This is a genomic window from Nocardia sp. NPDC049149, from assembly GCF_043197455.1.
In the GTDB taxonomy this organism is placed as follows: domain Bacteria; phylum Actinomycetota; class Actinomycetes; order Mycobacteriales; family Mycobacteriaceae; genus Nocardia.
This window is the reverse complement of the sequence record NZ_JBICTD010000004.1, coordinates 737,383-795,053: the sequence shown is the minus strand read 5'-3', so window position 1 is coordinate 795,053 and position 57,671 is coordinate 737,383. Positions and strand designations below refer to the sequence as shown.

General features: G+C 67.0%; 48 protein-coding genes (2 of these 48 only partly in view). 25 read left to right on the top strand and 23 right to left on the bottom strand.

What is annotated here, in order from left to right; genetic code table 11:
* Positions 1 to 312, top strand: the 3' end of a protein-coding gene (locus ACGFNJ_RS19355; protein ID WP_393449521.1) for an alpha/beta hydrolase family protein. 615 nt of this gene lie to the left of the window's left edge; only the last 312 of its 927 coding nucleotides appear in the window; its start codon lies off the left edge, out of view; the stop codon is at positions 310 to 312.
* 90 nt (positions 313 to 402) lie between these two features.
* On the top strand, positions 403 to 987 hold the full coding sequence (locus tag ACGFNJ_RS19350) for a TetR/AcrR family transcriptional regulator (protein ID WP_393449518.1): 585 nt from the start codon (positions 403 to 405) through the stop codon (positions 985 to 987).
* Positions 988 to 990: 3 nt separating this feature from the next.
* On the opposite strand, the gene ACGFNJ_RS19345 is transcribed toward ACGFNJ_RS19350, so the two are convergent.
* Entirely contained in the window at positions 991 to 1,911 is a 921-nt protein-coding gene (locus tag ACGFNJ_RS19345; RefSeq protein ID WP_393449515.1) for an alpha/beta hydrolase, read from the bottom strand.
* Between the two features lie 245 nt (positions 1,912 to 2,156).
* Entirely contained in the window at positions 2,157 to 3,008 is an 852-nt protein-coding gene (locus ACGFNJ_RS19340; RefSeq protein WP_393449512.1) for a hypothetical protein, read from the bottom strand.
* A 557-nt stretch (positions 3,009 to 3,565) separates the two neighbouring features.
* On the opposite strand from ACGFNJ_RS19340, the gene ACGFNJ_RS19335 reads away from it, so the two are divergent.
* Together ACGFNJ_RS19335 and ACGFNJ_RS19330 are read left to right on the top strand one after the other, a co-directional pair.
* The gene (locus ACGFNJ_RS19335; RefSeq protein ID WP_393449509.1) at positions 3,566 to 4,516 is read left to right on the top strand and encodes a hypothetical protein; all 951 of its coding nucleotides are present in this window, start codon (positions 3,566 to 3,568) and stop codon (positions 4,514 to 4,516) included.
* Positions 4,517 to 4,735: 219 nt separating this feature from the next.
* A complete protein-coding gene (locus ACGFNJ_RS19330) occupies positions 4,736 to 5,311 on the top strand; it encodes a phosphatase PAP2 family protein (RefSeq protein ID WP_393449506.1) in 576 nt (191 codons plus the stop codon).
* Positions 5,312 to 5,334: 23 nt separating this feature from the next.
* Here the strand turns inward: ACGFNJ_RS19330 and ACGFNJ_RS19325 are convergent, their stop codons facing one another.
* A complete protein-coding gene (locus ACGFNJ_RS19325) occupies positions 5,335 to 6,228 on the bottom strand; it encodes a LysR family transcriptional regulator (protein WP_393449503.1) in 894 nt (297 codons plus the stop codon).
* Between the two features lie 84 nt (positions 6,229 to 6,312).
* Between ACGFNJ_RS19325 and ACGFNJ_RS19320 the strand changes: the two genes are divergently transcribed.
* Together ACGFNJ_RS19320 and ACGFNJ_RS19315 are read left to right on the top strand one after the other, a co-directional pair.
* Entirely contained in the window at positions 6,313 to 7,173 is an 861-nt protein-coding gene (locus ACGFNJ_RS19320; RefSeq protein ID WP_393449500.1) for an alpha/beta fold hydrolase, read from the top strand.
* A 61-nt stretch (positions 7,174 to 7,234) separates the two neighbouring features.
* A complete protein-coding gene (locus tag ACGFNJ_RS19315) occupies positions 7,235 to 7,648 on the top strand; it encodes a PPOX class F420-dependent oxidoreductase (RefSeq protein WP_393449497.1) in 414 nt (137 codons plus the stop codon).
* A 103-nt stretch (positions 7,649 to 7,751) separates the two neighbouring features.
* Here ACGFNJ_RS19315 and ACGFNJ_RS19310 read toward each other — a convergent pair whose 3' ends face one another.
* Entirely contained in the window at positions 7,752 to 8,825 is a 1,074-nt protein-coding gene (locus tag ACGFNJ_RS19310) for a LacI family DNA-binding transcriptional regulator (protein WP_393449494.1), read from the bottom strand.
* A gap of 179 nt (positions 8,826 to 9,004) precedes the next feature.
* Between ACGFNJ_RS19310 and ACGFNJ_RS19305 the strand changes: the two genes are divergently transcribed.
* From ACGFNJ_RS19305 to ACGFNJ_RS19280, 6 genes are all read left to right on the top strand, one after another.
* Positions 9,005 to 10,576, top strand: coding sequence for a sugar ABC transporter ATP-binding protein (locus ACGFNJ_RS19305; protein ID WP_393449491.1), 1,572 nt, complete (start codon positions 9,005 to 9,007; stop codon positions 10,574 to 10,576).
* Between the two features lie 52 nt (positions 10,577 to 10,628).
* The gene (locus ACGFNJ_RS19300; RefSeq protein ID WP_393449488.1) at positions 10,629 to 11,780 is read left to right on the top strand and encodes an ABC transporter permease; all 1,152 of its coding nucleotides are present in this window, start codon (positions 10,629 to 10,631) and stop codon (positions 11,778 to 11,780) included.
* A gap of 108 nt (positions 11,781 to 11,888) precedes the next feature.
* Positions 11,889 to 12,872: a substrate-binding domain-containing protein gene (locus ACGFNJ_RS19295; RefSeq protein WP_393449485.1), complete on the top strand. Its 984-nt coding sequence runs from the start codon at positions 11,889 to 11,891 to the stop codon at positions 12,870 to 12,872.
* 92 nt (positions 12,873 to 12,964) lie between these two features.
* A complete protein-coding gene (locus tag ACGFNJ_RS19290) occupies positions 12,965 to 13,603 on the top strand; it encodes a 1,4-alpha-glucan branching protein (protein WP_393449482.1) in 639 nt (212 codons plus the stop codon).
* 118 nt (positions 13,604 to 13,721) lie between these two features.
* Entirely contained in the window at positions 13,722 to 14,339 is a 618-nt protein-coding gene (locus ACGFNJ_RS19285; protein WP_393449479.1) for a DUF4232 domain-containing protein, read from the top strand.
* Between the two features lie 312 nt (positions 14,340 to 14,651).
* On the top strand, positions 14,652 to 15,257 hold the full coding sequence (locus tag ACGFNJ_RS19280) for a DUF308 domain-containing protein (RefSeq protein WP_393449476.1): 606 nt from the start codon (positions 14,652 to 14,654) through the stop codon (positions 15,255 to 15,257).
* A 30-nt stretch (positions 15,258 to 15,287) separates the two neighbouring features.
* Here the strand turns inward: ACGFNJ_RS19280 and ACGFNJ_RS19275 are convergent, their stop codons facing one another.
* Positions 15,288 to 15,521, bottom strand: coding sequence for a hypothetical protein (locus ACGFNJ_RS19275; RefSeq protein WP_393449473.1), 234 nt, complete (start codon positions 15,519 to 15,521; stop codon positions 15,288 to 15,290).
* Between ACGFNJ_RS19275 and ACGFNJ_RS19270 the strand changes: the two genes are divergently transcribed.
* The 7 genes from ACGFNJ_RS19270 (at position 15,515) to ACGFNJ_RS19240 (ending at position 29,746) form a co-directional block, all read left to right on the top strand.
* Positions 15,515 to 17,026, top strand: coding sequence for a S8 family peptidase (locus ACGFNJ_RS19270; protein ID WP_393449470.1), 1,512 nt, complete (start codon positions 15,515 to 15,517; stop codon positions 17,024 to 17,026). The two genes, ACGFNJ_RS19275 and ACGFNJ_RS19270, sit on opposite strands and share 7 nt — an antisense overlap.
* A 356-nt stretch (positions 17,027 to 17,382) precedes the next feature.
* Positions 17,383 to 17,799 carry a hypothetical protein gene (locus ACGFNJ_RS19265; RefSeq protein WP_393449467.1) on the top strand — a complete coding sequence of 139 codons (417 nt, stop codon included), beginning with the start codon at positions 17,383 to 17,385 and terminating at the stop codon, positions 17,797 to 17,799.
* Positions 17,800 to 17,801: 2 nt separating this feature from the next.
* Entirely contained in the window at positions 17,802 to 18,473 is a 672-nt protein-coding gene (locus ACGFNJ_RS19260) for a hypothetical protein (protein ID WP_393449464.1), read from the top strand.
* Between the two features lie 5 nt (positions 18,474 to 18,478).
* Positions 18,479 to 26,584 (top strand): putative T7SS-secreted protein, encoded by an 8,106-nt coding sequence (locus ACGFNJ_RS19255; protein WP_393449461.1) that lies wholly within the window; start codon positions 18,479 to 18,481, stop codon positions 26,582 to 26,584.
* A 30-nt stretch (positions 26,585 to 26,614) separates the two neighbouring features.
* Positions 26,615 to 27,421, top strand: coding sequence for a hypothetical protein (locus ACGFNJ_RS19250; RefSeq protein ID WP_393449458.1), 807 nt, complete (start codon positions 26,615 to 26,617; stop codon positions 27,419 to 27,421).
* Between the two features lie 238 nt (positions 27,422 to 27,659).
* Positions 27,660 to 28,415, top strand: coding sequence for a hypothetical protein (locus ACGFNJ_RS19245; protein WP_393449455.1), 756 nt, complete (start codon positions 27,660 to 27,662; stop codon positions 28,413 to 28,415).
* A gap of 119 nt (positions 28,416 to 28,534) precedes the next feature.
* The gene (locus ACGFNJ_RS19240; protein WP_393449452.1) at positions 28,535 to 29,746 is read left to right on the top strand and encodes a DUF418 domain-containing protein; all 1,212 of its coding nucleotides are present in this window, start codon (positions 28,535 to 28,537) and stop codon (positions 29,744 to 29,746) included.
* Positions 29,747 to 29,791: 45 nt separating this feature from the next.
* On the opposite strand, the gene ACGFNJ_RS19235 is transcribed toward ACGFNJ_RS19240, so the two are convergent.
* On the bottom strand, positions 29,792 to 30,646 hold the full coding sequence (locus tag ACGFNJ_RS19235) for an alpha/beta fold hydrolase (protein ID WP_393449449.1): 855 nt from the start codon (positions 30,644 to 30,646) through the stop codon (positions 29,792 to 29,794).
* The gene (locus ACGFNJ_RS19230) at positions 30,643 to 31,233 is read right to left on the bottom strand and encodes a TetR/AcrR family transcriptional regulator (protein ID WP_393449446.1); all 591 of its coding nucleotides are present in this window, start codon (positions 31,231 to 31,233) and stop codon (positions 30,643 to 30,645) included. Before ACGFNJ_RS19230 ends, ACGFNJ_RS19235 begins: the two co-directional genes overlap by 4 nt.
* 143 nt (positions 31,234 to 31,376) lie before the next feature.
* On the opposite strand from ACGFNJ_RS19230, the gene ACGFNJ_RS19225 reads away from it, so the two are divergent.
* On the top strand, positions 31,377 to 32,198 hold the full coding sequence (locus ACGFNJ_RS19225) for an alpha/beta fold hydrolase (RefSeq protein WP_393449443.1): 822 nt from the start codon (positions 31,377 to 31,379) through the stop codon (positions 32,196 to 32,198).
* Between the two features lie 47 nt (positions 32,199 to 32,245).
* Here ACGFNJ_RS19225 and ACGFNJ_RS19220 read toward each other — a convergent pair whose 3' ends face one another.
* Positions 32,246 to 33,970 carry a hypothetical protein gene (locus ACGFNJ_RS19220; RefSeq protein ID WP_393449440.1) on the bottom strand — a complete coding sequence of 575 codons (1,725 nt, stop codon included), beginning with the start codon at positions 33,968 to 33,970 and terminating at the stop codon, positions 32,246 to 32,248.
* 956 nt (positions 33,971 to 34,926) lie between these two features.
* On the opposite strand from ACGFNJ_RS19220, the gene ACGFNJ_RS19215 reads away from it, so the two are divergent.
* The 3 genes from ACGFNJ_RS19215 (at position 34,927) to ACGFNJ_RS19205 (ending at position 37,832) form a co-directional block, all read left to right on the top strand.
* Positions 34,927 to 35,664: an SDR family NAD(P)-dependent oxidoreductase gene (locus ACGFNJ_RS19215; protein WP_393449437.1), complete on the top strand. Its 738-nt coding sequence runs from the start codon at positions 34,927 to 34,929 to the stop codon at positions 35,662 to 35,664.
* Positions 35,665 to 35,932: 268 nt separating this feature from the next.
* Positions 35,933 to 36,688 (top strand): SDR family NAD(P)-dependent oxidoreductase, encoded by a 756-nt coding sequence (locus tag ACGFNJ_RS19210; protein ID WP_393449434.1) that lies wholly within the window; start codon positions 35,933 to 35,935, stop codon positions 36,686 to 36,688.
* A 325-nt stretch (positions 36,689 to 37,013) separates the two neighbouring features.
* The gene (locus ACGFNJ_RS19205) at positions 37,014 to 37,832 is read left to right on the top strand and encodes a MarR family transcriptional regulator (protein ID WP_393449431.1); all 819 of its coding nucleotides are present in this window, start codon (positions 37,014 to 37,016) and stop codon (positions 37,830 to 37,832) included.
* A 189-nt stretch (positions 37,833 to 38,021) separates the two neighbouring features.
* On the opposite strand, the gene aat is transcribed toward ACGFNJ_RS19205, so the two are convergent.
* The 15 genes from aat to ACGFNJ_RS19130 form a co-directional block, all read right to left on the bottom strand.
* The gene (gene aat / locus ACGFNJ_RS19200; protein WP_393449428.1) at positions 38,022 to 38,759 is read right to left on the bottom strand and encodes a leucyl/phenylalanyl-tRNA--protein transferase; all 738 of its coding nucleotides are present in this window, start codon (positions 38,757 to 38,759) and stop codon (positions 38,022 to 38,024) included.
* Positions 38,760 to 38,869: 110 nt separating this feature from the next.
* Positions 38,870 to 40,495 carry an NADH-quinone oxidoreductase subunit NuoN gene (nuoN, locus tag ACGFNJ_RS19195; RefSeq protein ID WP_393449425.1) on the bottom strand — a complete coding sequence of 542 codons (1,626 nt, stop codon included), beginning with the start codon at positions 40,493 to 40,495 and terminating at the stop codon, positions 38,870 to 38,872.
* On the bottom strand, positions 40,492 to 42,117 hold the full coding sequence (locus tag ACGFNJ_RS19190) for an NADH-quinone oxidoreductase subunit M (RefSeq protein WP_393449422.1): 1,626 nt from the start codon (positions 42,115 to 42,117) through the stop codon (positions 40,492 to 40,494). Before ACGFNJ_RS19190 ends, nuoN begins: the two co-directional genes overlap by 4 nt.
* A gap of 121 nt (positions 42,118 to 42,238) precedes the next feature.
* Positions 42,239 to 44,128 carry an NADH-quinone oxidoreductase subunit L gene (nuoL, locus tag ACGFNJ_RS19185; protein ID WP_393449419.1) on the bottom strand — a complete coding sequence of 630 codons (1,890 nt, stop codon included), beginning with the start codon at positions 44,126 to 44,128 and terminating at the stop codon, positions 42,239 to 42,241.
* Between the two features lies 1 nt (position 44,129).
* A complete protein-coding gene (gene nuoK / locus ACGFNJ_RS19180) occupies positions 44,130 to 44,429 on the bottom strand; it encodes an NADH-quinone oxidoreductase subunit NuoK (RefSeq protein WP_040735043.1) in 300 nt (99 codons plus the stop codon).
* Entirely contained in the window at positions 44,426 to 45,262 is an 837-nt protein-coding gene (locus ACGFNJ_RS19175) for an NADH-quinone oxidoreductase subunit J (protein ID WP_393449414.1), read from the bottom strand. The genes nuoK and ACGFNJ_RS19175 overlap by 4 nt, the downstream gene beginning before the upstream one ends.
* Positions 45,259 to 47,079, bottom strand: a complete 1,821-nt coding sequence (gene nuoH / locus ACGFNJ_RS19170; protein ID WP_393449411.1) for an NADH-quinone oxidoreductase subunit NuoH — start codon at positions 47,077 to 47,079, stop codon at positions 45,259 to 45,261. The genes ACGFNJ_RS19175 and nuoH overlap by 4 nt, the downstream gene beginning before the upstream one ends.
* Positions 47,072 to 49,555: an NADH-quinone oxidoreductase subunit G gene (locus ACGFNJ_RS19165; RefSeq protein ID WP_393449408.1), complete on the bottom strand. Its 2,484-nt coding sequence runs from the start codon at positions 49,553 to 49,555 to the stop codon at positions 47,072 to 47,074. Before ACGFNJ_RS19165 ends, nuoH begins: the two co-directional genes overlap by 8 nt.
* Complete coding sequence (gene nuoF, locus ACGFNJ_RS19160) at positions 49,552 to 50,868, bottom strand: NADH-quinone oxidoreductase subunit NuoF (protein WP_393449404.1); 1,317 nt, start codon at positions 50,866 to 50,868, stop codon at positions 49,552 to 49,554. The genes ACGFNJ_RS19165 and nuoF overlap by 4 nt, the downstream gene beginning before the upstream one ends.
* Positions 50,865 to 51,581 carry an NADH-quinone oxidoreductase subunit NuoE gene (gene nuoE, locus ACGFNJ_RS19155; RefSeq protein ID WP_393449401.1) on the bottom strand — a complete coding sequence of 239 codons (717 nt, stop codon included), beginning with the start codon at positions 51,579 to 51,581 and terminating at the stop codon, positions 50,865 to 50,867. The genes nuoF and nuoE overlap by 4 nt, the downstream gene beginning before the upstream one ends.
* Positions 51,578 to 52,909 (bottom strand): NADH dehydrogenase (quinone) subunit D, encoded by a 1,332-nt coding sequence (gene nuoD / locus ACGFNJ_RS19150; RefSeq protein WP_393449398.1) that lies wholly within the window; start codon positions 52,907 to 52,909, stop codon positions 51,578 to 51,580. The genes nuoE and nuoD overlap by 4 nt, the downstream gene beginning before the upstream one ends.
* Complete coding sequence (locus ACGFNJ_RS19145; RefSeq protein ID WP_393449395.1) at positions 52,909 to 53,679, bottom strand: NADH-quinone oxidoreductase subunit C; 771 nt, start codon at positions 53,677 to 53,679, stop codon at positions 52,909 to 52,911. The genes nuoD and ACGFNJ_RS19145 overlap by 1 nt, the downstream gene beginning before the upstream one ends.
* Positions 53,676 to 54,230, bottom strand: coding sequence for a NuoB/complex I 20 kDa subunit family protein (locus ACGFNJ_RS19140; RefSeq protein WP_393449392.1), 555 nt, complete (start codon positions 54,228 to 54,230; stop codon positions 53,676 to 53,678). The genes ACGFNJ_RS19145 and ACGFNJ_RS19140 overlap by 4 nt, the downstream gene beginning before the upstream one ends.
* 35 nt (positions 54,231 to 54,265) lie before the next feature.
* The gene (locus ACGFNJ_RS19135; RefSeq protein WP_228540775.1) at positions 54,266 to 54,634 is read right to left on the bottom strand and encodes an NADH-quinone oxidoreductase subunit A; all 369 of its coding nucleotides are present in this window, start codon (positions 54,632 to 54,634) and stop codon (positions 54,266 to 54,268) included.
* Between the two features lie 501 nt (positions 54,635 to 55,135).
* The gene (locus ACGFNJ_RS19130; RefSeq protein WP_393450048.1) at positions 55,136 to 55,471 is read right to left on the bottom strand and encodes a hypothetical protein; all 336 of its coding nucleotides are present in this window, start codon (positions 55,469 to 55,471) and stop codon (positions 55,136 to 55,138) included.
* 313 nt (positions 55,472 to 55,784) lie between these two features.
* On the opposite strand from ACGFNJ_RS19130, the gene ACGFNJ_RS19125 reads away from it, so the two are divergent.
* Together ACGFNJ_RS19125 and ACGFNJ_RS19120 are read left to right on the top strand one after the other, a co-directional pair.
* Complete coding sequence (locus ACGFNJ_RS19125; RefSeq protein ID WP_393449389.1) at positions 55,785 to 57,326, top strand: hypothetical protein; 1,542 nt, start codon at positions 55,785 to 55,787, stop codon at positions 57,324 to 57,326.
* A gap of 4 nt (positions 57,327 to 57,330) precedes the next feature.
* Positions 57,331 to 57,671 carry the 5' portion of a hypothetical protein gene (locus ACGFNJ_RS19120; RefSeq protein ID WP_393449386.1) on the top strand. It continues 103 nt past the right edge of the window, so only the first 341 of its 444 coding nucleotides appear in the window; it begins with the start codon at positions 57,331 to 57,333; its stop codon lies beyond the right edge, outside the window.

The window sequence follows — 57,671 nt, the reverse complement described above, 5'->3', positions numbered from 1 at the left end:
ATCGTCGCCGGTGGCAACGATCAATCCCACCTGTCGACCCGTGGACCGGACTGGTTCACCGACCCCTACACCTACAGCCCGGCCAACAAAAGCCTGCTCACCCTTTTCGGTGCCGAGCACTCGCTCGGCGGCATCCCCGGCTACCAGGTCACCGAGACGACGGACGAAAGTCCCGCCCGCGTCGCACTGATCCAACAGCTCTCCACGGCGTTCCTCCGCACCGCTCTCGGCATCGACGAGACCAGTTGGAAGACAGCCACTCACGCTCTGGAGAACGACCCCGACCCACTGGGTTCCGTGCAGCACAAGTAGATCCAGCAGTTCCGGTACGTTCTCGTATATGGCGACCGCGCGGTCAGACCGCTACCTCGCCGCCACAAGCGGTGAACGGTGAACGGTGTCGTGCGCAAGCGCCCCAGGCAGCGACGGTCCAGAGACACGGTGGACGTGCTGCTGGAGGCCGCGGCGCAAATGTTCACCCGCGAGGGGCTGGCAGCAACGACCAACCGGATCGCCGAGCGCGCCGGAGTCTCGATCGGAACGCTCTACCAGTACTTCCCGAACAAGCACGCGATGCTCGAGGCACTAGCCGTACGGCATCTCGTGCAGGGAGGCGAACAACTCGATAAGGTGTTCGCCTCCCTCCGGGCGACCGAGCCGCCGTTCGAGGAGACGATGCGTGCGATCGTCGATGTCGTTGTCGACCTACACCGCGACCGGCCCGCACTGCACGCCCTCCTGCACCGTGTCGCACCACGGCTGCCCGGCGAACTAGCGGCATTACGCGCATTCGAGGACCATCTTGTCGATGAAATCGGTTATCACCTCGAGCGTTGCGGCCGCGGTGGTGACGATGCGGCGCTGACGGCGCGGACGCTGGTCCATGCCGTTGACGCGCACGTGCATCGGGTTCTCACTCGGCACACCATCACCACCGAGCAGGTGATGGCGCTCGTGCAACGACTCACCCCCGAATTCCGAGAATGACTCTCACATCGTCGAATCCGTCACTGCTTCCAATACCGACCGCAAGGTTGTGGCGAGCTGAGTAAGCCCGGGTTCCTCGATAGGGAAGTGTCCGCAGTTTTCGAGCAGAACCAAGTCGGTCCGACCCGCTATCCGATCGAGGAACCGGATGCTCAACTCCGGTGGCGTCCAGCGGTCCGCGGCGGGGGCGACGAGTGTGAGTGGTGCGGCGTCGAAGGTTTCGGGCGGCGCGTGCCGGAAGCCGAGAAAGCTGGCGAGGAAGCCGAGCGGGACTTGCACGCCGCCGCCCTTTGGATCGGTGGCGCATGCCCGTGACAAGGCCGGGTCGAGGCTCATGTTGTTCATGTCGGCTACCCAGCGGATCGGCACCCGGACGCGGCCGAGCAACGGGACCATCGTGCGCAGCAGAACGGGCCCGGCCGTGCTGGTGAACGACCAGCGGGTGGCGGCGCGGCGGGCGGCGGGATCGCTGGGATCGAGTAGGCAGGTCGCCACCACATGGGCGACGGTACCGATGCGGGCGGCGACCTCGTAGGCCAACATTCCGCCCATGCTCGCGCCGAACAGGACCAGTGGTCGGTCGTCGAGTTTCGTTTCAGCGCGTACGAATTCGCACAGCAGATCGATCCAATCCTCGTAGCGAACCGAACTCGGCTCCGGTTCGACAGTATCGCCGTAGAGCGGAAGATCCACGGCCATCACGTCTACGCCCTCCCGTGCGGCCAGCGCGGCGAGTGGCCACAGCAAACCCGAGTAGCCACCCGCTCCATGAATGGCCAGTGCACGCACTCCCGCGTCAGGGTTGCTGGCACGGGCAACATGTACGCGTTTGCCGCGCCACGACCACCAGGTCGGAGTCGGATCGATCAGCGATTCCCGGCGGTACTGGTCGGGAAGGAACCCCGCGTATCCGATGTAATCCACACACCGAGCATCGACGCGGAATCCAGCCGCCACAACTCGCGTTCCACACCGTGCTCCAGAATGGCAATTGCAGCTCTTAGCTGCGACGACTCGTCAAGAGTGCGTGCTTTGGTGCTGTCTACTCGCATTTGATGGATTCCGGGGCCGTAGTGCGGCACCCATGGCCCTGCACACAAATACGCGGTCGGTGCGGCTACTACATAGCCGCACCGACCGCGTTATCCGAGGTACGTGTCAGTCGAGCATCACGGCTTCGGCGCGCAATTGGCCGGCGGCACGAATCCCTGGTTGGCTACGTTGTTTCCGAGCAGGACGGTCACCTTCGCGTCGACGGACGCCTGACCGGGAGCGGTGATCCTGACGGTGAAGGATTCGGTCTTCTCCTGCGCCGTTGCGGTGCACAGCGCGGTCCAGGCGATCTTCTGGCCGTTGTCGATGATCGAGAACCCGACGTAGCCCTTCTTGGGTTCCGCGCTGGTCACCTGCACGATCTTCGGCGTGACGCCAGCCGGAGCGTCGACCAGATCAGAGATGGGGGTCTCGGCCCGTCCGAAGGTGTTCACCGAAGCCCGGTCCTCCTTGGCGGTCAGCTTGGCGCCGCCCTGCCCTGCACCGGTTGTTGTGGTGGAGAGCGTATTGGATGCCGCGGTCGTGTCGAACGCACCGTTCGGTGCGAAGCCCTTGACCACTGCCGCACTGGAAATGGCGGTGTTCGCGGGTGTCTGGCCTTCGACCATGACGGTGAGGGTGGCGGATCCGCTCTTGGCCTTGGTGATCTCGCCCAGAGTGAAGACGACCTTCTGCGTGCCCTGTCGTGTTCCGCCGGACTGGTAGACCGTGCTGCTCGGAATGGTCATTTCGGCAACGACATCGGTGAACGAGTCGTTGCCGGTGGTGCTGACCGTGAGCGTGCACGCCACTTCGTCCCCGGGGAACAGGCTGCCGGGGGTCTGGACGTCGCGGCACTCGTACTTCGAGGTCGGGCCCGTTACGGCGTAGGCAGGAGCCGCGCCGATCTGCAGCGCGCCGAAGGCGAGGGTGCACGCCGACGCGAACAGCACGGCACGTTTCAGGGTGGGCTTGGGGGCAGTGGTCATGGTCGTTTCACCTTCCGGGTGGGTTGATCGGTCTCGCGCTCACTGCGATTCAGATCCACCGATGTTTTGTCTCGGCACCGATGGTCGGCGGTGTGACTGGGCATCCACCAACGAACGACTAACGGCCGCCGAACCGCGGAATGGTACGCACGTACCAGCGTCCCTAGTTTTCAACGACTTTCGTTGATGTTTCGTTGCGTTGGATGCGACCAAACGTAAACGAAATAACGGCGACGGATTTGGCGAGAGTGAGGAAGCCTGACCCCCGATAATGTTCACTTATCGGCGGTCAGAACCGGCGGTCAGGTAAACGGGTTGTCCTGCGACACGCGGCATTTCGTTTCGTGTGAATACGTCAATAGTGACGAAACCAACGCTACGATTCTCCGGTGTCCACCGTTTGCAACTACCCCGGCTGCGCCCGACCCATCACCCGCGCAGGTGGCCCCGGCCGCCCTTCCGAATACTGTGACCACCCCGATCACACGCGGTGGCGCGCCTGGCGGGAACGTCAACGGCAACAACAGGAGTCGGAGATACCCTCGGCTACTGTCACTGTGACGCAGCAAGGTCCGGTCACCGTGGCCAGGCTGCGGGCGGACGAGCTGCTCACCCAATTCCGTGGACTGGCCGACCAACTGGGCAACACCCTCAATGCCGCTGTCGCCGAACTGTCCACCCTCGGCGACCCGTCCGTCGCCGAGGCGCAGGTCCAGGCGGTCCAAGCCGACGCCGCCCGGCGGATCGCGGAAGCCGAAATGGCCACCGTCGCCGCGGAACAGGCGCGGCGGGAAGCCGGGGAAGCACGCGCGCTAGCCGAGGCTGCTGCCGACGACGCGGCCGGTGCGGCCGAGCGCGCGGAAGCGTTGGTCGCCGAGGCGAACAGCACCCGCGAGGACGCACTGCGCGAAGTGGAACGCGCCACCAGGCAAGCCGCCGACGATGTCTTCGCCGCCCGCAGCGAAGCCGAGGCCGAGGTGCGGACCGTCCGTCGCGAATCCGCCGAGGAGATCGAACGAATCCGCAAGGAAGCCGCCGAACAGATCGAGCGCGCCGAACGCCGTGCCGCGACGGAAACCGCGACCGCGCAACGCGAATCATCAGCCCAGGTCGCCGCTGCTCACTCCGAACGCGACCTCGCCGTCCAGCGGGCCGCAGACGCCGAACGGGCGACCGAGCGCGCCGAACAGGCAGCGATGGAACGCATCGAAGCGGCGAACGAGGCGCGCGAAGAATGGCGCAGGGTCCGCATCGAACTCGACACCGCCCGCACTGAACTCGCCGAAATCCGCCGCACCGCCGCCGCCGACCTTGCCGCCGTCCGCGCCGAAGCCGCCGCAACCATCGACAAGGCCCGCACCGAAGCGGCCCACCGCATCGAAGCGCTCGACGAAGCCCGCAACCAAACCCTCACCCGCGCAGAGCGAGCCGAAGCCCAACTCGACGAACTCCTCGCCGAATCCCGCCGCCAACCGCCCACAAAACTCGGCAGCCGCACGGGGGCTTGACAACCGCTTGCCGAGACTCGCCGCTGAACCCAGTCGCAGCGGCGGGGTCGATCGCGGAGTCAACTGTCGTGGGTTGTCCACGGTTTCCAACCGGTGAGTGACCGGATGTCCGGCCTGGGGGAAAGCTAAGGGTTCGCCCCTGATGTCGGAGCGCGTGGGCTTCGTTAGGTTTACCTCGTGGAACGTCTATCGCAGTTGCCGCAGCCGCGACGGAGGCAAGTGGCCGCAGTCGGGGGCTCCTTCCTGGCGTTGGTGATGCTGGCCGGAGTGCTGCTGCGGGATCGTGTTCCGCCGCTCGACTCCTGGATCGTCGATCATCTCTATTCCGCGCCCGGCACGGCTCGCGCGACGTTGGCCACGACGATCAGTGGAGCGGGTTCGGTGTTCGGACTCGTTGTACTCCTGAGCGTGGTCGGTGGCATCTGGTGGCGCCTGCGTGGAGCGGCCACCGGACTACTCCTACGATCCGGCGCGCTGCTTGCCACCTGCTCGTCGACCGTTGTGTTGCAGACGGTGTTCCAGCGGCCCGGGCCTGCAGTCACCGACCAAGACTGGACGTACCCGAGCGGTCATATCGTGCTGCTGGCCGCCCTCGGCGGCACCGCGGTGCTGCTCAGCCGGTCGCTGTCCGCCACCTGGCGCAACGCCGTGGCAGGCAGCCTGATTGTCATGATTGGGCTGGTGGCCGCTTCTCGGATGACGCTGGGCGAGCATTGGCTCATCGACGTGGTCGCCGCCCTGGTCGTCACAGTCGGCAGCGGACTCGTGGCGGCCATCGCGCTGCGTCTGCTGTGAGCCGGATCGGTGCCCATTCGCGTTCACATCTGGTTGGCCAGCGCTGCCGCGGCTTCGGAGGCGATGTCGATGGCCCGGGATACCAGGGGTGATCGAGTGCGGTCGGCTGGCCAGTGCAGGTAGATCTCGCGGGTGGGGGATGGTTGCAGGTGGTGGATGCTGAGGCGTTCATCGGACCACGCATCGGCGCTGTGGAGGGCGAGCCATGGCAGGACCGCCGAGCCGATTCCTGCGCGCACCATCGAGAGGATGGTCTCGTGGCCGGTGGATCGGAACACGATCCGTGGGCGCGCGCCATCGCTGGCAAGTGTTCGCTCCAACCATCTTTGGTGATAGGTGGGCGGCCAGGCGACCATCGGAGCACCGTCGAGTAGCGGCACCGGCACTGGACCGTCCGGGAAGGCACCGAGACCGGTCACCAGCAGGTAGTGCTCGTCGAGCAACTTGACGTGCTCGACATCGCCATCGATCCGGCCGTCGTAGAACAACAGGTCGAGACCTCCGATCTGGGGGTCGCCGGAGACCACCTCGGAGAGTCGGATGTCGCAGCCGGGGTGCTCGTCCATCAATCGACGCAAAACGCCCGGCAGGATCAAGGTGGTCACGCCTTGGAACGTGCCGATGTCGATCCGGCCATTACCCGCCTTGAAGCGATCGACGGCGTCGCTCATGGCCTGCGCTTTCGTCAGCAGATCGCGGCCATGTGCCAGGACCACCTCGCCGAGGTGGGTGATCCGAACGGGTTTCGGACCTCCGGGCCGGTCGAAGACGGCGCCACCGACGGCCTTCTCCAGGGCGGCGATCTGCTGGCTCACCGACGACTGCGTGTAGCCGAGCCGAAGTGCCGCGCGTCCGAACGTTCCGTCCTCGGCGATGGCGGCCATGGTCTTCAGGTGGCGTAGTTCGATGTCGACCATAAGGCTCAAATATAAGCGATAGCGATTGAATCCATCGGGAACGATCGCTTTTCTTGATCTACTTTCGTTCCTAGGCTCATCGACATGACGATCAACAGCACACAACGAGACACCGAAATCCTCCAACTCGACGGCGTCGAGCTCGCGATCGAGCGGCGCGGCCCCGAGGGCGCACCGGTGGCACTGCTCATCGCCGGTGGCGGCCAGTCGATGGACTGGTGGACACCCGAGTTCGCCGACCGCCTCGGCGCCGGTGAACTGCAGGTGATTCGGTACGACCATCGCGATACGGGTCAATCGAGCACCACACCGACCGGGCAGCCCGACTACACCGGCGACGACCTTGCTGCCGATCCACTGCGCATTCTCGATGCCCTGGGTATCGACAAGGCACACTTGATCGGAATGTCGATGGGTGGCGGTATCGCACAAACCATCGCGGTGCGCGCACCCGAGCGAGTGCGCACGCTCACCCTGGTGGAGTCGAGCCCGGCCGGCGGCGATCACGGTGCACTGCCGGGGCCGAGTCCCGCAGTCGCCAAAAGCTTTATGGAGCCCGAACCCGAGCCGGACTGGTCTGACGAGAACGCGGTCATCGACTATCGGGTCGAGATCGAACGGCCCTACGCCCCGCTCCAGTTCGACGAGGTGCGCGTCCGTGCGCTGGCAACGCTCGAAGTGCGTCGCACCCGCAACATGGCGTCGTCGATAACGAATCACTTTGTCGCCCAGCCGCACCGCTCAGTGGACCCGGCCGAGATTCGGGTGCCGACGCTTGTCCTACACAGCGCCGACGACCCGATGTTTCCCTTCGCCCACGGGGAGGCGCTTGCCCGCCTGATCCCCGGGGCCCGGCTGGTGCGCATGCAGGGAATGGGACACGAGATCCCGCCACCGTCCACCTGGGACGTGATCATGCCGGAGCTGCACAAGCACCTCGCCTGACAGGGCCGCAAACGCCAATCGCAGCATCGAAACGAACGGAAACCCGCTCATGGCAACAACAATGACCGACGCTGAATGGCGAGCCTTCGTCGAAGAGGGAACAAAGCTTGCCCACATAGGCCTCACTCGCCGCGACGGACGGCCGCACGTCACGGCTATCTGCTTCATCCTCGACGGTGACGAACTCGCGTTCGTCCTGTCCCCCGGAAGTGTCAAGGGACAGAGTCTGTCTCGTGACGGACGCGTCTCCATCTGCATCAGCGACGAGCGGCAACCGTACGGCTTCGTCACCATCGAAGGCCAGGCACGAACCTCTGCCGAATCAGACGAGGTCAAACACATCGCGACGGGCATCGCCGACCGCTATTACCCCACCCAGGCTGCACGGACTGTCGCTGAATCATTTGTGCGGGAGGGCTTCACGGCAGTCCGGATCGGCATCGCCAAGGTCATCGCCCGATCCGGCCTCGGCTGACATCGTCTCGACCACCGCCCCGGAGTCGGGGTTCCGGGCTGCTATTCGTCGGACTCCCGCGCACGCTCAGACCTCGGCCACTACTCGCCGCGCTGAAATCCGCTCAGGCAACAACGATGCGGTGGGTGCTTTCCCGGATGCGCAGGTTGGCGGGCAGGACGATGGACTGGGCGGGGAACACTTCACCGGCGACTCGGCGGAGGACGAGTTCGGTTGCGCGGCGGCCGATCTCGTAGCTGGGTTGCTCGACCAGGGTGATCGGTGGCGCGAATCCGGCCCAGCTCATTTCGTCGAAGCCGGCGAGCAGGATGTCGGCGGGGAAGGTGACACTGGTGTCGGCGAGGGCGTGCAGTGCGCCGACCATCATCAGGTTGTTGCCGACGAACAGGCCGTCGGGGCGGTCGCGCAGCGCCAGGACTGAACGCACGGCGGCCCGCCCGCCTTCGACGCGATAGTCGCCGCAGATCTCGAGTGCCGGATCGGGTTCGATTCCGGCTCCGCGCAATGCAGCTCGATAGCCGCTGAGCCTGCCGGTCGCGGTCGAAGCATCGGACGGTCCGGTGATCATCGCGATGCGTCGGCAGCCTGCGGCGATGAGATGGTCGACGGCGGCCTTGGCGGCCTGCCGATTGTTCACCAGCACGGAGTCGACGTCGGTCGACCGCAGCCGACGGTCGATGACGACCACCGGAATACCGCGGTCGGTGAGCGTGCCGATCCGGCTGTGCGCGGTGGAGGAGGGAGCCAGGACGACACCGGCCATCCGCTCACCCGCAGCGACCTCCAGGTAGCGCTGCTCCTTGTCGAGGTTCTCGTCGGAGTTGGCCAGCACCACGGAGTAATCGCGTTCGCTCGCAGCATCTTCGACGCCGCGGGCGAGCGCGGTGAAGAACGGGTTCTGGATGTCGGCGATGATCAGGCCGATGACCCTGGTCGCTCGGGTGCGCAGGGATCTGGCCTGGCTGTTCGGTCGATAGCCCAGCTTTTCGACGGCACCATGCACGCGTTCGCGCAGCGCGGGAGCAACGCGAGGGTCGGCGTTGAGCACCCGCGAGACCGTGGCCGGTGAGACCTCGGCCAATGCCGCGACGTCGCGAATCGTCACCGTCGCCATCTGCGGCGTAACCGCCCTTCGCTGCTGCGCCGAAGTGCCGTGCGCCCGATCTCGCGCGCTCACAATGGCCGACAAACCCTGGCGCGCAAGGGCCTTGACGGCTCGATCACTCGAATTCTACGGTATCAGAAATCGATTTCTGAGACCGATGTCACACTGGATGCAGTCGCCGTTCGCGGCGACGCCCACCGGTGGACGAGGGGGAGGAGCCAGATGGCACGCATCGGGCTACGCGGAATCCCATGACCGGCACCGACGCTCGCGCGCCGCTGCTGGCGATGAGCGGCATCGTGAAGGAATTCCCCGGCGTGAAGGCACTGCGGGGCGTGCAACTCACCTTGCACGGCGGCGAAGTGGTTGCGCTGCTGGGTGAGAACGGTGCGGGCAAATCGACCTTGATGAACGTCCTCGCCGGCGTCTTCGCCCCGGACGCAGGCACCATCGAAATCGACGGCAGCCCAGTGCACTTGCGCTCCCCGAAGGACGCCACCCGACACGGCATCGCGATGATCCACCAGGAGCTGAACCTGGTGCCGGAGCTGTCAATCGCCGACAACATCTTCCTCGGCCAGGAGCTGCGCACCATCCGAGGCACGCTGGACCGTAAGGCCATGGACGCGCGCACCGCGGAGTTGCTGGCCAGGGTCGGTCTGGAGTTGACGCCGCGCAGGCTGGTCCGGCAGTGCAAGCTGGCCGAACAGCAGCTCATCGAGGTCGCCAAGGCGCTCAATCACGACCTGCGGATCCTCGTGATGGACGAGCCGACCTCCGCGCTCGCCGAGGCGGAAGTGGAGCGGCTGTTCACCGTCATCCGCAACCTGACCGCGCATGATGTTGGCGTTGTCTATATTTCGCACCGGCTGGAGGAGCTGGCGGAGATCGCCGACACGGTCACCGTGCTGCGCGACGGCGTCTACGTCGGCGAGCGGCCGATGCGAGAGACGCACCGGGCCGAGCTCATTCAGTTGATGGTCGGCCGCCCGCTCGGCGAGTTGTTCCCGCGCAGCGCCGAACTGCACCGGGGCGGATCGGCGCGGCTGACCGTGCGGCACCTGACCACCGTGCCCGCGGCGGGCAGCGATGCCGTACCGCTGCACGACCTTTCGTTCGAGGTGGCGGCGGGTGAGATCGTGGGGCTGGCCGGGTTGATGGGTGCGGGCCGCAGCGAGGTACTCGAGGCCATCTATGGCGCGGCCACCGGTGTCAGCGGGACGATCACGCTCGCGGGCCGTCGGTATCGGCCGCACACGCCGCGTCGCGCCATCGCGCGGGGGATCGCGTTCGTCGCCGAAGATCGCAAGGCGCAGAGCCTGATCCTGGCCAACAGTGTGCGCTTCAACGCGTCGCTGGCCGCGTTGCACCGGTACCTGCGTCCGTGGCGAACGGTGGATGCGAAGCGCGAGCGGGCCGCGGTCGCGGCGAAGGTCACCGAACTGAAAGTGAAGGCGTCGTCGCTGGCGACCGTGGTCGGCACGCTGTCCGGTGGCAACCAGCAGAAGGTCGTGCTGGCCAAATGCCTGCTCACCCAACCGTCGGTGCTGCTGATGGACGAGCCGACCCGCGGCATCGACGTCGGTGCGAAGGCCGAAGTGCACGCCCTGATGAACCAGCTCGCCGGCGACGGCGCGGCCATCCTCGCGGTGTCCTCCGAACTGCTGGAGTTGATCGGGATGTGTGATCGCATTCTTGTGCTCTGCGAGGGCCGCCTCACCGGCGAGTTCCGCCGAAATCCGCCGCCCGCAGCACCATTCGACCAGGAAGCGATCCTGGCCGCCGCCATGGCCAGGGCGCCCGCCGTGCGCACCCCGAGTTGATCGCTACCGAGCAGACCGTCCAGCCGACGCGGCATGACCACCAGGACCAGGAATGACGGACCAACTCCCCAACGGAGCCCCGCACGACGACAAGCGTCCCTTCGTATCCTGGCTGCGGTTACGGCTCGGCAGGATGACGCCGTATCTCGGTGCGGCCCAAGGATATATCGGTCTGCTGCTGGTGATTCTCATCGGCATCAGCACGAAGGGACAGTACTTCTGGAACCAGACCAACATCACCAACGCGATCACCGCGTTCTCCTCGCGCGGCATTCTCGCGGTCGGCATCACCCTGGTGATCATCACCGCGGGCATCGACCTGTCGGTGGGCTCGATCATGGGCATCGGCTCGATGGCCGCCGCCATGCTGCTGGTCGATCACAGCCTCAGCCCATGGCTGATCGTCCCGGCCTGTGCGTTGATCGGCGCGTTCTTCGGCCTGTGCAATGGGCTCGGCACCACCGTGTTGCGGATCCAGTCGTTCGTCATGACGTTGGCGATGCTGTCGATAGTCCGCGGCATCGATAGACAGATCTCCGACAACGTGTCCGTCGGCACGGCCGTCTATGACGAAAACGGGAAGCTGACACCGAGTTCGGCCGAGTTCGCGCTGTTGGGCACGCCGGGCCACAACCTGTTCGAGGGGACCTGGCTGCCGTTGTTCGGCAGGGCCGGCATTCCCTACCCGGTGCTCGCCCTCGTTGCCGTTTGCATCATTGCCCAGCTCGTGCTTTCCAAGACCACGTTCGGCCGCCACATCTATGCGGTCGGCGGAAACCCCACCGCCGCACGGCTTTCCGGTGTCAATGTGACGCTGGTCGTGGTCGCGGTGTTCACCCTGTCCGGCCTGCTCGCCGGATTCGCCGGGCCGATCGACGCCGCCTACCGCGCATCGGGGGATCCGCTGGCAGGCGCAGGCTACGAGCTGGACGCCATCGCCGCCGCGGTGATCGGCGGCGCCAGCCTGGCCGGCGGAAAGGGCACCATCACCGGCACTTTCGTCGGCGCGCTCATCCTCACCCTGCTCGACAACGTGCTCGGCTTGAACGCCGTCAGCGACAACGCTCAGCTGGTCATCAAAGGCCTGATCGTGGTGGTGGCGGTGGTGTTGCAGCGGCCGGGCTTCTTCCGCAGTCTCAGCGCGCCGGCGACCCGATGGTTGTCCAAGCGGAAGGGAGGTCGCCCGCAAGAAAGCGGCACCTGAGGTGCCCTGCCCGAGCACGGCCGTCGGGCCGTGCTCGATCCGACAGTGTTCACCCACCCCCGTCGGCTCCGCCGACTGCCTTCCCCCATGTTGTTCCAGGAGTGAAACATGCCGTCCCTTCGTCGCTTTGCTCTCACGGCCGCAGCGCTGTGCACGACGGCAGTGGCCGCCGCGGGCTGCGCGTCCGACGCGCCGAGCCCCTCCGATGGCGGAAAGTTCGTCATCGGCTATTCGCAATCCAACAATGCCGAGCCCTACCGGGCTCAGCTCAATCTGCAGCTGCAGTACTTCATGAAGCAGCACTCCGATGTCGAACTGCTGCCCATCACCGATGCGCACCAGGACAGCGCGACACAGGTCAGCCAGGTGCAGGCGTTCATTCAGCAGAAGGTGAACGCGCTCATCGTTTCCCCCAACGAACCCGCGCCGCTCACCGCCGCGGTGCAGCAGGCGTGTGACGCGAAGATTCCGGTGATCATCCTCGACCGCAGCGTCAACACCGAGTGCTACGACTCGTTCATCGGCGGCGACAACTACGTCATCGGCAAGCTGGCCGGGGAAGCGGCGGTGCAGGCGCTGCCCAACGGCGGCAATGTCGTCGAACTGCGCGGCATCCTGTCCTCGCAGCCGCAGATCGACCGCGACAAGGGCTTCCGTGACGCGATCGCAGGCAAGAACATCACCATCATCGAGGACCAGGAAGCCAAGTGGCTCAAGGCCAATGCCACCACGGTGATGCAGCAGTGGCTGTCGAAGGGCGACAAGATCGACCTGGTCTACGCGCACAACGACGACATGGCGCTCGGCGCGCAGCTCGCCATTCAGGGTGCGGGCAAGGCCGGGGCGATTCAGATCATCGGCGTCGACGGGCTCGCGATTCCATCCGGTGGTATCCGTGCCGTGCAGAACGGGCAGCTGCTGACGACGTTCGTGTACCCGACCGGCGCCGAGCAGGCGGTGGACACACTGGTGAAGCTGCTGCACAAGCAATCGGTGGAGAAGAAGCAGGTGCTGTCGACGACCAGGGTCACGCCGGAGAACGCCGCGCAGATCTACCAGCAGTACGACATGTCCGGCAAGGTGGGCGGCTGAATTCGCGGCCTCGGAGCAACCGCTAGGCTCGGGCCGGATGCCGACGGGCGGCGTCCGGCGGCACCGGCTCGGGTGCGGGCGAGGAGGCACCGATGGCAGTGATTCACGAGACCACCATTGTTCCCAGCAAGGACGAGCTGCTGACGGCCTGGCTGCCGACGCGGGCGTGGTATCAGGGCGACACACAGCCGGTGGTGCGGCGAGTCGGTGGGTTTCGTCTCGATGACCCCGACGGGGAGGTCGGGATCGAATTCATTGTCGTGCAAGACAGTTCGGGGGAGCGGCCGGTGACCTATCAGGTGCCGTTCGCCTATCGTGGGGCGGCACTGGCGGGAGCCGAGGACGCGTTGGTCGGCACCGCGATGCACGGTGTGCTCGGCAAGCGCTGGTTCTATGACGGCACTCGTGACCCGGTGGTGGTGGCGCAGATTCTCGCGCTGCTCGCCGGAACGGCGCAGCCGCAGGCGCAACACGACAGCGACGCGGTGGATCGGTCGGTGGCGATAGCTGCCGCCGAGATCGCGGGCGGCGCAGCCGAATCGGCGTCGACGACGGACGGGCCGACCAGCACCGACATCTCGGTGGGTGACCGGCTCGTTCGTGTCGAGCGGATCCTGCGCGCTGGCCCGGCTCCGGCGCGGACCGGTCACGTGACGGCACCGTGGCGGTTGCCCGGCGGCGGCACGGCCCGCGGCGTGTTCCTGACCATCGACGAGATCTCGGCGGGGTAGTTCCGCGCAGGCGCTGACCACGAGGCGCTCGGTCTGCCACCATGGTCTGGTCGGAGGGAACGGCGCACGAACGGTGCGGTGGGGATGGCCTACTCCGGCAAGGAAGGACGTGAACGCCATGACCGAGCGGCTCGCACGGTCCGCGCGAACCCTGGTGTGCGCCACGCTTCTCGGCGTGTTCGGCTGCACGAGTAGTCCGCCGACCATCAACCCCGAAACACAGACCACCAACCCCGCACCACCGACGGTCAACCCCGCGCCACCGACGGCTAACCCGGCGCCGCTGACGGCCAACAACCCGATACCGCCGTGCGTTCCAGGGCAAGTCGTGCTCAGCACGAGTGAGGTGTCGCCCGGTGCGACCCATCGGGGCGTGCAGGTGAACCTCGGGCTGGCTCCAGGCGCCGCAACGTGCCAGGTGTCGGGCTACCCGGAGATCGAGGCGGTCGACGGCGGGCCGACGCTCCGCGCCGAGCACACGCCGCGCGGCTACCTCGGCGGCCTGCCCACCGACCGCGACACTCCGCCGACGGTCGTGCTCAACGGCGGCGTGCCGGGAACAGCGTGGGCGACCGTCGAAGGAATCGCCGTCGACCAGGACGGCAACCCTTGTCCCACCTATGCCGAACTTCGCGTCACCCTGCCGAACGCCTCGGCGCCGCAACCGGTCGCGGCCACCCTCAACGCGTGCAAGGTGGAAGTCCACCCGATCCTCGGCACCGAAATGCACGGATAGACCGCCTGCACACAATTCCGGTTCCGGGAATTCATGGCCGCGGCGGCGATGAATGACCTGTCAGCTCAGCCGAATCGGACAGGTCCCGACACAGTCCAAGAGGAAACCCGGAATGCCCGATCAGGGCGGTAACTGCACGCACTGGCAACGAGCGGGCAATTCAAATTCGAGTTAGCCAGTGCTGCACAGACACGCGGTAGGCCCGGCCGGATGTCCGGACATCACCGAATTGTCTTCGACATATGTCCCATCGCCACACCGTGTGAAAGCAAACACGCGGTTAACCGGACGGCTGGGCCATATCATGTAGCTATGCCCGAAGACGAGCTCGAAGGGCGTACGGAACCACTGGCGGGCAGTGCCCGGCAAGCAATAGTGGTGGCCGGTGCCTGCTCGATGATTTTGGGTGTGGTCATGGCGATATGGCCACACAAGTCGATACCGACCGCGGAGCTGTTGTTCGGTGTCTACCTGCTGCTTGCCGGCGGATTGCAGATAGCCGTTGCGTTGGCCGCGCGATTCGCCCCGGCTTTGCGGCTGCTGGTGTTCGTGAGCGGTCTGCTGTCGGTGTTGCTGTCCGTGCTGTGTTTCAGCGGCGGCAATTCGGCGTTGCTGCTGTCGTTCTGGATCGGATTGGCCTGGTCGATTCGCGGGATCTGTCATGCGACGGTCGCGGCATGGGCCGACGGTCCGGCAGGCAGCGGACGGCAAGAAGTGTTCGGCTTGGCCACTTTGGGGTTCGGCATCGTGGTCGGTGTGGTGCCGTTCGATTCGATCGACGTGCTCGGCCTGGTGGTCGGACTGTTCCTGATCCTCATCGGAGCGATGGAGGTGCTCAGCGTCGCGGGCGTGCAGCCCGGTGTCGTTGATCTGCCCGGCGCATCTCGACTGCGGATGCGTCCGGCTCGGTTGCGCTGAGACGCTGTCCACCCGCCGGTGGACAGCGTCTCAGCCGGATCGGCAGTGCTCATGCGGGTTCCGCGGCGCCCCATGCGGGCTCGGCGGCAGCGCAGCATGCGGGTTCCGCAGCGCCCCACGCGGGCTCGGCGGCAGCGCCCCACGCGGCTCCGCAGCGACGCAGGCAGGCTCGGTGCAGTCGATGCCGGTGTGCAGCCGCGGAATCTCGTCGCGCATAACGCCCGCGACCAGCCTCCACACCGGGTTCACTGGAACCCATGGCATCCCCGCACGCTGCGCTCCGATCGCCCGCCGAGCTCATCGTGGTCGCCGACGGCACAGCTGCGGCGCTCACCCCGACCGCTATGGACGAGAGTCGCAGCATCGAGTCGCGCTTGGCCGCGCTGCTCCCGCCCGGTGGTGCCCTCGTCCGCATCTTCGGTCCGGCCAATCGCTTGCCGCGACGGCTCGCCGGTGCGCCGGACGAGTCCAGCGGCGCGGAGTATTTGAAGTATTTCGCCGTCCGCGGCGTCACCGGTGACCTCGCGGCGCTAGCTGCCCGACTGCGCGCGCACGATGCGGTCGATGCCGCGTACGTCAAACCGCCCGCCGAACCGCCGATCGCGCCCGACGCCGCAGCGCTGATCTCATCAGACATCACATACGCCGATCGCGCGACCGCTCCGGACGACCTCTCGCGGCCGATCGCCCCCGACAGCGTCACGTACGTGTCCAGTGCCGAGGCTCCGGCGGTCACCCCGAATTTCGAAGCGCGCCAGGTCTACCTGGATCAAGCACCGCAAGGCATCGACGCGCGCTGGGCATGGACCGTCGCGGGCGGCCGCGGCACCGGAGTACGCGTGATCGACATCGAGGGGGCGTGGCGCTTCACGCACGAAGATCTGCAGGCCAACCAGGGCGGCGTCATCGGCGGTTCGCCGTCGCCGGACCTGGGCTGGCGCAACCACGGCACCGCCGTCGCAGGCGAGATCAGCGGCGACAGCAACGCGTTCGGCATCACCGGCATCGCACCCGACGCCGTGATCAGGGCAATATCGATCTTCGGTTCCGGTTCTGGCTCCGCCACCGCCATCCGCAGCGCGGCGGACGCGCTCAGTGCAGGCGATGTCATCTTGCTCGAACTGCACCGTCCCGGACCACGATTCGATTATGCGAGCCGCCCGGACCAGCTCGGCTTCATCGCGATCGAATGGTGGCCCGACGATCTGGCGGCAATCCGCTATGCGATCGGACGTGGCGTTGTCGTGGTCGAAGCGGCAGGCAACGGCGCCGAAGACCTCGACGCCGCCCTCTACGACACCCGCCCCGCCGACTTCCCGTCCTCGTGGCGCAACCCCTTCCGCGGTGGCCCCGACGACTCCGGCGCGATCATCGTCGGTGCAGGCGCCCCGCCGCCGGGCGTGCACGGCCGCGACTACGGGCCTGGTCGCTCCCGACTGTCCTTCTCCAACTTCGGTTCCCGCGTCGACGCGCAAGGGTGGGGCCGCGAAGTCACCACCACCGGCTACGGCGACCTGCAGGGCGGCTCGGACGAAGACCTCTGGTACACCGACACCTTCAGCGGCACCTCCAGTGCCTCCCCGATTGTCACCGGCGCGGTCGCCAGCTACCAGGGCATGAGCACCGCCGCGGGCACCCGCAAGACCTCCGCCGAAATCCGCGCCCGCCTGCGAGCCACCGGCTCACCCCAAACCGCCGCCCCCGACCGCCCTGTCACCCAACGCATCGGCAACCTCCCCGACCTCCGCGCCATGATCGGCCCACCGTAGGGCCCGCTGCGCCGTGCCACCACTCGTGGGAGCCGTACTCGGTTCCGGTGAGCTGACCGTTGCGGAGGTCTGCGCGGCCGATCGCGCCGCTGATCGATAGTGGCAGCGGCCGTTTTCGTGGCATTGGTTTGCCATATGCGTGATGGCTCCGCGATGTCATACTGCGACCGTCGCGCCCAGAGCAAAATGCTCATGTTCGCCGGTAGTAGCGGCGTTTGAGTGATCAATTTGCGCTACTGCGCGCACTTCGTGCGCCGATTTTCGGCGGAGTCGATGCCCTGTCGCCTGCCGCGACACCGAAAGACCTGTGAACAAGGGGGTTGTGAACAGCCCTGTTCTCCATAACATCGAACTGTGTGAACGTTCCAAAACAGTTGGCGGACAGGAGATTCGCGGTGCCGATCGGCGACGGGGACAGTGCGGAGCTCCGAGCGGAGATCGCTGCGTTTTACCAAGGCTTCGGACAACCCGGCGCCTTGCTCGCCGCGTTCCGCCGGTCCGCGGTGCTGGTCCCGCTGACCGAGGACGACCGAGTGTCGACGCATCGGCTCGGCGGCATCGACTGGCTCTACGTGTTCACCACCCCCGAGGAGTACGCGACATTCGCCCGGGCCGCAGGCGTGCAGGTGGGCCGAGAGTACCGGTACCACAGCATCTTCGGCCGTCGGTTGCTCGACAAGTTCGTCCACCGGCGGGCCGAGCCGACAGGCGTGCTCGTCGACATCGCGGGTGCCGCGCCGATGGCGTTCCCGCCGGAGCTCGAGGAGGAGTAGCGGTGGGCGACAAACTGCAGGTGGATCCAAAGGTCCTGAAACAGGCCGCGGACGGCATCAATTCGATCACCGGCGAACTGGGCAAGCTCGGGATCGGCGCCACGGCCTCGGTCGGTCGCGGGTTCGCGTTGCTGACCCTCTCGTCGATGGAGGCCGGAAAACAGACGGTGCAAACCTCTTTCGAAGATTTCTGCGAACGGTGGTCGTGGGGCGTGCGGTCGTTGGTGCAAGCGGCCAACGGCATCGCGGTAACACTCGATCTGTCCGCGGGCCGGTATCACCAGATGGAGCAGATCGCCTCGAACACCTTCAAGAAGATGTGGACCGACATCATCGGCAATCCGCAGCTGTCCAAAGAGGACGCGGGCAAGCGATCGTGGTCGGCTACCTTCAGTGACAACTGGGCCAATCACGTGATGCACCCGGACTACAGCCGAAAATCGTTCGAACAGATGCAGAACAGCGGCCGCACGAACCTGAAGGTGATCCAGGCGGTCGGGCCGAAAGCCCTGACGAATATCGGTCTGGTCGGCCTGCCCCAGTTCGTCGGCCCGGCCGCGCTCGCAGGTGGGCCGACACCCGGATGGAACACCGGCGAGGCGCAGCGGGCGGCAAAGATCATGCAGGAGGCCAACACTCAGCAGCCGGTGCAGCAGCCTGCGGGCGGAGAGTAGCGGCGGTGGGGTGGCGGGACACTTTCGATCGGTTCGGCGGTGTCTTCGAAAGGGCATTCGAGCGCGGCGCCGAGTGGACCGGACAGCGTGCGGACGACGTACTCGACACTGCGGCAGACGGCGCCCGATTCCTCGGAATGGACAGTGCCGCCGAGACTCTCGACGACCTCGGCGACGATATCGCCTCGGCCACCGGCGGATCCGTCGACGAGCGCGAACTCGGCGAGACGACAGATCCGAAGGAACTGGTTCGCGGCGAACCGCCGAAGATCACCAGCGCGGCACGGACATTGCGCACCATGGGAACCGGGATCGGCTCGACCGGTGACGCGCTGCGCACCATCGACACCTCGGGCTGGACCGGCGACGGTGCACGGGCTTTCGACGAGGTGTACGACAAGCAACCCAAACTGTGGTGGGACGGCGCCGACGCGATGCGTAAGGCCGCCGACGCCATGGACACCTGGTCCCATGCCGTCACCACCGCACAGGCCAAAGCCCGTGAGGCCATTGCGAAATGGGAGCAGGCCGACCGAGAGGAGCGGGCGCGCAAGAACTGGTGGAACGGACTGACCGGCGAGCAGCAGGCCGCGACACCGCTCACCGACACCTGGACATCGATCCGCAAGGAGGCGCGCGAGATCCTGCGGTCCGCCAGGGTCGCCAGGGACAACGCGGCGAGCGAGGCCGCCGGTGCGGTGAAAGCGGCTGCGGCACAGGCGCCGAAGACGCCGCCGTTCACCGCGCGATGGATCGACAACATCGGCGATGGCTTCAATGCGTACGGCATGGGTCAGCTGGAAATGTGGGGCGGGTTCTTGAACGGCTTGTCCGGGATGGTCGGGCTCGCCAGGCAGGTCAACCCGACCGATCCGTACAACCTGACCCATCCCGCCAAGTACATGGAGAACCTGGCCAATCTGGGGACCGGGGCGGTGGTTGCCGTCGCGGATCCCGGCGCGACGGTGAAAGCGCTGCTGTCCGACGCACGCAAGAACCCCTTCGAGTTCATCGGCTCGCTCGGCGCGGACATGGTCACCTCCATCCCCACCGGCGGTGGCAGTTTGGCGCCGAAGTTGCTGAGCAAACTGGCGCTGCGGCGTCCGCATCTGCCCGGCGGGGGGCATTTGCCCCGGCCCGAGCCGCCGCGTCTCGAGCCGCCACGTCCGCAGCCGGTAGGTCGCCCAGAACCCGGGCGACCGCCGAGTGAATCGGCACCGCCCGCGCGCCAGACGCCGAGCCCCGGCGGTGACCAGCCGCCCGCGCGCACCGATTCCGGTGCCCCACCCCGGGCCGGGGATCCGCACAGCGGGCCACGTCCGGAGAGTGGACCGCGTCCGGAGCATGGAGCTGGGCCGTCCCCGACGCGAGAGCAGCCGCACGCGCCGTCCGCGGGCCCGCAGAGCGAACCGCCGCAACATCATCCGGAACGCACCAACCCGGCCGACGCCGGTCCAGGACAGCACGCATCTCCCGAACCGCAACCACGCCACCCTCCCGAGACGGCTCCGGCGGGCCCCGGTGGTCACCCGCCGGACAATTCGGGACCGCCACCTCGCCACGATCCACCACCACCTGCGCGCGCTGTCGAACCGGACCTACCGCCGAACCGCACCGAGCCGAATCCACCCCCACGTGTCGCGGAGCCGGACCCGCCGCCGACACGGCAGGACCCGTCCCCGTCGCGCACTGCGGAACCGGATCCACCGCCGACACGGCAGGACCCGAGCCCATCACGTGCTGCGGAACCAGATGCACCGCCGACGCGAAGTGAGTCACCGGCCTCCGCGCCGCGAGATGAACCGCCGCCGCGCACGCACCCGCAGCCCGAGTCGCCCGCTGCTCGGCCCGAAGGCGATGCCCCACCTGCCCGGCCCGACGAGTCGACTACCCCTACGCCAGGGAAGGATTCGCCGACAACCGGAGCTCGGCCCGACGGCGATGCCCGACCTGCCCGGCCCGACGAGTCGGCCCCTCGTGTGCCAGGGGAGGATTCACCGACGACCACGCCACGGCACGGGGCGAACGCACCGGAATCCCCGGCGACACGGCCCGATTCGCCGTACTCGCAACCAGATTCGGAAAGTCCGAGTCCTCGACCCTCCTCGCCAGATGTCGAGCCGTATCCGGAGGCTCCGGCAACGCGCCCCGACGGGGCCGCACCGCCACCCGCTGCGTTGCCGCCCAACACCGCGGCTGCCCACTCGGCGCCGAGTCCGCGCGGCGACCTCGGCGCACCCCAGCCCCGCCCGGACGCGATCACGCACCGCCCCGAATCACCCACTCCCATCCCGCGAACCAATCCAGATCCCGCGCCGGGCCATCCCACCGGACCTGTCCGTCCCGCGCCCGACCTCTCGGTCCCGAAGCTGCGCGGCGATGCCACACCCCCTCCCGTGCGCGGCGGCCCAGGGGAGCTGCCAGGACGTGCGGCGACACCAGGTCCACTGCGCACCGATCTCGACCTCGCCAGCCGCCCCAACGCTGCGCACACGCCAGGGCGGCACGTAGATCCGTCGACCGCTCCCGCCCATCGCGGCGAACCGGAAGCCCAACCCGGCCGGATCGATGAACGGCCCAACGCGGAACCCACGCACCCGCACCATGATCCGAATTCCGACCACCATCCTGGGGCACGGGAGCACGCGCCCCAGGATCACGGCGCGCACGCCGACGCGAAAGAGGCAGGGCCGAAAGCCGATCGACAGCCGTCCGAGATCTGCAAGTCGGACGATCCCGTCGACCTCGCCACCGGTGCGTTCCTGCTGCCGGAGACCGATGTCGCGCTGCCCGGTGTCCTCGAGTTGGCGCTGCATCGAACACATCGTTCCGACTACCGGTACGGGCGCTGGTTCGGTCCGTCGTGGTCGACAACGCTCGACCTGCGCTTGGTCGTCGAGGAGGCCGGTGTCACGTTCATCGGCGAGGGCGGCATCATGATCGCTTACCCGCACCCGGACATCGGGTCGGCGGTGGCGCCGATCAGCAGCATCCGCCGCTGGTGGCTGACCAGAACCGAGACCGGCGGCTACCGGGTCGCGGATACCGAGCGAGAGTTGTTCTGGCACTTCGCCGCCGAGCCCGATCTGGCCGGCCTCGACGAGGCGCTCGGCAACTACGCGATCTCGGCGATCACCGACCTGCGGCACAACCGCATCCGGTTCCACTACAACGCCGACGGGGTGCCGGTCGAGGTAACGCATTCGGGCGGTTATCGGGTGCTGGTCGAGTCAGCGGCGGGCCGCGTCGTTGGATTGCACTTGGCGAGCGTCGAGCAGGATGGTGCCGAAACCGTCACTGCGCTGCGGACATTCGGGTATCGCGACGGCGAACTGGTCTCGGTCACCAACGGGGTCGGCGCGACGACCCGATACACCTACGACACTGCGCATCGCCTGGTGACGTGGACCGATTCCAACGCCAACCAGATGCTCAACGTCTACGACGACGCGGGTCGCGTCATCGCCCAGCGCGGGACAGGGGGAGTCCTCGACACCGATTTCGAGTATCTCGAATTCGAGGACGGTAGTGGGCATTTCACTCGCGTGACCGACGCGGGCGGCGCGGTGACCAGCTACGGTTTCGACCGCGACCTGCGCCTGCGTGACCTGGGCGGGCATACCAGCATCGACTACAACAACGACCGCAAGCCGCTGGCGGTCACCGGCCCTGACGACCGGACCACGCAGTACGCCTATTCGCCGGACGGCGACGTCACGACAGTCACCCGCCCCGACGGCCGCACGGTCGAACTGACCTATCACTGGCGCCACCGCCCGGACCGGATCACCGACGCCGACGGCGCGGTGTGGCGGCGCGAATGGGACAGCGACGGAAACCTCTCGGCCGCTGTCGATCCCAGCGGCGCCCGCACCGAATACGCCTACCATCCTTGCGGTGCCGTTGCCGAGGTGGCGTCGGCGAGCGGCGCCCACCGGCGGACGACCGTGAACGCGGCAGGCTTGCCGCTGACCATGACCGAGGCCGACGCGGTCACCCGAATCGAGCGAGACGGTTTCGGCAGGCCGATCCGGGTGACCGACCCGACCGGCGCGGTCACCCGCTACCGATGGTCGCCGGAGGGGCGGCTGCTCGAGCGGATCGACCCGCACGGCCACCCCGAATCGTGGTCCTATGACGGGGAAGGCAACCTGCGCACGCACCGTGACCGTGCCGGTGGCACAACCGTCTTCGACTACGGCGCCTTCGACCTCCCGATCTCCCGCACCGACCCGACCGGCGCGGTCACCGTTTTCGAGTGGGACACCCTGCGTCGATTGATCGCGGTGGTCAACCCCATCGGCCAAACCTGGTCCTACCGCTACGATCTGGCGGGCAGGCTCATCGCCGAAACCGACTACTCGGGCACCACCACGCGGTACGCGTACGATGCGGCAGGCTTGCTGCGCACGGTCACCACGGCAGCGGGCAGCAAGCGACGGCACAGTTACGACGATCTCGGGCGGCTCATCGAGGTGGCCGCCGACACCGGTGACTGGCTGCGCTACACCTACGACGTGGCGGGACGAATTACCACGGCGATCTCCGGTCATCAGGATAGGCCGACGCATACTCTCGAATTCGGCTACGACACCGCCGGACGGCTGACTTCTCAGCAACTCGATGATCAGCCGCCGCTGTGCTGCCACTACGACGCCAACGGCAACCGCACCCACCGGCAGACTCCGACCGGCGCCGAAACCACGTGGCGTTGGGATATTTTCGGCCGCGCCGCAGGGCTGTCTGCCGATGGACACGACATCGTCTTCCAGCGCGATCTCGCCGGGCAACTGACCGCCTGGCGAATCGGTGAGCTCGCCATCACCCACACGCGCACCGCGGGCGGCCACCTCGCCCGCCAAGAAGTCACCGCTTTCCCCGCCGAGCTACTCGCCCTCGATGGACCCGCACGCCGTCGCGCACCTCGGCCGGTCCGTCACGACGAATACTCCTGGCGCCCAGACGGATACCCGACAGGTCAGCACATCGTCCGACCCGGCGGTGATACCACCTACCGCGCGTTCACCCTCGATCCACTCGGCCGCGCAGCGGAAATCACCGAGAACGGGACGCTTGCCGAGACGTTCACCTACGACGCGATCGGCAACGTCACCAGCGCGCTCGCCGAGCGCACCGCATTGCCGCCCGACGACACGACCCCCGGCACTCCTCCCGCCGCTCAACGAGAGTCCAGCGCAACGACGTTCGAAACACCGGTACGCCGCGTTCCGCAGCACCGGGAATACCGCGCCAACTTGCTCATCCGCGACGGCAGCACCCACTACCGCTACGACGAAGCCGCCCGGCTGATCCGCAAGACCACCATCGATGACTCCGGCGCACCCGCCGCCTGGTACTACCGCTACAACGGTTTCGACCAACTCATCGATGTCTGGACCCCCACCCGCGAATGGTGGCACTACACCTACGACGCTCTCGGCCGCCGCACCACCAAACAGCACCTGGCCACCGACGAAACCGTCCTCGCGCACACCGACTACACCTGGGACGGCACCCACCTCATCGAACAAACCACGGCCGAAACGACCACCCGCTGGCAACACCAACTCAATTCGCCCGTCCCGCTCAGCCAATCCAGCACCACGGGCAACGGTGACCACACCACCTACGCCATCGTCACTGACCTGGTCGGCACCCCGACCGAACTCGTCGATCCGATCACCACCGCTACGGTCGCCACCGCATCAACCACCCTGTGGGGCACCACCACCTGGACCGGCCACGCCACCTGCCCTCTGCGATACCCGGGCCAGCTCCACGACCCCGAAACCGGTCTCCACTACAACCTCCACCGCACCTACGACCCAACGACCGGCCACTACCTCACCCCAGACCCGCTGGGCCTCAACGCTTCTCCGAACCCGCGCACCTACCCGCACAACCCGATCACCTGGTCGGACCCACTCGGCCTCATCCCCAGGGAATGCACGACGCAACGCCCCACCGACGACACGTCGACCCCGACATCGCCGACCCCCGAACACGCCCCGGAGCCGCCGCCGACCGCCCGGACGCACCCCGAAGGCCCACCCCGCCTCGGCGACTCCGACCTGCTCGGCACACCACCCCGAGTCGAGGAACCCACCATCCTCGTCGAACCCAAGTTCCCGGCACCCGAAACTCTCGCCACCCACAACGGACCCAAAACACCTGGCGGCTCGGATATTTCACCATCGGCAAAGGTGAAAGTGGACGAGCCCGCGCCGGACGCGACACCGGAGGCAGGCGGCCCGCCGAACCCACCGGACGAACCCCCGAACAAACCTCCCCGCGATCCGTCCGAAGATCCGGAAGACCACGGCGACAACCACGACGATGACGATTCGACCGATTCCGACAAGCCGGAGGTACCGCGCACCGTCGACGAGGATATGGGTGTCGAGGTCGTCGGCACCCCCGGCCCCGGCATCTCACCGGAGATGCTCGACGCGCTGAAAAAGTTTGTGGCGGACGAAGATACACCCGTTGTGGTGTGGGGCAGCAGGCAGACCGGAATGTCGCACCACACCGGGCGCACTTACGACTCCTTCGACGACTATCCCGAGGACACCGACCTCGACCTCGCGGCGACGAGGGACGAAGACATCTTCCGCCTTCCCGACGGAGAGCCCGACGACCCCAATGCGGTTCCTGGCGTGAAGCATCCGGCGATGGGCCTGTTCACGGAGGACGAAGCCATCGACCAAGGCCTGCTGCTCATCAAACCACTCGACGACCCGTCGGTGAATCCGCATGAGCCAAGCGGCCCGAAACAGAGCGAAGACACCGACATCGATGCCGAGCCCGACAAGGGCAACGGCACCGACGAACGAGGCGACCGGGACGACGACAGCGGCAACAACGACAACGACGATGGTGGCAGTACCGGCGACAACGGCGGCCCCGGCAATGACGCGGGCCCAGACGCCTCAGACGGCGGCGGCGCCAAGACCGCCCCGGAGGAGCCGGACCCCGACGCTGATCCCAGTCCCGCCGGACCGCCGAACCCACCCGACGAACCACCAGCAAAACCGCCGAACCCACCGGACGAGCCAGACCCCGACGCTGGTTCGACTCCCGATGGACAGCCCAACCCACCGGACGAACCACCGGCGAAACCGCCGAACCCACCAGACGAGCCGGACAGTGACAGCGGCAATCCCAACGGGGACAACGACATCGATGCCGACGACAACCCGCCGAACACTCCGTCGGACGCCGACGAGGGTCGCGTTGGCCCCGAGGGATTCCGGGAATTCGACACTGACGAGGCTGGGCATCGGTACGGACAGAATCAGCTCGGTGACGCCTGGGAGGGCTTGTCGCGTGCGGAGCGGGACGCTGTCAGCCGGTACACCAGTCATGCCGGAGTCATCAACAACCCTCTCCGCGAGACCGACCCGGTCAGGTCGGCGGCCGAGGAGTACGACCGCCTGCGCGCCAATCAGGAACGCGCCCAACTGCTCTCGCAGGCCAATGGCGGCACCCTGCCGCAGACCGAGGATGCGCTGCGGGCTCTGGCGCAGCGCAGGGACCTGACCCCGGAACAGCGTGCCGCGCTGGCCGACGTGGTGAACAGTTCGGATCCGTTCGGTCGGCTGCTCGATCTGCGGAGGGACAACGGTTACCTGAACTTCCTCCGAAGCGAAATCTTCGACGTGGAGCCGACTGGCGACGCCTTCCGCGATCGTATCGCGGCGTTGGACCGAGCCCTCGACAACGAACTCCCGGAGCCGATCGTCGTGATCCGCGGCGCGCGGGATCTCGAATACCTGGTCGACGTCGATGGTCAGCCGTTGAACGGTCGAGATCCGCGGGTGCTGATCGGCGCGGTGCAGCGCGAAAGCGGCGTGTTGTCGACGTCGCTCGGCGCGACTCCTGGTTTCTCGGGTCCGATCCGCATGGAGTTCGCGCTGCCGGAAGGATCGCGAGGCCTGTGGGTCGGAAACAACAGTTGGTTCCCCTCGCAACGGGAACTGGCGCTGCCGCGCAATACGGAGTACATCATCATGGACGTGTTCGAGGACGGGCCGGTCACCGTCGTTCGCGCGGTGGTCGTTCCGCCCGCCGGGTCCGTCGATCCGCTTCCACCGCCACATCGGCGACCATAATGGTTACCCCACTCCGGAAGGTGCCGTTGTATGCGTGATCCTGCTGCGCCGCAAACCAGTTACGAACGCTGGACCAGACAGCCGCTGATCTATTTTCCGGTGCTGTTGCGCGGGGAATTGCTGGGGTACCTGTGGGCGTCGAAGGAGCACAACGCGGCCAGCTTTCTGCGCCGCATGTGGCCGAACCGGTACGCCGACCCGTTCGACGATCCGAGTCTCGCGTGCTCGTTCTACTGGCAGGAGCGGTTGACGGACGCGCACGGCCGTGGGCTACGTCCAGTGGACGCGCTGCGCGAATGGGTCGGTGCGACAGAGGATCCCGTCGGTGGTGCGATCCCGGGCGACGCGCGGGAAGAGACGGCGCCGAGCACCGCGGAGCTGCGGCGGCGAGTCAATCCGGAAGATCCGCGACTGAACGAGGAACCGCTGATCCAAGACGGCGAGTTCGCCGACGGAACGCCGGTCGATCGGGCACAGGGCTGGGGCCCCTTGGTCAGCGCCCCGCTGCCGCGCTATCCGACCGAGGCCGACTCGGCCGTCCGCTTCTTCGCTGTCACCAAGGACGACACCATTATCGGCTACCTCTGGGCCGCGACGACCGGTGCTGCCGCCGACTACCTCCCACGTGTTGCCGCAGGCCGGACCGGCTGGACCGCAGCGGGCCACTGGCGGCTGGGCCTGAGCCGCGCCTACGAAGCGGGGCTCTCCGCGGTCGACGCACTGCAGCGGTGTCGGCATGCGCCGGAGACACCGCTCTCCGGGACGATCGCAGACGACGCTGCCGCGCAGGAACTGCCGAGTCTCGCGCACCTCCGGGCCCTCGCAGGCCAGCCGTAGGATCCGAGCCGACCTTCCGCCACTTCGGTTCCCGCGTCGATGCCGCCGAGCACGGTAGGAGCGGCCATCCTGACCGGTGGCCCGATCCGGCTACGAGCATCGAACTCAGGGAAATACGGGCCGGTCAGCGTTTCACCCGGCGCACGCGAGTAGGGGTGGCGGGGGATTCGAGTAGTGCGGCACTCATGGCAGTGGCCGGATTTCTTGTCAGCCTGAGGGTGGCGAGAAAGGAGCTTTCATGAGCGCAATACATCTTCGTGCGCCTGGGCACCATCGGTCTGCGATGGCAGCGAGTGCAGGTACGCGCGGCATGGTCGTTTTCGGGACCGGTCTCGACTGCTATCTGTCGTATCGGCCGTCGTTCGACGCCCCACACAATTTTCAGGTGCTGCTCGCCGTCGACTTCGACGAGCGGGGCGGCCGAGCACTCGGAGCAGACCGGCGGGTTGGTTTTACTGAGGTTCACACCTTCGAACCCGAGGAGTTCCCGATCGCGGAGCTGGACCCGGCGGGCGCGAATCCGCGCACGTCCTTCCGCGGCTCGTTGATTCGCGGCAGGCGGGAACGCGGCGGCATCCCGGTCGCCAACGATGTGGTCGCCACGGTGCGCCGCGTCGTCTACTTCGCCGCGCTCGACCCCGACCGCGACCACCGGCACGCGATGATGACCCACCTGTGTTTCGGACGGTCCGAGCGGATGTACCTCGCGCACCACATCGGCAGCAAACCCAGTTTCGAGCAGATCGTCGCGGCCCGCCTCATCCCGGGCACGGTGACCGACCTGCTCGGCGAGCCGCTGCCCGACGGCGCCGCTCCCCGCGAATTCGCGCACGCACAGCCGATCATTCTCGGCCCGCGCGAGTTCACCGGGATACGGTTGCGCGCAGGGGAACTCGCGGTCGCGGCGTTCCCGTCGACCCCGGCCGCCGCTGGCTTCCTCGCCGACATCGGCATCGAGCGGCAGATCTACCTGGAGGTCGCCGACCTGACCTGATCGACCTCGGGTCGATTGTCAATACGCCGCAGGTCGCGGTCCCGAGTTCGCGGGATCAGCCCGGTCATCGTTCCGGCGAGGGACGCATTGTCCGCTTTGCGGAGATTACGGTCGGTGCCATGACCGGAACCGCAGCCCCCACCCTCGAATCGGGCCGACGGATCGCGGAGGTCGACATCCTGCGCGGGTTCGCGCTGTTCGGCATCCTCCTCACCAATGTCCTTGTCGCGACCACCCTGTGGTCGTTCACCGGCTCGAACGACGATCCGCAGCTGCGGTTCGACGGCCCGGTCGACCATGCGGTGCAGGGGATCATCGACGCCCTGTTCGCCGGCCGGTTCTATCTCCTGTTCGCGTTTCTGTTCGGATATTCGTTCACCTTGCAGATCGCGGCGGCGCAGCGAGCGGACGCCTCGGCGAACGCGCGGCTGCTGCGCCGCTGTGCGGCGTTGCTGACGATCGGGCTCGCGCACGTGTTCCTGCTGTGGGTCGGCGACATCCTCACGCTGTACGCGTTCCTCTGCCTGATCCTGATCACGCTGAAGAAGCTGCGGCCGCGGACCGCGGTGATCACCGGCGTTGTGTTGTACGCGGTGTGGTCCTGCTGGACCTTCTTCCCCGGCGACGGCAATGATCTCGCGGCGTTCGGCAAGTTCTTCGACTTCAACGACATGCACAGCGGCTACACCGGCGGTTTCGGCGATACGTTCGCCAACCAGGTGTGGCTGGCGCCAGGGTTCATGGCGTTGATCTGGTTCACCCAGGGCGTGCCGAGCCTCGGCATGTTCCTGATCGGCATGGCGGCAGGCAAGCGGGAGCTGTTCACCGACCGAGACACCGTGGGGCGCTGGGCGCCTCGCGTGCTGACCGGCGGTCTGGTGATCGGTCTTCCGGTTTCGGCGGTCACCTTCGCGGGCGCGATGAACTGGCTCGACCGGCCGGCCTTCTGGGTCGGACTGCAAGAACTGGTCAACCCGCTGATGACCGCCGCCTACATCGCGGGCATCATCTGCTTGACCCGGTCGCCACGCACCGCACGGTTTGTCGAAAAGCTCGCTCCGGCAGGCCGAATGGCCGCCTCGAACTACATCGGTCAGTCGATCGTGCTCATGGTGGTCTACACCGGGTACGGCTTCGCTCTGGTCGACAAGGTCCCGCCGGCGGGCGTCATCGGCATCGCGCTACTCACCTACGCCGGGCAACTTGCGCTGAGCAGTTGGTGGTTGCGCACTCACAAGTACGGCCCGGTCGAATGGGTGTTGCGTGCGGCGACCTACCTGTCGATCCCGCAGTGGCGCCGCACGGAACCGGTTGCGGTACCGGTCAAGTAGGTGCGGTGCCGCGCCTGGCCGACACCGGTTGCGTGCCGCCCGGAATCAATTGCGGCGCCGGTCAGAAAGTGAACGCGCCGCGAGCAGCAGCTCGAGCAGCAGGGCAGCGCATTCGGCGGGTAGGTCGGTGAATCCGCTGTGCCCGCCGGGGAATTCGGTGAGTGCGATGCCCAGCTGTTCGGCCATTGCGGCCGCCGGCCGGTAGGGGAGGTGACCGCGGCTTTCTCGCCCGGCACCGAGCACCAGGCGGTCGGCGACGCGGGCCAGCGCGGGCAGGTCGGGGACGTACGAGGTGATCGGGCGCAGTTCGTGCGCCATCATCGGCGCCGCGTTGGCGACCAGGCGCCGCACCATCTCGGCTGCGCGCGGCGGCAATTCGGCAGGGTCGGGCATGGGCCGCATGGTGCCGCCGATGCCGTCGATGAATCGGGCGCCCGCCGCGGCGACGCCTTCGGTGCGGAACAGCGCATACACCTCGTCGACGAATGCCTTGTGCGCGGCGGCATCCGGGAGTACCGCGAAGCTCGGCGGTTCGTGGGCGACGACCAGCCGTAGTCGTTCGGGGTGCTTGGCAAGCAGGTCGAGGGCGACCACCGCGCCACCGCTGCCACCGATGACATAGGCGTCTTCTCCTGCGGGCGTGAGGGTTTCGAGCAGTCGATAAGCGTCGTCACGCAGTACCTCGACCTGCTGATCGACCGGTTCGCCGTCGAGCAGACTGCGGGAGTAGCCGCGCGGATCCACGGTGACGACCGTGAAATGCGCGGCGAGAATCTCGGCGAGTGGGTCGAAGACGCCCGCATCGCCGCCACTGCCGGGCAGGAGCAGCAGCACCGGCCCACTGCCGCGGACCTCGTAGTAGAGGGTCGCGCCGGGAACCTTCAGATAGTCGGATCTCATGTCGTTTCCTTGTGCTCGCGAGACGGCCACCGCTCGAGTGCGACGTGCAGGGCGTCGATGACGCTTTCCCAGGAGACCGCGGTGTCGCGGGAGTCGCCGAAGCCGCCGCTCGCCTCCAGCGCGGTGTAACCGTGAAAGGTGCTGCGCAGCAACCGAACCGCATCGGTGAGGGCCGGTTCGGCCAGGCCGTAGGCGCGCAGCATGGCGTAGGTGAGTTCGATGGCGCGCAGCCCGCCGGGGTTGGCGTCGGCCAGTCCGGGTGGCATGGGGGACTGGGTCGCGGCGTAGCGGCCCGGATGGTTCAGCGCGTAGTCCCGCCACGCGTGCGCGAACGCGGCCAAGGCGTCGCGCCCGGCCCGGCCCGCGACCGCGTCGGCGATCAGGTCGGTCTTCTCGACCGCGGCCAGCATCGCGACCCGGGCGCGCAGCTCCTGGAGGTTCTTGACGTGCGAGTAGAGGCTGGCGTCCTTGACGCCGAAGGTCTTCGCCAGTCCGGACATGGTGACGTTGTCGAAGCCGATCTCGTCCGCGAGATCGGCCGCGGCACGCGTGATGCGCTCGACGGTGAGTCCGGCCCGTGCCATCATGATCTCCTCCAAAACTAGGACTATTAGTTTATAAACTAGAGCTACTAGCTTTGGCAAGTCGTGCTCGAATCACGCGATGCAGCGATGAGTTTCGGGCGTTGCCGCCGTCGACAGTGCGGACACGCTTTACTCCGAGGAGAACCATGACTCAGATCTCGTCCGTCGCGGCACACACGCTCGACGTACCCGGCGCCCGGCTGTACTACGAAGTGCGCGGCAGCGGACCGCTGATCGCACTGGTCGGCGCGCCGATGGCCGCCGCGGCCTTCGCGCCGCTGGCCGAGTTGCTCGCGACCGACCACACCGTGCTCACCACGGACCCGCGCGGCCACCACGGCAGCGTGCTCGACGATCCCGCCCAGGACTCCACGCCGCAACTGCGCGCCGACGACCTGGCGCGGCTCATCACCCACCTCGACGCCGGACCCGCGGCGGTCTTGGGCTCCAGCGGCGGCGCGGTGACCACACTCGCCCTGGTACAGGCTCGGCCCGACCTCGTCACCACCGCCATCGCGCACGAGCCTCCGCTGCACACGGTGTTCGACAACATCGACGAATTGAACGCGGACACAGATGATCTCGTCGCCACCTACGCATCCGGCGACGTGCTCGGCACCTGGCGGAAGTTCTTCGCCATCGCCAACATCCCGCTGCCGGAGCCGGTGCTCGAGCAGATGTTCGGCGGCGACCGCGATCCGGCGGACGTGGCCAGCGAAGCCTTCTGGTTCGCGCACGAGATCCGCGGAACCAACACGTTCGCACCGGATCTCGCGGCACTGCGCGCAACGCCCGCGCGCCTGCTGATCGGACTCGGTGACGACTCCGCCGACCAGTTCTGTGATCGCAGTGTGCGTGCGCTGACCGCGCAGCTGGGCGGCTATCCCACGATGTTCCCCGGCGGGCACGTCGGATTCGTGGACGACCCGGCGGCTTTCGCCGTCCGGCTGCGCGAAGTACTCGGATAACCGAAACCTGGGCGGCGGCTCGCCCACCGCCGCCCAGCCCGGTCAGGTCAGGTCAGACTGCGAATGAACTCGGCCAGGTATTGACCGCTGTAATCAGGCTTTCCGTTGTTCTGCACGGCCGCAGCGCCGATCGTGTCGACGTGGGTGTAGCCGGGCAGCTGCTCGATCTGCGCGGTGGCCGGCGTCGGAATCCAGGTGCCGACACCATATTGGACGACGCTGTCGCCCGCATACGCGACGAAGTTCGGTTTGGTCCGACTCATGTTGTGGTAGCGCAGATTCACCATGTCGCCGCTGCGCGCACCGCCCATGCCCGCACCGAGATCGATGACCATCCGCAGCGGAAAGTAGGTCTCCCAGTACGCCGTCGGCGCACCGGTGCCGAGTTGCCGTGCCACCTCGTGGATGTCGGCAACCTCCCGGCTCGGTGCGGTCCACGGCACACCGACCACGTCGTTGTAGTTGCGCCAGGTGTAGAGCGCGGTGCGATCGGTCGGCGCGACCCGCGTCTGCGGGCCTGCGCTCATCCGCAGGTAGTTGCCGAGCACCGGAACCTGTGTCAGACCACCATGATTGGGGAAGGTCTTCTCGGCCACTTGGCCGCCCGAGAGCGCGCCGACACCCTGCTGGAGCAGCGCGAAGTTGCCGGAATTGTTGTCGATGAACGTGCCGAGCAGCGCGGCATTGGTGAACCGGTAATCCCGGATGGTGCCCTCACCGTTGGCTCCGCCGCTGGCCACCGCCGCCCAGCTCTGGCCGAACATGGTGGTAAGCGTCGACTCGACCTCCGGATCGTGGATGTGTGCCAGCAGCTGGCTTTCCTCGTCGGGTGCGAGATGCGCGGCGAGACCGGCCAGTCGGTAGAGCAGGAACGCCTTGGTGCCGATCACCGGGATCGGGCCGAAGGTGCGCATCGGCAGCACTCCGCTGTCGAAACCCGCCTTCAGCACGTTGTTGGTCGGCCCGGTCAGCGCGTCGGTGACATCGTGGAAGAACGGCGTGTTCTGGATCGCGGCCGGGTCCGAGGACACCATCGAATCCTGGGCGGCGTAGGCGGCGCACTGGTTGAATCCCGCGTCGGACTGCGTGGCTGGGTTGCCGTCGAAGTCCCAGTCGGCGAAGAAGCCGGTGACCATCCCGCCCATCGAGATGCCGGTGCAGACGTATTTGCGTTGCCGCTGCGCCTGATCCGGCATTTCGTGCAGCATGATCTCGTACTGGTCCCGGATCACCCGCTCGACGCCGAACGAGTCGAGCAGCGGCAGATCCTGCGAGGCCTTGATCCCGGGGAAAGTACGGCCGTCGATGGGCATGCCGTTGAAGTAGTAGTCGACGGCGTCCAGGTAGTTGCCGGTGCGCAACGCGTAATCGAACCCGACTGTCTCATCCAAGCACGCGCCACGCCGGGCCAGCGACCAGAATTCGATGTTGCGGCCGAGCGATTTCGCCGAGCGCACGGTATTGCCCGCGACGCCTTCGGAATTCACGGCGCCGCCGCCCAATCCCTGCTGCTGCACGACCACCGCGTCCGCGTCGCTGGCGTTCTCCGGCCCGCCGACCGGCCGATACCGCAGGAAGCCGGTGCGATCACAAGATTCCGGATGCGGTGCCGCGTTCGCGGGCAGCGGCAGCCGGAAACTCACGTAGGACACCGCGATTCCGTCGCGGGTCGCGAGCTGCTCCTCCTGCCGATCGGTCGCCACCGAGGTCGGCGGCGCGTCCGCGGTTGCCACTCCCGGCGGCACCAGACTGGCGGCCGCGACTGTCAGCACAACCGTTGCCGCCCAACCATTTCGTCGGTGATTCCGGTCCCGTTTACGCTGTCTATCCGACCGTCCGGGACGCCGTGCCGCTTTAGTCACGTTGTGTGACGTTGCCACCTGAAGCGATCCGCGTCACTGGGCGATCTCTCAGGAGATCGGCCTCGGGTTCATGCATCTGCCCAAGGTCGTCTCAGTCAGTGGACAGGCGGCCGCGCACCGGCTGAGACGGACTGGGTCCCAAGGTTTTCGGTGTCGACGTTGTAGTGTCACCTCCGGACATTCACCGGCACGGACTTGATGGGAGCGTTGTGATGAAGGTTCTGAAGATCATCTCGGCAGTGGTACTCCTCGGTGCTGTCGCGCTCGGCCTTGTCGCTGCGGTCTCCGCCGCGACCGACTCGGCCAAGTAGGACACCGCCCGCGAACGGGACATGGCTGAGACGGCACCCGCACGGCTCTCAGACATGTCCCGTTCGCGAATGCGTCAGCCGCCGAACGGGACCCAGCCGTGGCGACACGCGGGTGACGGCTCGGTGGTGTCCCGTTGGCGAGCGGACGTGCAGCGCGACGGGACATGGTTGTGGCGGCACTGGTCTTGCGAGCGGGCTTGCCGCTTGACGGGAGCATCGCGGCGGACCCCGCGTCGACCAGAACATAGCCGCGGACCCCGCGTCGGTCGGACATGGCGGCGGAGCCGCGCCGACCAGGACATAGCGGTTGATTCGGCGACGGCCGCGTCCGCTCCGCGAGCGCCGAGGACTACCGGATCATCCCCGGTGTCCGCATCGAGATGCTCCCCGGCGTCGGCCACACCCCCATGCTCGAAGACCCGCAACGCACCACCGACCTGATCCTGTCCTTCGCCGCCGAAACCGCGCCGAAGTAGCGCTGGTCGCCGAGCTCGAATCAGACGGCCCGGCTCAGACTTTCTCCCGGCGGTAGGTTGGGGGCATGGTGGTGAACGGATGAGCAGGGGCGTGTTGGTGACGGGCGCGTCGCGGGGGATCGGGCGTGCAATCGCGGTGGCATTTGCCGAGATCGGCGATCGGGTGGCGGTGCATTACTCGTCGGCGCGCGAGGATGGTGCGGAGACGGTGCGCGGGTTGGCCGGGGACGGGCATGTGCTGGTCGGTGGTGATATTCGGGATCCGGAGGACGTTGCCCGGATCGTCGAGGAGTCGATCGAAGGACTCGGAACCATCGATGTGCTGGTGAACAACGCGGCGGTCAATATCGCCCATCCGGTGCTGGACAGCGACTATGCGGAATGGCAGCAGGCCTGGCGAGAAACGATGGACGTCAACGTGTTCGGCACCGCGAACATGTCCTATTGCGTTGCCCAGCACATGATCGACAAGGGCATCGCGGGCCACATCGTGAACATCGGCTCGCGTGGCGCGTTCCGCGGCGAACCCGGATACGCAGGCTACGGCGCAAGCAAGGCGGCAGTGCACGCACTGGGCCAGTCCCTCGCCGTCGAGTTGGCGCCACACGGCATCGCAGTCGCTTCGGTAGCACCGGGTTTCGTCGCGACCGAGCGCGTAGCCCACCGCGTCACCGACGACGTCCGCGCCCAAAGCCCGTTCGGCCGCGTCGGCGAACCCGCCGAAATCGCCTCAGCCGTCCGCTATCTCGCCTCGCCCGAAGCAACCTGGACCTCCGGCTCCGTCCTGAACGTCAACGGAGCGTCGTATCTCCACTGACTAGCGGCGGACACACACCGCGAGTGGCACATCGCTGCGGCAAAACGCGAGAAGGACTCTCCATGGTGTGCCACTCGTTGCCCATCTCTCACGAGTGGCACATGGCTGCGGCAAAACGCGAGAAGGGCTCACCGTGGTGTGCCACTCGTCTCGCGGTTTTCCTGGAGGCGCGTCCAGGGACGATCCGGTCTGTGCCGCCGACCGCGCGCACCAGCATGGTCATCCGGTGGCTCCGACTCACCGACTGATACGTGGGATGATCTTGCGCATGGTGGAGTCACGGCGCAGGGTTGCGTTGGTAACAGGGAGTTCTCGTGGACTCGGCAGTGCGATCGTGCGGCGGCTCGCCGCCGATGGCATGGCGGTTGCGGTCAATGGCCTGCGAGATGGGGAGCAGGCGGCGGGTGTCGTCGAATCCATCCGTGCGAACGGCGGTGTCGCCGAGATGATTTCCGGTGACATCACCGATGAGCAGGCGGTGGGGGAGATCGTCGCCGCAGTGACCGAGCGGCTCGGCCCGATCGATGTGCTCGTGCTCAATGCGACCGGGCCGCAGCCGGAGGCGACGCTGGCCGACACGGCGTGGTCGGACCATCTGTCTCAACTGGACTTCTTCGTGAAAAGCCCAGTCCTGCTCGGCCGCGCGATAATTCCCGGCATGCAGGAACGCGGCTACGGCCGAATCGTGCACATCGACTCCGAGGTCGCCGACCGCCCGCCGGTGGAACGCTCCGCCTACGCCACCGCGAAGAACGCCCAGATCGGCCTGGCCCGCAGCTGGGCACACGAACTCGCCCCGCACGGCATCACGGTGAACGCGGTCGCCCCCGGCTTCATTGCGGTGGAACGCCACTACACCGTCCCCGCGGAGGTCAAGGACGCCTACATCGCCACGGTCCCGGTCGGCCGAATGGGCACCCCCGACGACGTCGCCAACGCCGTCAGCTTCTTCGCCGCCGACCAGTCCGGCTTCGTCACCGGCCAACGTCTCCAAATCGACGGCGGCCGAACCCTTTACGTCTGAACCCGCCGAGCGGGACCGAACACCTCCCGGACGACGGAGGTGCTCGGCACGGCGTCTCACGACAGTCGGTCATGGTGGTGCGCCGGAGACTGAGTTGTGGCGCCGCGGGTTGTTCCGGGCGATGATGCCGATGCCGCGGGCGCTGGTTGCCGCGCAGCCAGCGTTTAGCGGACGAGACTCTGGCGCGGCACCGATGAGTTCGGTCGATACGGCCAGTCATATCGAGCAACGAACCTCGAAAGTCCATTTTGGGCAGTGTTGTTCGTAACCACGCTGAACGGCCGCCGACGACGGCGCTGTCACCACAAACAGGAGATGCCGACCGATGCCGCACCCACAGGCCAAGATCCACCGGATGTTCGAGCTCGTCGAGCCGATCGCCACCGTCACCTTTTCCGAGGTGGTGAACGAGGCGTTCCTGTCTCTCGGCATGCGCAATTACTGGGACGGATACTTCGCAGGCCGGGCCGCGCCGCTAGGGCTTGCACCGGCCGAGGTGGTGCACGCGGTCTTCTACAACTTCGCCGACGGCGAGGTGGCACGCCACATCCCGTGGGTTTGGGGCAAGGTCACCCCGCAGGAGGCGCTCGCCGTGCGCGAGCGAGCCAGCGCCGTCGCGCTACGGCAGCAGATCGGGGAGGTTGCCGAATCACCCGGTCTGGTGCGGGTCGCCGACCTCGCCACCCGAGCAGCGATGAGCGCGCCGACCGAGGGGCGAGCGCTGTATGCCGGGCTCAAGGCGCTCGACGTGCCCGAGGATCCCGTAGCCAAACTGTGGCACGCGGCGACACTGTTGCGCGAGTACCGCGGCGACGGCCACAACGCCGCCCTCGTCGCGCACGGCATCGGCGGCACCGAAGCCCACGTCCTCATGGCTCTCGCCCTCGGCATGCAGGCAGAGACGTTCGGCCGGATCCACCACCTGCCCAAAGCGCAGCTGGCCGCAGTCGTCGACGGATTGCGCGAACGTGGTCTTGTTGACGCCGCAGGCGAATTCACCGACGCAGGCCGCGAGACCAAGCAGCGGATCGAGGCGCTCACCGACGAGTTGGCCGCGCCGGCCTATGACGTGCTCATCGCGGACGAGCTCGACGAGCTGATCGCGGGACTCGAGCCGATCGCCGCCTCCATATCGAACGACTGAGTGGGCGAGTCGAGCGCGACCGAGATGCGTTGCTGGTCAAGTGCTCAGGAGGCACTCAGGTAAGTGGCCTCTCGGCCGATGCCGCCCTCATTGCCTCCTGATCAACTGGCCAGCCGCGGTGGCCGCGCGCGCATCGGGGAGCCCACTCTTGGGTGACTGACGTTGCTGATCTTTCGCTTCGGTGCGCGTTCACGCCGGTAAGTGGTTGGGGGAGTTGGGGACCGGGATTTCGAACTGCCATGGGCCGGAGAGGGCGGGGCGGGCGGCAGCTTGGGTGTGTAGGTGCAGGTAGTCCGCCCGGGGGAGGTCGATGGCGCCGAGGGAGGCGAGGTGGCTGGTGGTGATCTGGCAGTCGATGAGGGCGAAATCCCAGGCGGCCAGTTGGGCGCAGAGCCAATACAGGGCGACCTTGGAGGTGTCACGGGCGCGCGAGAACATGGACTCGCCAGCGAAAGAGCGGCCGCATGCGACGCCGTAGAGGCCGCCGACCAGGTCGCCGTCGCGCCATACCTCGACCGAGTGCGCATGACCGAGGTGGTGCAGCCGCAGGTAGGCCTCCTGCATGTCGGAGCCGATCCAGGTTCCGGACTCCTCGTCCCGCGGTTCAGCACAATTCGACATCACCTCGGCAAAGGCGCGATCCATGGTCACCCCGTAGTCGGCAGCGGCGACGGATCGGCGATAGGACTTGCTCACCCGCAGGTCCGTCGGCAGCAGAATGCTCCGCGGATCCGGGCAATACCAGTGGATCGTTTCGCCGGGGTTGTACCAGGGAAAGATGCCCGCGGAGTACGCATCCAACAGCCGCTCCGGCGACAGATCCCCGCCGAAAGCGACCAGTCCGGACGGATCCGCGAGCTCGACAGGTGGGAAAGGCTGATCTGGATCGACCAGATACATCCGCATCAGGTCGCTAGCGTCGGTCACCGAACCGAGATTACCGACCTGAGCGACCACCCTCAGGCTGCGACGACGGACGAACGACCGATGCCCGCCGTGCTCCGCGAGGAGCGCGACGGGCATCGAGGTGGAGGGGCTCAGCGGACGAGGGTGGATGCCCGGTCTGCCAGGTCGAGCAGGATCTGCGGGAAGACACCGAGCACGATGGTCACGCCGGCGCCGAAGGCGACGACTGTTGTGGTGAGGAATGGGTTGACCACCACTGGTGCGTCGGTCGGCGGATCGGTGAAGAACATCAGCACGATGACTCGGATGTAGAAGAAGGCGGCGATCGCGCTGCAGATGACACCGACGATCACCAACGGGGTGGCATCTCCTGCAGCGGCCGCTTCGAACACCGCGAACTTGCTGACGAATCCACTGGTGAGCGGCAGGCCGGCGAACGAAAGCAGGAACAGCGCGAAAACGCTGGCCAGCCAAGGGGAGCGGCGGCCGAGCCCCGCCCACTGCGACAGCGACGAGGCTTCGTCACCGGAAGCGTCGCGCACCAGGCTGACGAGCGCGAACGCGCCGACCGTCCCTACGCCGTACGCGACCAGATAGAACAGGATGGCCGAGACACCCTTGTCGTTGGCGGCGATCAACCCGGTCATGATGAATCCGGCATGCGCCACCGACGAATACGCGAGCATCCGCTTCACATCGGTCTGGGTGATGGCCATGATGGCACCGACCGCCATGGTCGCGATGGCGATCGCCGCGAGCACCGGCCGCCAGTCGTCCTTCAGCCCCGGCACCGCGACCTGCAGCACCCGCAACAACGCACCGACTGCCGCGATCTTGGTCGCCGCCGCCATGAACGCCGTAACCGGTGTCGGCGCACCCTGATACACGTCGGGCACCCACGACTGGAACGGCACCGTGCCGATCTTGAACAGCAACCCGACCGCGAGCAACGCCACCCCGAGCAACGCGAGCATCGCGTTGTCCGGATGCGCGGCGATCGCGTCCGCGATGCCTGCCAGCTTGACCGTCCCCGCCTGCCCGTAGAGCAGCGCGACACCGTAGAGGAAGAACGCCGACGAGAACGCGCCGAGCAGGAAGTACTTCAGCGCCGCTTCCTGCGACAGCAACCGCTTGCGCCGCGCGAGCCCGCACAGCAGATACAGCGGCAGCGACAGCACCTCGAGCGCGACGAACATGGTGAGCAGGTCGTTGGAGGCGGGGAACAGCAGCAGCCCGCCGACCGCGAGCAACGTCAACGGGAAGACCTCGGTGGTCGCGATTCCCGCACGCAGCGCGGCCTTTTCGCTAGCACTTCCCGGCACCGACGACGCCTGCGGCGTGAACGCGTCCACCCCGCGACCGAGCGTGGCCGCGGCCAGACTCCAGGTGCCCGGCCCGCTGCGCGCGGTGGCCTTCGGCTCGGCGCCGCGCTCGGCCATGAACAGCACCCCGAGGATCGACACCACGAGGATGGTGCCCTGCAGGAACAGTGTGACCCCGTCGATGGCGACCGCGCCGACCACCGCGGTCGCCTCGGTGCCCGCCAGTCGCACGACCGCGACCAGCGCAGCGATCAACCCGGCGAGGCTCAACAGCACCTGCCCGCCGAACCGGAAGCGCCGTCCCGCGAACGCCTCGACCAGCACGCTGAGCACCGCGACACCGAAGACGATCAGCATCGGCGAGAGGTACCCGTATTCGATGCTCGGCGCCGGAATCGCGGCGGCGAGCGGTGTTCCGTACGCGAGGGAGCTCACTTGTGGACACCTCCGGGAAGATCGGCCTTACCGGCCTCGGGGAGCGGTGGAACCGAGGGCGTCGGATCGTGCTTGCCGATGGTCGTCAGCGTCTGGCTCACCGCCGGGTTGATGAAGTCCAGGATCGGTTTCGGGTAGACGCCGAAGAACAGCAGCGCGGCGATCAACGGAACCACCACCGCGAGCTCGCGCGGCACCAGGTCGTAGAGATGCTCGTTGCCCTTCTTGACCGGCCCGGTCATCATCCGCTGGTACAACCACAGCACGTACACCGCGGCGAGCACCAGCGCGCCGGTGGCGATGACGGCCGCGAATTCGTAGCGGCTGAATGTGCCGACCAGCACCAGGAATTCGCTGATGAACGGCGCGAGGCCGGGCAGCGAGAGGGTGGCGAGGCCCGCGATGAAGAACGTGCCCGCCAGTATCGGCGCCACCTTCTGCACGCCGCCGAATTCGGCGATGAGCCGGGATCCCCTGCGCGACACCAGGAATCCCGCGATGAGGAACAGCGCGGCGGTGGAGATGCCGTGGTTCACCATGTACAGCGTCGCGCCGGTCTGGCCCTGGCTGGTCATGGCGAAGATACCGAGGATGATGAAGCCGAAGTGCGAGATCGAGGTGTAGGCGATCAACCGCATCACGTCGGTCTGCCCGATGGCGAGCAGCGCGCCGTAGATGATGCCGATCACGGCGAGCGTGATCACCAGCGGCGCATAGGTATCCGACGCGTCGGGGAACAGCATCAGGCAGTAGCGCAGCATGCCGAAGGTGCCGACCTTGTCGACCACCGCCATCATCAGCACCGCACTCGACGGTGTCGCGGCGACGGCGGCGTCCGGCAGCCAGGTGTGCAGCGGCCACAGCGGCGCCTTCACCGCGAAGGCGAACATGAAGCCGAGGAACAGCGCGTTGAGCACCGCGGGCGCGGCGCCGAGCTGGCCGGAGTTGGCCGCGGCGACCACGGTCCGGAAGTCGAAGGTGCCTGCACCGTCCGGGCCGAGTCCGTCCCGCGCGGTGACCACGTAGAGCCCGATCACCGCGGCCAGCATGATGAGCCCGCCGAAAAGGTTGTACAGCAAGAACTTCACCGCGGCCCGTGACCGCTGCTGGCGCAGCTGCACATCCGCCGAGCGTGGCCCGAAGCCGCCGATGAGGAAGTACATCGGGATCAGCATCGCCTCGAAGAACACGTAGAACAGCAGGATGTCCAGCGAGACAAAGGAAATGAGCACCATCGCCTCGACGAGCAGCGTCAGCGCGACGTAGGTGTGCGAGACCCGGCGTCCGCTGCCGACCTCGCGTTCGTCGTGCCACCCGGCCAGGATCAGCAATGGCACGAGCGCGGTGGTGAGCAATACCAGCACCAGGGCGATGCCGTCGATCCCGACGGTGTATCCGGCGCCGAAGGCCGGTATCCACTCGTGGTCCTCGACGAATTGGTATTGCGCCCCACTGGGATCGAACTCCACCGCGAGCACGATGGCGAACGCGAGCACCGCCACCGACACCACCAGCGCCAGCACGCGCGCCAGGAGTCGCTGCCCCGCGGGCAGCAGCAGCACGACGATCGCGCCGATCACTGGGGCCAACCACAATGTGGTCAACCAGGGAAAGTCGGTCACCTGAACCTCACCACCAGGAGGGCTGCGGCCACCAGGGCCGCGCCGGTGAACATGGACATGCGGGACGCGCGCCGGGACGGCAACGGACGCGGCCACGCGGGCACCCAGGGATACACACCACTCACCACAGCCGCACCGCCAACAGCGCGGCGGCGACGAGAGCGGCGCCGGTGAACATGGACAGGGCATACGAGCGCACGAACCCGGACTGCACCTTGCGGATCCGTCCGGACAGCCCGCCGATCAATGCGGCTGTCCCGTTGACGATTCCGTCGATGCCGCGGTTGTCGAGGAACACCAGCGCGCGAGTCAGATAGCCGCCGGGTCGCATGAAGGTCGCCTCGTTGAATGCGTCACCGTAGAGGTCCTTGCGCGCCGCGATGGTCAGCGCGGACACGGCTTCCGGTGCGGTCTCCGGGATGTTGCGCTGCGCGTACTGGTAGTAGGCGAACCCGACACCGAGCGCAACAACGGTCAGTGCGAGGGCGGTCACGACGCCCGCGGGCACTGTCTCTTCGCCGTGGTGCGCGCCGACAACCGGTGCGAGCCAGTTCTGCAGCGAGGACCCGAACGCGAACAACGCACCGGCGGCAACGGATCCGATCGCGAGCAGGATCATCGGCCCGGTCATCACCGCAGGGGATTCGTGCGGGTGGGTCTCAGGTTTCCAGCGGCGCTCACCGAAGAACGTCATGATCATGACCCGCGTCATGTAGAACGCGGTGAGCCCCGCACCGAGCAGCGTCACTACACCGAGCGTCAAACCGCTTGCGCCGCCTTGGTTGAACGCGACCTCGATGATCTTGTCCTTGGAGAAGAAGCCCGCGAACGGCGGCACCCCGATGATCGCCAAGTAGCCGAGCCCGAAGGTGACGTAGGTGATCGGCAGCAACGTGCGCAGCCCGCCGTAGCGGCGCATGTCGGTCTCGTCGTCCATCGCGTGCATCACCGAACCGGCGCCGAGGAACAACCCGGCCTTGAAGAACCCGTGGGTGAGCAGATGCATGATGGCGAAGGCATATCCGGCCGGGCCGAGGCCCGCGGCGAGCACCATGTAGCCGATCTGGCTCATGGTCGAGGCGGCCAGCGCCTTCTTGATGTCGTCCTTGGCGCAGCCGACGATCGCACCGAACAGCAGCGTCACCGCGCCGACGAGGACAACGCCGAGCCGCGCGTCCGGCGCGAGGTCGAAGATCGGACCCGAGCGCGCGATCAGGTACACGCCCGCGGTGACCATGGTGGCCGCGTGGATGAGCGCCGACACCGGAGTCGGGCCCTCCATCGCGTCCCCGAGCCAGGACTGCAGCGGCACCTGCGCGGACTTGCCGCACGCGGCGAGCAGCAGCAGCAAGCCGATGGCGGTGAGCGTGCCTTCGCCGGCCTGCGGTGCGCCGGCGAACACGTCGGTGAAGTTGATCGACCCGAACGCCGAGAACATGACGAACATCGCGATCGCCAGCCCCATGTCACCGACCCGGTTGACCACGAACGCTTTCTTGGCTGCGGTCGCGGCGGTCGGCTTGTGGTACCAGAACCCGATCAGCAGGTAGGACGCCAGGCCGACGCCTTCCCAGCCGAGATAGAGCACCAGGTAGTTGTTCGCCAGCACCAGCAGCAGCATCGCGGCCAGGAACAGGTTGAGGTAGCCGAAGAATCGGCGCCTACCTGGATCGTGGCTCATGTAGCCGATGGAGTAGATGTGGATCAGCGAGCCGACGCCGGTGATCAGCAGCGCGAAACACACGGACAGCTGGTCCAGTTGGAGGCTGAAGTCGACCTGCAGCCCGGCCACCGGCACCCAGCTGAACAGGTCGGTGTGCACACCGCGCTGCGCGGTGTCGCGGCCGAGCATGTCGAAGAACGCGATACCGGCGACCACGAAGGACGCCAGCGCCATCAGACAGCCGAGCAGGTGACCCCACTTGTCGCTGAAACGTCCGGTGAGCAGAAGGATTACGGCGCCTGCGAGGGGGAGGGCAGGCAGCAGCCAGAGCGTCGTGGCCGTATCCATGTCAGAACTTCAACAGGTTGGCGTCGTCGACCGAGGTCGAGCGGCGGGCACGGAAGATGGTCATGATGATGGCAAGGCCGACAACGACTTCGGCCGCGGCGACCACCATGGTGAAGAACGCGAACACCTGACCGTCCAGGTTCGAATGCAGCCTGGCGAAGGTGACGAACGCGAGGTTGACCGCGTTGAGCATCAGCTCGATGCACATGAACACCACGATGGCGTTGCGCCGCAACAACACACCTGCCGCGCCGATCGTGAACAGCAGGGCGGACAGGAACAGGTAGTTCTGGGGATTCACCGGTTGCCTTCCTCGTCGCTCTGGTTCTCGGTCGCGACCGAGGCGCGCGCGCTCTCGGTGCCGACGGAGATGACGGCCGCTTCCGCGAGCGCCCTGGTGCGGCGGTGCCGCAGGATGGTGCTGACCGAGAGTTCCTCGAAGGAGCCGTCGGGCAGCCTGGCCGGAATGTCGACCGCGTTGTGCCTGGCATAGACGCCGGGGGTGGGCAGCGGGGTGGCGCGATGTCCGGCCTCCCGGAACCGGCGCACCGACATCTCGCGCTGGCCCATCTTCGGCCCGAACTGCTCGCGGTGTGCGAGCACCATTGCGCCGATGGTGGCGGTGATCAGCAGCGCGCCGGTGAGTTCGAAGGCCCACACGTAGCGCACGAAGATCAGCTCGGCGAGCTCGCCGATCACGTCGCGTCCGGCGAAGCCCTTGGCGGGGAAGGTGATTCCGGATTCCCTGATGCCGCGGGCGATGCCGCTGATCAGCAGCAGGCCGAAGCCGAGCCCGACCGCGGCGGCCGCGAGCTGCTGCCCGCGCAGGTTCTCCCGCAGCGACTCGGCCGAGTCGACACCGACCAGCATGAGCACGAACAGGAACAGCATCATGACCGCGCCGGTGTAGACGACGATCTGCACCACACCGAGGAACAACGCGTCCTGGGCCATGTAGAACACGGCCAGGATGATCATGGTGGCGGCCAGGCAGATCGCGGAATGCACTGCCTTGCGGGCGAACACCATGCCGAGCGCGCCGATGGTGGCCAGCGGGGCCAAGATCCAGAAGTTCACCGCCTCCGGGGTGGAGGTGCGGGTGAGTGGCTCTGCGGCAAGGATGAATTCGTTCACCGCGCCCCTCCTTCCACGCCCGCGGCGGCGGGCTGCTTCGAACTGTCGGCGTCGCCGTTGGCTTCTTGCAGCGCGCCGAGCACGTTGCCCAGGTAGTAGTCGGCCTCGTCGGTGCCTGGCTGCATCGCGTGCGGCGGTGCGGTCATGCCCGGCTGCAGCGGGGCGAGCAGGCGATCCTTCTCGTAGATCAGGTCGGCGCGGTTGTCGTCGGCCATCTCGTACTCGTTGGTCATGGTCAACGCGCGGGTCGGGCACGCCTCGATGCACAGGCCGCAGCCGATGCACCGCAGGTAGTTGATCTGATAGACCTGCCCGTACCGCTCACCGGGCGAAAAGCGCTCCGTCTCGGTGTTGTCCGCGCCTTCGACGAAGATCGCGTCGGCGGGGCAGGCCCACGCGCACAGCTCGCAGCCGATGCACTTCTCCAACCCATCCGGATGCCGGTTGAGCTGATGGCGGCCGTGGTAGCGCGGCGCGGTCGGCACCTTCTGTTCCGGGTAGAACTCGGTGTTCGGCTTCTTGAACATGGTCGCCGCGGTGACCGCGAAGCCGGCGAGCGGATCGAACAGACCCGACTTGGCAACGGGGCGCGGGGTTTCCGGCAGCGGCGGGGTCGGGAAGCCGAGGAACACCGCCGAATCCGACTGCGGTGCGCTCGGTTCCGGCTCGGCGGGTGCGGGGGCGCCGCCCCTGCGTCCGGCCCGCAGGAACATCCCGATCATCAACGCGGACAGCAGCACTCCGCCGACGACGAGGATCAGGGTCTGTACGTGGTAGCCCTCGGTCTCGAGCACGCGGGCCGCGCCGACGACCATGACCCACAGCAGCGAGGTCGGGATCAGCAGCTTCCAGCCGAGGTTCATGAACTGGTCGTAGCGCAGCCGCGGCAGCGTGCCGCGCAACCAGATGAACACGAACAGGAAGACCCAGACCTTGGCGGTGAACCAGAGCACCGGCCACCAGCCGCTGTTCGCGCCCTCCCACATGTTCAACGGCCACGGCGCCCGCCAGCCGCCGAGGAACAGGGTGGTGGCGAGCGCGGAAACTGTTGCCATGTTGATGTATTCGGCCATCATGAACATGGCGAACTTCAGCGAGGAGTACTCGGTGTGGAAGCCGCCGACCAGCTCGCCCTCGGCCTCGGGCAGGTCGAACGGCGCCCGGTTGGTCTCGCCGACCATGGACACGCAGTAGATGAGGAACGAGGGCAGCAGCAGGAAGACATACCAGGTGCCCTGCTGGGCGTCGACGATGCCCGAGGTCGCCATGGTGCCGCCGAGCAGGAACACGGTGGCGAAGCACAGCGCCATCGCGATCTCGTAGGAGATCACCTGCGCGGTCGAGCGCAGGCCGCCGAGCAGCGGGTAGGTGGAGCCCGACGACCAACCGGCCAGCACGATCCCGTACACGCCGATCGAGGTGATGGCCAGGATGTAGAGCACCGCCACCGGCATATCGGTGAGTTGCAGCGCGGTGCGGTGCCCGAAGACCGAGACCTCGGGACCGAACGGGATCACCGCGAACGCCATCACCGACGGGATCAGCGAAATGATCGGCGCCAGAATGTAGATCGGCTTGTCGACGATGGTCGGAATGATGTCTTCCTTGAGCGCCATCTTCACGCCGTCGGCGATGCTCTGCAGCATGCCGTAGGGGCCGATCCGGTTCGGGCCGATGCGCATCTGCATGCGCGCCACGATCTTTCGTTCCGCCACCACCGCGATCATCGGGGTGAGCAGCAGGAAGACGAAGATGGCAAGCGATTTCGCGAGCACGAGCCACAACGGATCGTGACCGAACAGACTCAGATCACTCATGCCTGTGCTCCTTGGTCCTGGCATCGGCACGCCGCAGCGCCACGATGCCGCCGGGCTGGGTGGCCAACTGTTCGGCGATCGAGCTGCCCGGCGAATGCTGCGGCAGCCAGACCACCCGGTCGGGCAGGTCGGTGATCATCAGCGGCAGTGTCACGGTGCCGTGGTCGCTGGCGACGGTCACCAAATCGTTGGTGTCGGCGCCGATTTCGGCGGCGGTTGCCGCAGAGAGCCGGGCGACCGGCGTCCGCGCGATGCCGGCCAGGTTGGGTTCGCCCTCCTGCAGGCGGCCCAGGTCGAGCAGCATCCGCCAGCTGGCCAGCACCGCGGTGCCCGGTCCGGCCTGGGTCAGCGGGTGCGGGCGATGCGCGGGCGCCGCGACCGGCGCGCCGTCCCATGCGCCGAGTTCGGCGAGTTCGGCGCGGGCCGCCGCGGTGTCGGGCAGTCCGAGGCGCACCTTCATCTCGTCCGCGATCGCCTGCAGCACACGCTGATCCGACAGCGGCGCGGACTGGCGGCGGACCATGTCGTCGCCGAGCGCGGCGTCGAACGGGCGCGGCCTGCCCTCCCAGGTGCGGAAGGTGCCAGACTTCTCCATCGCCGTGGCGACCGGGAAGACGACGTCGGCGCGGTCGGTGACCGCGCTGTGCCGCTGTTCCAGGCTGACGACGAAGCGGGCGGCGTCGATGGCGGCGAGTGCGCCGTTCGGGTCGGGCAGGTCGGTGACGTCGACACCGCCGATCACCAGAGCGCCGAGTCCTGGCGCGGCGTCCAAGATGGCCGCGGTGTCCCGCCCCGGGGTGGCAGGCAAGTCCGGCACATTCCAGACGCTGCGAACCTGTTGGCGGGCAGAGGGATCCGCGACCGGCCGGCCGCCGGGCAGCAGGCCGGGCAGTGCGCCCGCCTCGACCGCACCGCGTTCACCGGCGCGGCGCGGGACCCACGCCAGGGCGGCGCCGGTCTCGTCGGCCAGTCGGACCGCGGCGGACAAAGCACCGGGGATGCCTGCCATCCGCTCGCCGACCATGATCACCGCACCCGGCTCGCGCAGCAGTCGCCCGACATCGGCGATCTGGGTGGGATCGGCTCCCGGCGTTGCGGTTTCGCCGTTCCGGATCGCTTCGAGCAGGTGCGGTTCGGCGCCGGGCATGGCTTGCATGAGCTTGCCGGACATCCGGTCCAGCCCGCGGGTGGCGTAGGGCGCCAGCGAGTAGATCGGCAAGCGCCGCTTGCGGGCGGTCTTGCGCAGCCGCAGGTAGACGATCGGCGACTCCTCCTCGGGCTCGAACCCGACGAGCAGCACGATCGGCGCGCTCTCCATGCTGTCGTAGCTGACCGTCATGCCCTGGCCCGCGACGCGGGCGGCGAGGAAGTCGGCCTCCTCGGCGGAATGCGCCCTGGCCCGGAAGTCGACGTCGTTGGTGCCCAACGCGATTCGAGCGAACTTCGCGTAGGTGTAGGCGTCCTCTTCGGTGACCCGGCCGCCGACGAGCACGCCCGCGCTGCCGAACGCCGCGGCGAGACCTTCGGCCGCGGCGGCGAGCGCCTCGGACCAGGAGGCGGGCGCCAGGTTGCCGTCCCAGCCGCGGACCAGCGGCGTGGTGAGGCGATCGCGTTCGGTCGCGTAGGCGAACGCCCAGCGGCCCTTGTCGCAGTTCCATTCCTCGTTGACCTGTGGGTCGTCGCCCGCCAGCCGGCGAAGCACCTTGCCGCGGCGGTGATCGGTGCGCTGCGCGCAGCCGGATGCGCAGTGCTCGCACACATTCGGGCTGGACACCAGGTCGAACGGCCTGGCCCGGAACCGGTAGCTGGTGCCGGTGAGCGCGCCGACGGGGCAGATCTGCACGGTGTTGCCGGAGAAGTAGGAATCCAGCGGCTCGGCCTGCGCGGTGCCGACCTGTTGCAGCGCACCACGTTCCAGCAGCTCGATGAACGGATCACCGGCGACCTGCTGGGAGAAGCGGGTGCACCGGGCGCACAGCACGCAGCGTTCCCGGTCGAGCAGCACCGCGGACGAGAGCGGAATCGGCTTGGGATAGGTGCGCTTTTCGCCCTCGAAGCGGGTCTCCGCGCGGCCGGTGGACATCGCCTGGTTCTGCAGCGGACATTCGCCGCCCTTGTCGCAGACGGGGCAGTCGAGCGGGTGGTTGATGAGCAGCAGCTCCATCACACCCTCTTGCGCCTTGTCGGCCACCGGCGAGGTGAGCTGGGTGCGCACCACCATGCCGTCGGTGACGGTCATGGTGCAGGACGCGACCGGCTTGCGCTGGCCTTCGACCTCGACGATGCACTGACGGCAGGCGCCGACGGGATCGAGCAGCGGGTGGTCGCAGAACCGCGGGATCTGGATGCCGATGAGTTCGGCGGCCCGGATCACCAAAGTGCCTGCGGGCACACTGATCGTGGTGTCATCGATCGTGACGGACACGAGATCCGCGGGGACAACTCCGCTCGCATTCGCGTTCACGGTGCTAGTCATCGCGCTCCTTCCATAGCCCATGCGGTCGAGCGCGCCGGATCGAACGGACACCCGCCGCGCTCGAAGTGGGCGAGGTACTCGTCGCGGAAGTACTGCAGCGAGGAGATGATCGGGCTGGCCGCGCCGTCGCCGAGGGCGCAGAACGACTTGCCGTTGATCGTGTCGCTGATATCGAGCAGCTTGTCCAGATCGGCCGCGGTGCCGTGGCCCGCCTCGATGCGTTCGAGCAGCTGCACCAGCCAGTACGTGCCCTCGCGGCACGGTGTGCACTTGCCGCAGGATTCGTGGGCGTAGAACTCGGTCCAGCGCAGCACCGCGCGCACCACGCAGGTGGTGTCGTCGAAGATCTGTAATGCCTTGGTGCCCAACATGGATCCGGCCGCCGCGACACCCTCGTAGTCGAGTGGGACGTCGAGGTGTTCGTTGGTGAACAGCGGGGTCGACGAACCGCCGGGGGTCCAGAACTTCACCGTGTGCCCGGTGCGGACACCGCCGGCGTAGTCGAGCAGCTCGCGCAGCGTGATGCCCAGCGGTGCCTCGTACTGCCCCGGCCGGTTCACGTGCCCCGACAGTGAGTACAGGGTGAAGCCCGGTGACTTCTCGGTGCCCATCGAACGGAACCACGCGGTGCCGTTGAGGATGATCGGCGGCACGCTAGCAATGGATTCCACGTTGTTCACCACGGTCGGGCAGGCGTAGAGCCCGGCGACGGCGGGGAACGGCGGGCGCAGGCGCGGCTGGCCGCGGCGGCCCTCGAGCGAATCCAGCAGGGCGGTTTCCTCGCCGCAGATGTAGGCGCCCGCTCCGGCGTGCACGATGAGCTCGAGGTCGTAGCCGGAGTTGAGGATGTTGCGGCCGAGGAACCCGGCTTCGTAGGCCTGGGCGACGGCGGCCTGCAGCCTGCGCAGCACCGGCACCACTTCACCGCGCACATAGATGAACGCGTGTGCCGCCCGGATCGCATAGGACGCGATGATGACGCCCTCGATCAGCGCGTGCGGGCTCGACAGCATCAGCGGAATGTCTTTGCACGTACCGGGTTCCGACTCGTCGGCGTTGACCACCAGATAGTGCGGCTTGGTGACGCCGTCGGGTCCTGGTCCCTGCGGGATGAAGCTCCACTTCATGCCGGTGGGGAAGCCTGCGCCGCCGCGGCCGCGCAGGCCTGCGTCTTTGACGGTCTGGATGACGTTGTCCGGCTCCATCCGCAGTGCCTTGCGCAGCGCCTGGTAGCCGTCGTGGCGGCGGTAGGTGTCCATCGTCCACGACTGCGGGTCGTCCCAGTACTTGGTGAGTACGGGGGTCAGCGTCATGCGATGCCCTCCGAATTCTGTGGTGTCCCAGGGGCTTGCAGATTCTGCTCGCGGGCGGCTTCGAGTCCGGCCAAGGTCGCCTTGCCTGCCGCGCCGTCGAGGACGCCGGGCCGCTCGTCGGGGAATCCGGCAAGGATGCGGGCGGTCTCCTTGAACGTGCACAGCGGCGCGCCGCGGGTCGGCGTCACCTGCTGCCCTGCGCGCAGCGAATCCACCAGTGCCTGAGCCGATTCCGGGGTCTGGTTGTCGAAGAACTCCCAGTTGACCATGATCACCGGCGCGAAATCGCAGGCCGCGTTGCACTCGACGTGCTCGAGGGTGATCTTGCCGTCCGCGGTGGTTTCGCCGTGATGCAGGCCGAGATGCTGCTCGAGTTTGGCGAGGATGGCGTCGCCACCCATCACCGCGCACAGCGTGTTCGTGCAGACCCCGACGTGGTATTCGCCGGTCGGCGTGCGCCGGTACATCGAGTAGAAGGTCGCCACCGCAGTGACTTCCGCGCCGGTGAGGCCGAGTTGATCGGCACAGAAGTCGATGCCGGTTCCGGTGACGCACCCCTCTTCGGCCTGCACCAGGTGCAGCAGCGGCAGCAGCGCCGACCGCGGTTCCGGGTAGCGCGCGATGATCTCCTTGGCATCCAGCTCGAGCCGCTCGCGAATGAACGGCTGATACGGCTGCGGCCTGGTGCTGAGCTTCAACATGATTTCTGTCATCGGTCCACTCCACCCATCACGGGGTCGATGCTGGCGACGGCCGCGATGACGTCGGCGACCATGCCGCCCTCGCAGGTCGCCGCCACCGCTTGCAAATTGGTGAACGAGGGATCGCGGTAGTGCACCCGGTAGGGCCGGGTGCCACCGTCGCTGACCATGTGCACACCGAGCTCGCCGCGCGGCGATTCGACAGCGGTGTACACCTGGCCTGCGGGCACCCGGATGCCCTCGGTGACGAGCTTGAAGTGATGGATCAGGCCCTCCATCGACTTGCCCATGATCTTGCCGATGTGCTTGGGGGAGTTGCCGAGTCCGTCCGGCCCGAGCTGCAGGTCGGCGGGCCAGGCGATCTTCTTGTCATCGACCATCACCGGGCCGGGACGCAGCTTGTCCAGGCACTGCTCGACGATCTTCAGCGACTCCTTCAGCTCGTCCACCCGAATCACGTAGCGGCCGTAGCAGTCACAGCCCGTGGTGGTGGGGATGTCGAATTCGTAGTTCTCGTAACCGCAGTACGGCTGGGACTTACGCAGGTCGTGCGGCAGGCCGGTGGCCCGAAGCACCGGGCCGGTGATCCCGAGGGCCATACAGCCCTGCAGGTTCAGGTAACCGACGTCCTGCGTGCGCGCCTTCCAGATGGGATTGGAGGTGAGCAGCTGCTCCATGTCGTGCAGCCGCTTCGGCATCAGGGCAAGCAGCTCACGGACTTTGGTGACGCCGTCGTCGGGCAGGTCCTGCGCGAGGCCGCCCGGCCGGATGTAGGCGTGGTTCATCCGCAGACCGGTGATGGTCTCGAACACGTCGAGGATCAGTTCGCGTTCCCGGAAACCGAACAGCATCGGGGTGAGCGCGCCGAGCTCCATGCCGCCGGTGGCCAGCGCGACCAGGTGCGAGGAGATGCGGTTGAGCTCCATCAGCATCACCCGAATGATGTTGACGCGCTCCGGGATTGCCTCGGTGATGTCGAGGAGCTTCTCCACCGCGAGGCAGTACGCCGTCTCGTTGAAGAACGGCGAGAGGTAGTCCATCCTGGTGACGAAGGTGACGCCCTGGGTCCAGTTGCGGAACTCGAGGTTCTTCTCGATTCCGGTGTGCAGGTAGCCGATTCCGCAGCGCGCCTCGGTGACGGTCTCGCCTTCGATCTCCAGGATCAGGCGCAGCACACCGTGCGTGGACGGGTGCTGGGGTCCCATGTTGACGACGATGCGTTCCTCGCCCGCGCCACGCAGGGCGTCGGCGACCTCTTCCCAGTCTTGTCCTGCGACGGTGACAACGTTCGGTTCCGGGGCGGTGTCGGTGACATCGCCCCGAGTGTCGGTGTTGTTCATTAGTTGTAGGCCCTCCGCTCGTCGGGCGGGGGTATCCGCGCGCCCTTGTACTCGACCGGGATCCCGCCGAGCGGGTAGTCCTTGCGCTGGGGGTGACCGCGCCAGTCGTCGGGCATCAGGATGCGAGTGAGCGAGGGGTGCCCGTCGAAGATGATGCCGAAGAAGTCGTAGGTTTCCCGCTCGTGCCAGTCGGTGGTCGGATACACGTCGTACAGCGACGGGATGTGCGGGTCGGCATCCGGCGCGGACACCTCCATGCGCAGCCTGCGGTTGTGTGTGATGGACATGAGCGGGTACACCGCGTGCAGTTCGCGGCCCGCGTCCTCCAGGTAGTGCACGCCGCTGACGCCGAGGCAGAGCTCGAAACGCAATGCGGGATCGTCACGTAACGCTTGGGCGACGGTCACCAGATGCTCGCGGTGCACGTGCAGGGTGAGCTCGCCGCGGAAGACGACGATCTTCTCCAGTGCGGTCTCGAGCCGGGTGCCGACGGCGCCGAGTGCGGCGCGCAGTGCGTCGACGAGCTCGTCGAAGTAACCGCCGTAGGGTGCCGGCGTGCTGCCAGGCAGGCTGACCGGGCGGACCAGGCCGCCGTAGCCGGAGGTGTCACCGGAGCCGGTGACACCGAACATGCCGTGGCGCACGCCGATCACCTCGGCGCCCGCGCCCGACTGCTCGTCCGGCAGTGTGCCTTCCGGGCCTGCGGTGGCGGCCGCGTCGATCTCGTCGTGCGCGGTGACGGTCGTATCGTCGCTCGAATCGAACGTCATCGCAGCAGACCCTCCATCCGGATGGTCGGCGTAGACGCGAGCGCGGCCGCTTCTGCGGCGCGCACGGCTTCTTCGCGGTTGACGCCGAGTGGCATCTCCTGAATCTTTGCGTGCAGTGTCAAAATCGCGTTCAACAGCATCTCCGGCCGCGGCGGGCAGCCGGGCAGGTAGATGTCGACCGGCACCACGTGGTCGACGCCCTGCACGATGGCGTAGTTGTTGAACATGCCGCCCGACGAGGCGCACACGCCCATGGCGAGCACCCATTTCGGTTCGGTCATCTGGTCGTAGACCTGCCGCAGCACCGGGGCCATCTTGTTGCTGACCCGGCCTGCGACGATCATCAGATCGGCCTGCCGCGGCGAGGCGCGGAACGCCTCCATGCCGAAGCGGGCGATATCGAAACGGCCTGCGCCCGTTGCCATCATCTCGATGGCGCAGCACGCCAGTCCGAAGGTGGCGGGCCACAGCGAGCCCTTGCGCAGATAACCGGCGAAATCTTCGACCGTGCTCAGCAGAAAACCGCTGGGCAGTTTTTCCTCGAGACCCATATCCGACTAACCTTCACTTCCACTCGTTGCGGCCGTCACTCCCAACTCAGGCCCCCGCGCCGCCATTCGTAGGCGTAGGCGACCGAGACGTTGAAGATGAACAGCGCCATCGCGGCGAGACCGAACAGACCGAGCGCATCGAAGTGGACTGCCCACGGGTAGAGGAACACGATCTCGATGTCGAAGATGATGAACAGCATGGCGGTGAGGTAGTACTTCACCGGAAAGCGTTGGCCCGTCACGTTTCCCGGGCCGCCTGCGATGGCATGCGGTGTCGGTTCGATACCGCATTCGTATGCCTCGAGCTTGGCCCGGTTGTACCGCTTGGGGCCGACGAGAGCCGCCATGATGATGGTGAACACCGCGAACGCCGCAGCGACCGCACCTAAAACCAGAGTTGGCATCTCGATATTCACGACTGCACTTCCCCTCCTTGCGCGCTGGAGCCTGCGGGTGGGTCGTCCGTTGCCGGACGGCAGCTTCCGAGGCGGGCTGACGTCGTTGTCCGCCTCGGCCAGACACGCCTCATGGCCTGCGCTCTAGGCGGGGGATTGGCTGTGCCCGCACTGTGAGCTAGGGCACAGCCTACAACTGATCGCTCTGAGTGCTGCGCGATTGACTGCTGCGTTTGATCTAATTCGTGACGCCGATTTATGACTGAAACGGGGGTAATCCGGCGTGTTGTCACGTGACGTTGGTTGACCGGCCAGTCGGTTACCCGAAAGTGTCGCTGGTACCGACGTTTTCGGCACTGTGCGCAAACTTGCCGCGGGTCGCTGTCGGCGACAGCGCCGCAACGCCGGTAGTAGTGCCGAACGCAGCGTGCCCGCCGGATTCCTGATGGATCCGACGGGCACGGCTTGGAGGCGACTGATTAATACACAGTCTGCATGAATGTGGGTGGGTCAGGCTGCTGAACGGTTGCGCAGCAGTCCGACAACCGCCTCGGTGAGACGGATCGGATCGATCGGATGCGAGACCGCGGCCTCGGCCCTGGACCACTTGGCGAGCCAGGCGTCGTCCGGGCGTCCGGTGAGCACGAGCACCGGTGGGCACTGGTCGATCTCGTCCTTGAGTTGCTTGGCGATGCCGAGCCCGCCCGTCGGCGCGGACTCGCCGTCGAGGATGGCGAGGTCGATGCCGCCCGCATCCATCTGCTCGATCACCACGGGGCCGGTGGCCACTTCGAGGTAATCGAAAGCCGGTAGTTCGGGGTGCGGGTGTTTGCCAAGTGCCAGCATCACCTGGCGCCTGGTATCGGCGTCGTTGCTGTACACGAGGACCCGCAGAGGGGTGGAACGGATCGCGTCGGCCACGAGCGAATGCTACGTCGGCGATGCGGGTGCGCGTGGCATCTTCCGCCACATCACCTCCGCGCGTCGCGCCCGAGCCTGGTCGCAGCGGTAGCCGGCCACGTGCGGCACCCGAACCCTGGTGGGTTCGCCGCAAACGTGCGGTGCGTCCGGAGTGTCCGACCGCGCGTCACCAGCGATGTGCCGCTGCGCCAAGGTGATCACAAGTAATCGGCAAGAATCTGCCGGTAGAGTGCGGAAAATGCGGGGAGATCTGACCCAGGTCCTCGTCGATACCGACGTGTGGACCGATGAAATGCTCGACCGGGCCGGAATTCCGGTGATAGAGGTGCCGTTCGTGACGATCGGCAGTGGGATAGGTTCGTTCGTCACCTATGACACGCTCCGAATCTTCGGAGTGCCCGCGGCGTCGATGGCGGTGCTCGGTCCACAGGAATACCCGTGGGCGTCCTACGAATATCTGACGCGGGTGTCGCAGATTCCGCGCGGCGAACGGCTACGCAGCGACTCGGCCTCCGAACCGGACAACATGTGGGGCTTCCCGTCGTACGCGGTGCGGGAAGCCATCGCGGACAAGACGATCAAGCCGTTGTGGAACGTGCTTGTAGAGCCGATCTTCGCGAACTACTACACGCCGAAAGCCGGGCAGGCGTTCGTCGGGATGGAACGCGAGTTCCAGCGCATCGGGTATGCGAGCTCGTTGCATCGCGGGCAGGTTCGCATGGTGCGCAAACGCCACGGCGGTGGGTATTTCACGATTCTCACCCCGCCAGCGGGGTCGTCGCCGACCAAGCGCGTGGCGTTTCGCAGCATGTATGTGCATGTGGCCGTGGGCTATCCGGGCCTGAAGCTGCTGCCGGACCTGCAGGAATACCGGGAAGTGCACCGTGATCCGACACGGGTGGTGAACGCGTACGAGCCGCACGAGCATGTCTATCAGGCGTTGCAGCGCAGGCCGGGGACGGTGCTGATCCGTGGCAGCGGGATCGTTGCGAGCCGAGTGTTGCAGCGGCTCATCGACGATCGGGATCGGTTGCAGCTGAACACGCAGATCCTGCATCTGTTCCGCACCTACATCGCAAAGGCGCACGGCAAGGATATGTTCAACCGGCGCAAGGGCGCCGACGGGTGGGCGTATCAGGGCTTCAACTATCCGAAGTCGGTGTGGGGCGGACAGCTCAAGCAGAAGATGCGCACGCTGCAAGGAGAGCAGCGGGCGGAGGCGTACAAGGAGATCTCGGGAACCAACACCCCGATCCGGTACGGATGGCAGGAACAGTTGCGGCGCGGGCGCAAACAAGGCTGGTACCAGGTGATGGCGGGCACCATGCGCGCGCCGCGGCCCGCCGAAGGACGGCAAGGTGTTGTCGCGACGATCATTCCGGACACCTCGGCGCCGTTGCCGACTCCGCCGCCGACCCAGCCGTTCGACACGACAGTCGACTACATCATCGACTGCACCGGGCTCGAGGCCGACATCCGCGAGCACCGGTTGCTCGCCGATCTGCTCGATCACGCTGGTGCCGGGCGTAATCCGGTGGGACGGCTCGACGTGGACACGACCTTCGAGCTGATCGGCACCCGAAGTGGCACCGGACGCATCTATGCATCCGGTAGCGCGACCTTGGGTGGGCCGTTCGTCGGGGTCGACACCTTCCTCGGTTTGCAGATCGCCGCACAGGAGATCGCGGACGATCTTGCGGCGCTGGGGTTCTGCCGCAGGATGGGTCCGCTGCGCTCGACAAGCCAGTGGTGGTCATGGGTTACGAACAAGAAGATCTGAGCTGATGCTTCCTACCTTGAACGGGCGAATCCAGACCCGTGTGCTCGCGCTCGGCGTGATCGGCTGCTTTGTCGCACTGATCATCACGCCGTTCCTCCCGACCGGATCGCTGAGTCTCGGGCAGGCCTACCGGGTCACATTGTCGATCCTGCTGGCCACCGTTCTGGTCGGCGTGCTGTGGGAGTTGCTCTACCATTTTCTACAACAGTTTCGCTGGGAAAAGGACTGGCCAACCCTGTTCGGTCTGCTCACCATGGTCAACGAGGGGGCGCTCATGTGGGTGCTCGTGCGCAACACGACCATTGTGCTGCCCGAGACGCTGCGTCCGTCGCTGACCGCGTTTCT

Excerpts from the sequence above, each read along its gene's own strand:
- ACGFNJ_RS19340 (WP_393449512.1), bottom strand. The coding sequence starts at position 3,008 with ATGACCACTGCCCCCAAGCCCACCCTGAAACGTGCCGTGCTGTTCGCG.
- ACGFNJ_RS19325 (WP_393449503.1), bottom strand. The coding sequence starts at position 6,228 with ATGGTCGACATCGAACTACGCCACCTGAAGACCATGGCCGCCATCGCC.
- ACGFNJ_RS19320 (WP_393449500.1), top strand. The coding sequence starts at position 6,313 with ATGACGATCAACAGCACACAACGAGACACCGAAATCCTCCAACTCGAC.
- ACGFNJ_RS19315 (WP_393449497.1), top strand. The coding sequence starts at position 7,235 with ATGACCGACGCTGAATGGCGAGCCTTCGTCGAAGAGGGAACAAAGCTT.
- ACGFNJ_RS19305 (WP_393449491.1), top strand. The coding sequence starts at position 9,005 with ATGACCGGCACCGACGCTCGCGCGCCGCTGCTGGCGATGAGCGGCATC.
- ACGFNJ_RS19300 (WP_393449488.1), top strand. The coding sequence starts at position 10,629 with ATGACGGACCAACTCCCCAACGGAGCCCCGCACGACGACAAGCGTCCC.
- ACGFNJ_RS19295 (WP_393449485.1), top strand. The coding sequence starts at position 11,889 with ATGCCGTCCCTTCGTCGCTTTGCTCTCACGGCCGCAGCGCTGTGCACG.
- ACGFNJ_RS19290 (WP_393449482.1), top strand. The coding sequence starts at position 12,965 with ATGGCAGTGATTCACGAGACCACCATTGTTCCCAGCAAGGACGAGCTG.
- ACGFNJ_RS19285 (WP_393449479.1), top strand. The coding sequence starts at position 13,722 with ATGACCGAGCGGCTCGCACGGTCCGCGCGAACCCTGGTGTGCGCCACG.
- ACGFNJ_RS19280 (WP_393449476.1), top strand. The coding sequence starts at position 14,652 with ATGCCCGAAGACGAGCTCGAAGGGCGTACGGAACCACTGGCGGGCAGT.
- ACGFNJ_RS19270 (WP_393449470.1), top strand. The coding sequence starts at position 15,515 with ATGGCATCCCCGCACGCTGCGCTCCGATCGCCCGCCGAGCTCATCGTG.
- ACGFNJ_RS19275 (WP_393449473.1), bottom strand. The coding sequence starts at position 15,521 with ATGCCATGGGTTCCAGTGAACCCGGTGTGGAGGCTGGTCGCGGGCGTT.
- ACGFNJ_RS19250 (WP_393449458.1), top strand. The coding sequence starts at position 26,615 with ATGCGTGATCCTGCTGCGCCGCAAACCAGTTACGAACGCTGGACCAGA.
- ACGFNJ_RS19245 (WP_393449455.1), top strand. The coding sequence starts at position 27,660 with ATGAGCGCAATACATCTTCGTGCGCCTGGGCACCATCGGTCTGCGATG.
- ACGFNJ_RS19240 (WP_393449452.1), top strand. The coding sequence starts at position 28,535 with ATGACCGGAACCGCAGCCCCCACCCTCGAATCGGGCCGACGGATCGCG.
- ACGFNJ_RS19235 (WP_393449449.1), bottom strand. The coding sequence starts at position 30,646 with ATGAGATCCGACTATCTGAAGGTTCCCGGCGCGACCCTCTACTACGAG.
- ACGFNJ_RS19230 (WP_393449446.1), bottom strand. The coding sequence starts at position 31,233 with ATGATGGCACGGGCCGGACTCACCGTCGAGCGCATCACGCGTGCCGCG.
- ACGFNJ_RS19225 (WP_393449443.1), top strand. The coding sequence starts at position 31,377 with ATGACTCAGATCTCGTCCGTCGCGGCACACACGCTCGACGTACCCGGC.
- ACGFNJ_RS19215 (WP_393449437.1), top strand. The coding sequence starts at position 34,927 with ATGAGCAGGGGCGTGTTGGTGACGGGCGCGTCGCGGGGGATCGGGCGT.
- ACGFNJ_RS19210 (WP_393449434.1), top strand. The coding sequence starts at position 35,933 with ATGGTGGAGTCACGGCGCAGGGTTGCGTTGGTAACAGGGAGTTCTCGT.
- ACGFNJ_RS19205 (WP_393449431.1), top strand. The coding sequence starts at position 37,014 with ATGCCGCACCCACAGGCCAAGATCCACCGGATGTTCGAGCTCGTCGAG.
- nuoL (WP_393449419.1), bottom strand. The coding sequence starts at position 44,128 with ATGGATACGGCCACGACGCTCTGGCTGCTGCCTGCCCTCCCCCTCGCA.
- nuoH (WP_393449411.1), bottom strand. The coding sequence starts at position 47,079 with ATGAGTGATCTGAGTCTGTTCGGTCACGATCCGTTGTGGCTCGTGCTC.
- ACGFNJ_RS19165 (WP_393449408.1), bottom strand. The coding sequence starts at position 49,555 with ATGACTAGCACCGTGAACGCGAATGCGAGCGGAGTTGTCCCCGCGGAT.
- nuoF (WP_393449404.1), bottom strand. The coding sequence starts at position 50,868 with ATGACGCTGACCCCCGTACTCACCAAGTACTGGGACGACCCGCAGTCG.
- nuoE (WP_393449401.1), bottom strand. The coding sequence starts at position 51,581 with ATGACAGAAATCATGTTGAAGCTCAGCACCAGGCCGCAGCCGTATCAG.
- nuoD (WP_393449398.1), bottom strand. The coding sequence starts at position 52,909 with ATGAACAACACCGACACTCGGGGCGATGTCACCGACACCGCCCCGGAA.
- ACGFNJ_RS19145 (WP_393449395.1), bottom strand. The coding sequence starts at position 53,679 with ATGACGTTCGATTCGAGCGACGATACGACCGTCACCGCGCACGACGAG.
- ACGFNJ_RS19140 (WP_393449392.1), bottom strand. The coding sequence starts at position 54,230 with ATGGGTCTCGAGGAAAAACTGCCCAGCGGTTTTCTGCTGAGCACGGTC.
- ACGFNJ_RS19135 (WP_228540775.1), bottom strand. The coding sequence starts at position 54,634 with ATGCCAACTCTGGTTTTAGGTGCGGTCGCTGCGGCGTTCGCGGTGTTC.
- ACGFNJ_RS19130 (WP_393450048.1), bottom strand. The coding sequence starts at position 55,471 with ATGCTGGCACTTGGCAAACACCCGCACCCCGAACTACCGGCTTTCGAT.
- ACGFNJ_RS19125 (WP_393449389.1), top strand. The coding sequence starts at position 55,785 with ATGCGGGGAGATCTGACCCAGGTCCTCGTCGATACCGACGTGTGGACC.